Below are 57,671 nucleotides of genomic sequence, written 5' to 3' on the forward strand. Positions count from 1 at the left end.
TAACTTGACCTTGAGCTTCCAAATATTCAAGGTAGCGTCTGGCTGTAATTCGACTAAGCTTAATTGCGTCACCTATGTCTTCTGCAGTAAAGGGCGTTTCATCTAGGGTTTTTAGGTGCTGTGTTAGCTTTTCAAGGGTGTTTTCATCGATACCCTTTGGGGTTTTTCTACTGCCATCAGAGGGAGCGTTTTTTCTAAATAAGGCATCTATATCTTGTTGGTCTATTTTGTTGTGTCTAGTTAGGCGCTTTCTAAAGTCTAAATAGTCATCCAGAGCTTGCAAGACACGAGACATACGGATGGGTTTTACCAGATAATCCATTACTCCCAGTTGGATGGCTCTTTCAATTGTGGTGGCTTCTCTTTCTGCTGTGGTCATGATAAAAGCACTTTTTATGTTCTTGCTTTTAAGCCGTGCTATTAGATCAATGCCATTACCATCTGGCAAACTAATGTCGACCATAATTAATTCAGGTTCGAAGGCCTCTGCTTTTAATTCTGCCTCAAGCAGGCTTTCGCAGACAGCGACGACAGTAAAATCCGTGCGCTGATTTATGGTGTTTTCTAATACATAGCTAGCACGTAGGTCATCTTCCACTATCATCACAGGAATTCGATTCATCTTGTTAGCGCTCGTTTATCTAAATAAATACTAAACACAGTGGTATTCACCTCACTGCGCTCCCAATCAAGGCTGCCGTGGTATTGGTCAACCACCTTCTTGACCAAATACAGTCCTATGCCGTGTTGTTCTGTGTTGTGTTTGCTACTGACTCCAAAGTCAAGTATACGGCTTTCTAGTTTTTCATCCACGCCTGCGCCGCTGTCTTCTATTTGAAGCATGATGTGCGCATTGCGATCACTAATATAGAACTTAACAAATGGAGTAGTCAGTAATCTATTAGACCAAGCCGCTAGTAAAGCATTGTCTATTAGATTTCCCACCAGTGTTACCAATGCCTCATTGGCTTTAGGTGGATATTTACCGAGCTGACAATCACTTTCGATTAACATATCCACTTTTAAGTCTTTTGCTTTATTGTGTTTGGCGAAAATTAGCCCAGCTACTGCACTGTTTTCTATTGTTTTAATGATGCGTCTTAACGCCGCCTGATCTCCATCACTTTCTTGTTGTAAAAATTCTATGGCATCTTGGTAGCGTTCTGCTTGAAGCATTCCTGATAGCACGTTTAGGTGGTTGGCATATTCATGGGTTTTAGCGCGTAATAAATCCGCATAGTTTTTAGTTGTCGTTAGTTCTTGTTCTAATGATTTTTTTCCATGATCTGGAAAAAATACAATCACATAACCGATATCACCTTTTGGACTTTTAATAGGGTATAGATTGGCAATAAATTCCAGTTTGCCCAAATTGAACTTATTTTGAGTCATTTGCCCTTTTGCTTCCAAAACAAAGTGGGAGAGGCTTTGTGATTGTTCGCTTAATGGTTTGTTTACCACTTGTGAGGCACTGAGCACATTCATCGTTAGCCACTCAATAGCCATGCTATTAATCGCAGTCACATATTGTTGATGATCAATCGCCACAATGCCGTCTCGAATACTGTCTAAAATTAATTCGTGTTCTTTGAATTTTCGAACAATTTCTTCTGGCTCTAAACTTAAAAAAGTACGCTTCAATTTGGCAATTAATACGATGGCGATAATGACACCAAGTAGATAGACAAAAATAACCAACAAGCCCGCTTCGCGAAGATGTTGGTGTATCAACTCGCTGGTAGTCTTTGTAAGGTAACCAACGCTAACGGCACCGATAATGCCTGTTTCGTCTTTGATTGGGGTAAAGTTACGAATGGCCTCACCCAGTGAACCGCTGGCAATGCTGGTGGAGTCTATGCCTTGCCGTAAGGTTGGGTAGACATCGTCACCGATAAACTTTTTACCAATAAGTGATTCTGTGGGGTGACTTAGACGGATGGCATTTTGGTCAACAACCACAATATAAGAGGCATCGGTTTTGCTGCGTAAATTTTCGATATGATTTTCGATAGAGACTGGTTGTCCGCTATTGCTGATTCGAGCTGCCTGAATGACTTTATCATCTTGAGCGATAACGCGGGCCAGCTCTAATCCGCGTTTGCCAATGCCATCTAAATACGCATTTTGTAATGAGTAGCCAAAGACTAAAGCGACAGCCACTACAATAATGGTGATAGTCGAGATTGTTATTAAGGCAAGGTAAGACTTGAGTGTCATCGGCGCTTCATTAACATGAAAAAAAGAAGCGTGATTATACAACATACAGACTAAGGGCTAAACAAAAGGCAAAAATAGAAAAGGCAAAAATAGAAAAGGCAAAAACAGGGGATGTTTTGCCTTTTCATGTGTTTACCCGTTTGGTATTAAGCGATCGCTTGAACCACGATTGTTGCCAGTATCAGCATGAAAGCGCCACCAATGCGAGAGGATATTTGTGCAAAAGGCATTAGTTCCATGCGCTTACTTGCCGCAAGAACAGCCACATCGCCTGTGCCGCCCATGTTTGCCATGCAAAGACCGCCAGTAATGGCCGCTTCGATAGGATAGAAGCCCATTAACCAACCAATCAGGCCAGCACCAAATACCGCGCCCAGTACAGTGATGAGTACTAGGAAGAAGTACATAGGAGACAGCGCATCAAGGATCTGGTTTAGATCCGTATAAGCCACACCAATACCTACCAATAGGGCAGGAGTTAAGTTGCTAACTACAAACTTGTACCAAGAGAATGCTGCTTGTTCTAGTGCTTTTGGCATGATGCCTGATACTTTAATCAAAGCAATCGATAGTATCATCAAGGCATAAGTGTGCATGCTGATATAATTTGATAGTAGCGTACCGAGAAAATACATACTGACAGCTAACAATGCACCAACACCTAAAATGGTCACGTTGAGCTCTGAGCCTTTCTGGTCTTCTTCCTCGATTGGCTTTTGACCACGAATAAGCTGGCCATTACCGGTGAGACTGGGTGCCATTTGGCCAACTTTGTGTAGTAAGCCAGCCATGACGATGGCAATAGCATTACCAATTGCTAGGGCCGGTACCATCTGCGACATTAAGGATTCTGCGCTCATTCCTGTTTTACCAGACATGATTTCAACAAGTGGCACAGCACCAGCGCCCATACCGCCACCCATGATAGGAAGAGCAATCAGCATAACCGAGTCATAAAAATTTTTACTGACCAACATGCCGACTAAACCGGTGAATATACAAGCAAAGAAAGCCGATCCTAAAATGACAGGGATATATTTTAATGCCGCTTTCTTGAGTGTTTGAGTGTCCATACCAAAGATAGAGCCAGTCACTAGGCTTGCCACATAAAAAGACAAGAAACCGCCACTTTTCATAAAGGTTGTGACATTGTTTTCTGCACTGGAGGGAAATAGGCCGCTGTGAAATAAGTAAGCAGAGCCGAAAATGACAACGATGGCACCACCACCAAAAAATTGGTTGATAATCGGAGTTCTGTCTCCAATATAGTTAAGAATAAAGCCAATAATGACCATAATTCCTAATGCCCCTATCATGCCACCTGGCATCTTGCCTGCAAAGGTAGCTAATAAAATAGTGATAGCGGCTATGGCCAATATGATTTTGCTGGTGCGCTGATCCTGCACCGTCATAACATCGTTAGTGATCATGATAGACTCTCTTTTTTTGCTTGTTTTAATGTGCGCGGAAGTCTACCAACCTTCTTTATAAGCGGAAGTTACTTTTCCTTTAATGAAACTAAAAAGTGGTTTTGAAACTTTTGTAATGCTTTGTCTTGGTGGTTTTTTGCACAATCGGCTGCGTATTTTGTCATGATTAAGTCCATTGGAAGGCGTTAAAATATCTTTGTCTTAGAGGAAAATAGTGCCTGGTTTTGGCGTCATGTTTTTAGTGAAGCTGATATTTTTGTCTGTATGATAGAATCCAATCACTCATTTTATCAGCAGACATAGGTTTAGCGATGAAATAACCTTGGCCAAGTTGGCAGCCCATTTCAATCAGTGTTTGCTCGTGCTCAAGTGATTCCACGCCTTCGGCGATTAACTTGTAATGAAAAGCTTGGCTTAGTGCCACAATGCATTTCACAATGGAGCGATCTTCTTGATTTATTAGAAGGTTTTGTACAAATCCTTTATCAATTTTTAAGGTATTAAGAGGCAATTTTTTCAGATAATTTAACGAAGCATACCCTGTTCCAAAATCGTCTAATGCGACATGAACCCCTAATTGACAGCAGGCTTTTACCACCTCTACGGCTTGGTTGATATCGCATATTGAAACCGTTTCTAAGATTTCAAGTTCTAATGATTGCGGATTAATGTTAGGCATACTTTGTAGTAAGAGGCTAAGGCGCTGGGCAAAATCTTTGCTGAGTAAGTGGGCTGGTGAGATATTAACACTGATCATGAGATCTTTTATTTTCCATAAGGCATGTTGGCTGAGCGCTTCTTGTAGAACCCATTCACCGATTAATATACCCGTGTTAGGGTGCTCTAGAACTTCTGTAAAATCAGCCGGATAAAGAAACCCCATGGTTGGGTGATTCCATCGAATAAGCGCTTCTACGCCGATTAATTTATGCTCTACCATATTGATTTGTGGCTGATAATGCAGCTCGAACTCATTGTTTATAATGCCTTTTTCTGCTGCTTGTAACATCGCTCGGCGTGCAAATTGACGACGTTCCTCTTCAGGATCGAAAAATAAAATATTGTTACTGCCTAAGTTTTTAGCTTGGTACATTGTTTGATCTGCGCGCCGTAAAATGGTGTCAGCATCAAGGCTGTCATTTGAAACCAAAGCAACACCGATGCTGGCAGATACTTGAACATGGCAATCGAAGGCCTCTAGTTCAATTGGCGTATTGACCAAATCAATTAGTTGTTTGAGGAAATCATCGCATTCTTTTTTGCTTGATACATCACGCAGCAACAGAACAAACTCGTCCCCGCCAATCCGAGCCAAGGTGTCACTTTTGCGAAGAAGACCTTTTAGTCGGTTGGCGATGGTTACCAATACATAGTCACCTGTATCATGTCCATAGTTGTCATTTACCGGCTTAAAGTTATCTAAGTCAAGAAAGGCGACCGCAGCCGATTCTTCATGAGTAATAGCCTGCTGTAAATGTTCTAAAAGAAGAGGGCGGCTAGCCAATCCGGTTAAATTGTCGTAATGAGCCATGTCGTGGAGTTTTTTGTCTATTTCAGCTCGATGGACTGAGCTAATAATAGCGCGGATAAGCTGAGTACTTTGCAGATGATTCTTTAATAAATAGTCACTTGCACCTAGACGCATCGCTTGGGCGGCCACTTCTTCATCGCCTAGTCCTGTTACCATGATCACAGCGCAACGTTTTTCTAAAATAGTGCGGATATGATTGAGAAGGGTTAAACCTGAATTAAGTCCTAATCGATAATCCACAATGACACAGTCGAAATCTCCCTCTTTTAAATAGACCATCGAGTCTTCAATCGATGATGCTTCTAATACATGAGTTTCAATGTCCGATTTTGACAACATGCGGCGAAGACGTTCTCTATCCACATCGTCGTCATCAACAAGCAGAAGTTTTAAAATATGCCCAGTGTCGTTTATGGTTGCTTCCATGATTCCTCCTGAATCAGCGATTTGGTTCGACTGCATTTTTATAAGCATGCAAAAGTGCAGCTAGCTTCGCAAACTGCGGACCAACTGAAGATTTAACCATATAGCCCGCGACATTATTGTCATAGGCACGAGATCGGTCATTATCATCATTTGAGGTGGTAAGAATGAAAATAACAGTATCCTGCAATGCCTCATCATCTCGAATGTATTCTAAGAACTCAAAGCCATTCATAATTGGCATGTTTAAATCTAATAATACTAAATAGGGGGTTTTTAAGGCCCGAGTTGGATGCTGCTTTTTTAAAATGTCTATGGCAATTTGACCATTTTCTGCATAGACCAAATGGATATCTGGAGCCACTTTTCGCAGTCCACGAGTAATTGATTCTGCAGCGACGTCATCATCTTCAACGATTAAAACACTTAATTCTCTAATCATGGTTATCCTTCCTTAAATAACGGGGCCACCAGACGTGGAAAGTTACACCTCGCTGATGTTGATTGGCTTCTACGCTGATGCGTCCGCCATGCGACTCAACCAGCCGCCGGCTGACGGAAAGACCAATACCTGTTCCACCACGCTCGCTTGCCGTGATTGTTTGAAATAATCGAAAAATACGTTCATGTGACGCAGTGGGAATCCCTGGCCCATCATCGCAAATTGAAAAATGACAGAAATTATTTTCTACAACGCAGCGTATTAAAATTTTTCCTACTTGTGTGTCATGATGTTTAATCGCATTGCTAATAAGATTGCGCATGACGGTTTCAAGCGGAATCCATGTCGAAATAAAGTGTGTTATTTGAATATCGCGTTCTAAAAGCATACCTTCTGGTATTTCAAGTAACTCAAAAACGTTATCTAACAGAATATTTAGATCAATTTGTTGGGGAGTGGCGTCTTTTTTTCCTGCACGGGCATAAGTTAATAAATTATCAATCAGCTGCTCCATGCGTTGAATACGAATGCCAATGCGATCTAGGTTATTGCTCACATCTGGTAAGGTGTTTGCTCCTAGGTCCTCCTTAATCCACTCTAATAAATCCGCAATACCGCGTAATGGTGAACGTAGGTCATGGGATGCAACATAGGTAAACTCCTCTAAATTGGTATTAATTTCACGCAGTTCCTGCTCCATTCTTTTACGTTTTGTGATGTCTAATAAAGACACGAACACCATATTGTTGTTGTGCTCATCTTCAAAAGGACTTAGGCCTATTTCAACTGGAAATTCACGCCCGTCCTTGTGCAAAGCCGTTAAATCACGTCCAATGCCCATCATCCGAGGCATTGGGTTTTGATGAAAAGAGCGACGCAAATCACCGTGATGGTGTCGGTAGCGTTCCGGTAATAAGAGATCAAGAGGCTGATTGAGTAACTCTTCAGGATGGTAGCCGAAACACTCACAAAGCATATTATTTGTGACACGAATGATGCCACTTTCATCAACCACCAATACACCATGAGGTGCGTCCTGTATAGAACGCTGGAACATATTATTGGCGCGCAGTCTTGGTGTCAGATCAATTAAAGTCGCCAATACCAGTGTGTGCTCATCTTGCTCAACCGGATTTAGGCCAATTTCTATGGGAATCAACACACCATCTTTACGTTTTGCATGCAGCGCTTGGCCTGCCCCCATTTGCCGTTTGCGAGGTTGGCTAAAATACTGACTCATTAGATGTTTGTGGCTTGATCTAAGTTCGTCAGGTAGTAAAAAATCAATATCCCTACCAATTAATTCCGTGGTCGAATAGCCCAATATTTCAGCCAATGAATCATTCACGAATAGGATGTGTGCTTCTGTGTTAACGATCATAGCACCCATAGGCAAACAGCCAACCAATTGCTGTAAGAAGCGATCGTCCATTAATTGTTTGTTACTAAAAAGAAGGGAATTTTCTGTGGTTACATTATGATCCATCATTCATTCCATTTATAAAAATCTCTCTTTAATATAGATAGACTAAGAATGCATAGACGGCAATGAAGGGGAGAGCGAGATTTGTTAAAAAGAGTATCTTAAAAAGGATGGGTGAGGGATAAACTTCCCTTATTAGTCAATAAGGGAAGTTTATCTGATTAGCCACATGGTGGTTGAACAGGGTTAGAGCTAAATAAATAGCCATCAAAATTTGGGTCTTGATGTTCAGATAATAGCATTAACGTATCTTTCACGTTTTCTAAGTGTCGCCACATTGCCATGCGGGCACCATCGGGTTTTCTTTGTTGTATGGCTAAGAGAATATTCTCATGATCAACTAACCACTTTTTACGGTAAGCTTGATCTGTAATATGAGAGTGTAATTGCTTCCACATAGGGCTATTTTCGCGTCGCTCCCAGAGGTTTTCAACCAGATCAACTAAAACACTGTTTTGCGTTGCTTCTGCAATGGCTAGATGAAACAGTTTGTCAGCGGCATGATCATTATCAAGAATATCAATGTTTTGTTTTTCAAGCTCTAATGCATCACGCATTTTTATGATATCTTTTTTGGTCGCTTGAGTGGCTGCAAACTCTGCAACATGGCTTTCGAGTAATTGTCTTGCCTGCATCATCTCGAAAGGACCAACATCATTATTATCTAGAGATTCCTCAAACTTGTTAGATGATTTAATGTTAGTCGGTTGGTTTAGAAGATAAATGCCACTGCCTTTGCGAACTTCGACAATCTCCATCAGCTCAAGCATTATTAATGCTTCACGAAGTAAGGTTCTGCTCACGCCTAATTGCTCAGCAATATCGCGTTCGGGCGGTAAGCGGTCTCCTATCTTATATTGGCCTTGCTTAAGTTCCTCGTATAACTTAAGTCCCACCTCTTGGTATAGGCGCTTTGGTTTTACAAGAGTATTTATCATAGCTTTCTACTTTACTTTAGCCAATTCGATGAAGAAATTAGAGACAGTTGTATTTTAAAAAGAAACGTGCGAATGATGGGCGACTCTTATTTACCACTACAACAATAGCACTAAGATAAGAGTCGCTTGATTTAACTTATTTGTCGAGTGCTTTTATCGCCTTGACATAAGGAGCAATAACAGGGTTTTGCTCTGCTTCCTGGAACATTGGAGCAACGGCTTCAATGAAAGGGTCTTTATCAACATCAATGATTTCAACGCCCATTTTAGTTGCTTTTACCAACTCTTCCTCAGTGTATTCACCCCAAATCTTTTTCATGTAAGCGGTAGCTTCTTTACCAGCATCTAAAACGGCAGCTTTGTTTTTATCTGACAGTGTTTCCCACGTTTTAGTACTAATCACTAGCACATCAGGAATCATCGCATGACCATCACGAGTATAGTATTTGGCCACTTCACCGTGTCGATAGGTTGTTACTGCACCTATGTTGTTCTCTGCGCCATCAACAACTCGTTGTTGAAGAGCGGTATACAACTCACCAAATGGTAGTGGCGTAGGAGAGGCTCCCATTAGCTCCATCATCTTGATTGCACTAGGGCTTGGTTGAACACGAATTTTCATGCCTTTCAAATCAGCAGGAGAGTGAACAGGCTTCGATGTGTAAAAGTTGCGTGAACCTGCGTCAAAATAAGCGACGCCCACAAAGCCGTATTTTTCAGAAGAGCTTAGAATTTTTTGTCCAACATCTTCACTCTCTAGTGCGCGATAGAAATGTTCGCGGTCTCTAAAGATATAAGGAATGTTGAAAGCGCCATAAACTGGGTCAAATGATTCAAGTTCACTGGCATTTGACTTAGCCATATCTAGTGCGCCGCTTTGCAACAATTCTAAAGACTCGCGCTGTGTACCTAATTGGCCATTTGGATAGACACGTACTTTTAAATCTCCATCGGTTTTTTCTTCTACTTCATCTGCAAAGAATTTAAGTGCTTTATGAACTGGAGACTTAGTGTCGCCATTGTGACTCAGCTTTAGAGTTTCTGCGAAACTCATTGATGAAGCACTCATCAAACCACCTAATAGTAGTGCTGAGGCAACATGCAGCTTAGTTTTTTTGATTTTTAACATATTGTAAATCTCCGTTTTAGTATTTTTATATTATTTTTAACGTTTTCGGATAAGTAGGGTGTGTCGTTATGAGTCTGCATAATTGCACGCATATTCAATTTGGTCAACCAATCTGGTTTAGTTAGTTGACCAAAATTAATGTTTGGTTCAATATGTTGTCGATTGGTGAAAGCCATTGTGGGCTTTTTATCCCTTCTGGAGGTGGTAAATGACGAAATTTATTTATGTGGTAGACCGCATATTATCGACTGTTTGCGTCACTTTGATGGTGACCCTTGTGGCCTGTGTGGTTTGGCAAGTGTTTTCTCGTTATGTATTGGGAGCACCCAGTACGTCAACGGATGAATTGGCTCGATTTCTATTTATTTGGGTTGGTTTGTTAGGCGCGGCGTTTACCTTAGGTCAGAAAAAGCACTTAGCAATGGACTTTATGTTGCTCGCGTTGGATGGGCGAAAAAAGGCCATCTTGCAATTGGTAATTACTCTAATTGGTTTGTTTTTTGCCTTGGTGATTATGGTGTTTGGTGGCGGCTCTTTAGTGCTTAAAACGATAAGTGTTGGGCAGATTTCACCGGTTTTAGGGTTGGAGATGGGGTTGGTTTATTCTGCCATTCCGATCAGCGGTATCTGCATGATTCTCTATTTATTACGGGATATTTTTGCTCCAACGCAAGATTAAAATGCTTTACAGGCTAAATAATAGCGTCTTTTCGTAGCCTGTTTAGTTCTTCATAAATTCTAATAATAAGGATAAAAAACGTGGAATGGTTAGTAGCACTCGTTTTATTCGGTAGTTTTTTTACTATGTTGGTACTTGGTGTACCCATTTCCTTTTCCATCGCGATTGCCTCGTTATTGTCTATCATGGTATCGCTGCCTTTTGATGCGTCGCTGTCGGTGGTGTCACAAAAGCTTGCTTCGGGCATGGATAGCTTTACTTTGCTTGCAATTCCATTCTTTATTCTTGCTGGCAATATAATGAACCGAGGAGGATTGGCGCTTCGTCTCATTGAGTTTTCTAAGTTACTTGCTGGTCGCTTGCCGGGTTCTTTAGGGCACGTGAACGTGATTGCAAACATGCTTTTTGGGTCGATTTCTGGTTCAGCAGTGGCCGCCGCCGCCGCGGTGGGTGGTACCATGGCGCCATTGCAGAAAAAAGCGGTTATGATCCCGTTTTTTCAACGGCCGTTAATATTACTTCTAGTCCTGCTGGGCTGTTGATCCCTCCTAGTAATGCCTTGATTGTTTACTCGCTTATTTCAGGCGGCACCTCTATCAGTGCTTTGTTTTTAGGTGGCTATTTACCCGGGTTGTTGATGGGCGCTTGTGTAATGTTAGCTGTTGCTGTGGTGGCGAAAAAGAAAAACTATCCAGTATCAGAGAAAGTTACTTTAGGGGAGGCCGGTAAGATTACCTTCAGAGCTTTGCCTAGTTTGGGACTTATTGTGGTCATTATGGGCGGTATTATCGGCGGTGTTTTTACCGCCACAGAAGCCTCAGCGATTGCTGTTGTTTATTCTTTGTTGTTGGCGCTTATTTATCGTGAGGTCAGCTTGAGAGATATGCCGAATATCATTCTTGGCTCGGTTATGACGGCAGCGATGATCATGTTGCTAATTGGCGCATCCATGTCCATGGCATGGGCGATGGCCAACGCAGATATTCCTTATGCAGTGAGCGATGCGTTATTGGCCTTGTCTGATAATCCAATTATCATTTTGTTAATCATTAACTTAATTTTGCTGATTGTCGGTATCTTCATGGATATGACACCAGCGTTGTTAATTTTTACACCTATTTTTCTACCCATTGCCCTAGAACTGGGTATCGATCCTGTTCACTTCGGCATCATTCTTACATTTAACCTATGTATTGGTATTTGTACGCCACCTGTAGGCAGTGCGCTGTTTGTTGGCTGCTCGGTAAGTGGTGTCAAAATTGACCAAGTGATTAAGCCATTATTGCCTATTTTTGGTTTGTTAATAGTGGCGTTGTTGGCGGTGACTTTCATTCCTGAAATTAGCCTATTTTTACCTTCTCTTTTGCTTGGATACTAGTTTAGAAGCTTGCAGATTTTAACGATGTTTGGAGATAGATTTTTATGAAGCCGATTAATAATTGGAAGCTTCTTGGCGCTGAAAATAACCGTGTGGACATTGAATGCGATGGCCGTCATGTTTTGCATTTTTTCGTTTTAGAATCCAACGTGATTCGAGTATTACTGAAAAAGAACGGTAAGCTACAACTCGAAAACAGCTGGTGTGTTTCCCCAAATGACAGTCTAAATGGCAGTGAAATGAGCTGGCAAGGCCGCGACCGTATGAGCACGGAAGGCTTTTCTTGTCCAGAATTCACCGTCGCAGAACAGGATAACCAGCTCAGCATTACCACCGCATCACTGCGTGTGACCTTATCGAAGCCATTGAAGTTAACATGGGAATACGCTGACGCGGCTGGCAATTGGCATTATCTTGCTGCAGATCGTCATAGTGGTGCTTATATGTTGGGTGTTCAAAGCAACGACATTCATCATTATATGGCGCGTGATTTGTCTGAAAAGTATTACGGATTGGGAGAAAAAACTGGTGACCTAAACCGTCATGGCTCTCGCTACCAAATGCGTAATATCGATGCCATGGGTTACGATGCCAAACACACCGATCCACTGTACAAGCATATTCCTTTTTACATTACGAAAACCGAGGCAGCCAGCTTTGGTATTTTTTATGACAATTTGTCCACTAGCTGGTTCGACTTGGGTAATGAGCTAGACAATTACCATGGTTACTACCGTAGTTACCATGCAGAAGAAGGCGATCTCGATTTCTACTTCATGTATGGTGAAAAGGTGGTGGACGTCACTAAAACCTATGTTGGTCTAACAGGGCGTACTATCTTTGGGCCGAAATGGAGCCTTGGTTACAGTGGTTCTACTATGTCTTATACCGACGCCGACAATGCCCAAGAGCAGTTGGGGGAGTTTATTGAGCATTGCGATAATCACAGTATGCCATGCGATTCTTTCCAGTTGTCATCGGGTTACACCTCGATTGGTAACAAGCGTTACGTATTTAACTGGAATACCAGTAAAGTGCCAGACCCTCATAAGCTGAGCGCAGATTTCCATCAAGCTGGTCTTAAATTAGCGGCTAACATCAAGCCTTGTTTGTTGCAAGATCACCCACGATTCGAAGAAGTGGCGTCGCAAAATTTATTCATTCAAGACTCTGAATTCGACGCACCTGAGTCTTCTCAGTTTTGGGATGATTCTGGCTCACATTTGGATTTTACTAACCCAAATACCATCCAATGGTGGAAAAAGAATGTCACCGAACAATTGCTAGAAAAGGGCATTGATTCTACTTGGAATGATAACAACGAGTATGAAGTTTGGGACAGTAATGCACGTTGTATGGGCTTTGGTAAGCAAATCCCTATTAAATTGATTCGTCCTTTGCAGCCTTTGTTAATGATGCGCGCATCCTTTGAAGCTCAAACCGAGTTTGCACCTAACCTACGTCCTTACTTGATTTCCCGTTCTGGTTGTCCGGGCATGCAGCGCTATGTTCAGACATGGAGCGGTGATAATCGCACTAACTGGCAAACCCTACGCTACAACACTCGCATGGGTGTCGGCATGAGCTTATCTGGCTTGTACAACGTCGGTCATGACGTAGGCGGTTTCTCAGGCGATCGTCCAGACCCTGAATTGTTTGTGCGTTGGGTACAAAATGGTGTCATGCACCCACGTTTTACCATTCACTCTTGGAACGACGATAAAACGGTTAACGAACCGTGGATGTATCCAGAAGTGACGTCCATCATTCGTGATGCCATGACGCTACGTTACCGCCTCATGCCGTATCTATATGACTTATTATGGCAAGCTCACAAACACCACGAACCTATGCTACGTCCAACTTTCTTGGATCACGAAGCCGATGCACGCACCTATGAAGAGTGCGATGACTTCATGCTAGGTAAAGACCTTTTGGTCGCTTCTGTGGTTGAGCAAGGCCAGCGGGTACGTCCTGTGTATTTGCCAGATAACGGCGACGGTTGGTATGACTTCCACCGTAAAAACTGGTATGCGGGCGGTCAGGATATCTCCTTGTCAGCGGCTCTAGAAGAGTTACCGCTGTTGGCGCGCGCCGGCAGTGTGATTACCACCAGTCGTCGTATTGCTCATGTGGATGCCGAGCAGGACACCCATCGCGAATTTCTAGTGTTCCCATTCAAGGGAACGGGGCAGCGTGATTTGTCGGTATTTGATGATGATGGTGTATCAACAAATTATCTTGATGGTCAATATCTGCAACTGAATATGACTCTTTCTTCTAGCTTGGAACGCATTGATTTGAAGGTATCCCGTGAAGGGCAGTGGCAGCCTGCTTACAAAGAGGTGAGTTTTGTATTGCCAGAAACAGAACGACGTCCTTTCTATGTCAATGGTAAGCGTGTCATGCCGAATCAAGACATTGCATTCAGTGACGTGTTGTAAGCGAAGGAGATGACATGAAACCCTTTATGAACGAAGATTTTTTACTGACCAGCGAAACGGCGAGACGTTTGTATCATGAATACGCGGCTGACCAGCCAATTTACGACTATCACTGTCACTTAAGCCCAAAAGAAATTGCTGAGAACCGCCAGTTTTCCGACCTAGGAGAAATCTGGCTAGAAGGCGATCACTATAAGTGGCGCGCTATGCGCACAGCGGGTATTGAAGAGCGCTTAGTAACAGGCAACGCCAGTTTTAAAGAAAAATACCAAGCGTGGGCGAAAACCGTCCCGCAATGTATTGGTAATCCAATTTACCATTGGACACATCTAGAGCTGCGTCGTCCTTTTGGCATTAGCAATATCTTATTTTCACCTAAGACAGCGGATGCCATTTGGGATCAATGCAATGAAATGCTCCAACAGCCAGCGTTTTTTGCTCGCGGTATTATGGAGCAGATGAATGTCAAAATGGTTGGCACAACGGACGATCCAGCCGACAGCCTGGAGCATCATAAGTTTATTGCTAATGATTCCACGTTTGATATTGCCGTAACGCCTAGTTGGCGTCCTGATCGTGCTTTCAAGGTAGATCATGTTGGCTTTAAAGACTACATGGAAAAGTTAGGCAAAGCGGCCAACAAAAACATCACTTGTTATCGCGATTTAATCGATGCCTTAGCACAACGCCTTGACGTATTTGATGCGCACGGCTGTCGAAGTGCGGATCATGGTATTGAGATCATGCGCTTTGCGAAAGAGCCGAGTGAGGCGGATTTAGATGCTATCTTCCGTCAGCGTATGGATGACAAACCACTGAGCGAACTACAAATCGCCCAGTTTTCCGCGGCAGTACAAGTGTGGCTGGGCAAAGAATACACCAAGCGTGGTTGGGTGATGCAGTTGCACATTGGTGCCCGTCGTAACAATGCCACTCGTATGTTTAAGTTGGTCGGTGGTGATTCTGGGTTTGATTCCATGGATGACCGCGCTTTTGCAGAACCTTTGGCGGGTTTCTTAGATGCACTAGATCAAACTGATGAGCTGCCAAAAACCATCTTGTATTGCTTGAACCCTATGCATAACGAAATGCTTGCGACCATGATTGGCAACTTCCAAGGTGGTGGTGTGGCAGGCAAGGTGCAATTTGGCTCTGGCTGGTGGTTTAACGATCAGCTCGATGGTATGCAGCGCCAATTAACCAGTGTCGCGCAAATGGGGTTATTGAGCCAATTTGTGGGCATGCTAACTGATTCCCGTAGTTTCTTATCTTACACTCGCCACGAATATTTCCGTCGTTTGTTGTGCGAGATGATTGGTGGTTGGGTTGAACGAGGCGAAGCGCCAGCAGACATGGCGTTATTGGGCGAGATGGTAAAAGGGATTTGTTCGGAAAATGCCAAGAAGTACTTTGGTTTTTAAGGTACTGGTCTCTAAAAACATAAGGAATCATCATGATTAGCATAAAAACAACAAATACCTTATACGCACCAGAAATGGTGGATGTTGGCATTGTTCATATTGGATTGGGCGCTTTTCATCGTGCGCATCAAGCCGTTTATATAGAGAAAAATCTCAACCGAAATCAAGGTGGTAATTGGGGTATTTGTGCCGTGAATATTCGCTCGAATAGCCAACTGGTTGACGAACTTAAAGCCAATGGCTGCCGCTACCATATTGCGGAATACCAAGACAGCCAGAATGTCGAATTGCGTGAAATCAACGCGATTCGTGATGCCTTGTTTGCTGGGACAGATAAAGAGCCTTTGTTTGAAAAGCTGGTGTCGCCAAAGACCAAAATTGTAACGCTAACCGTTACTGAAAAAGGCTATTACCTAGCGCCCGCGGACAAAACATTGCGTCAGGATGATCCCAGTATTCAGCATGACATCCAGAACCCAACGACACCGAAAACGGCACCTGTGGATCTTGGTTGAAGCCTTGTATCGCAGAAAAGAATTGAATCTACCGCCGTTTACTATTTTGTCTTGTGACAACATGCCGAATAACGGCAGTTTAACGCGTCGTGCGGTCTGTGAGTTGGCATCTCATCGTTCAGCAGAGTTTGCTCAATGGATTGAAGGCAACGTGGCATTTCCAAGCTCCATGGTGGACAGAATTGTGCCAGCCATGTCGGAGGTTTCCCGTGAGCGATTGCAGAAGGAGCTTAATTGTCACGATCAAAATGCCGTGATGTGTGAAGCCTTTAGTCAATGGGTAGTAGAAGATAATTTCCCGCAAGGTCGACCAGATTGGGAGCATGACGGCGTGCAAATGGTGAAAGACGTTCACCCGTTTGAAACCATGAAACTGCGCTTGTTAAACGGCAGTCACTCTTTGCTTGCTTATGTTGGGTTAGCGGCCAAATACAAAACCGTGGCGCAAGCGGTTGCGGATGAAAAGTTTGCCAACTTGATTTGTCACTATATGAGTTTTGAAGCGGCACCAACTTTGGATTTGCCTGAAAACGTACAGGTTCAAACCTATATTGACAGTTTAGTGAGCCGCTTTGCCAACGACAGTTTGCAGCATCAGTTATCGCAAATTGCGATGGATGGATCGCAAAAAATTCCTCAGCGCTGGTTAAATGGTGCGGAAGAGCGTTTGGCGAATGATGCAAAACAGGGCGATCTAAATGCAACGGTGTTAGGTGTAGCGGCATGGCTATTTTATGTGCGCGGTGAAGACCTTGAAGGCAATCAACACAAGGTTGATGACCCCATGGCGCAAACATTAAGTGAGCTTCATGGTCGTTGTGCTGACCCTGAAAGCTTGGTGCGCGAAGCGCTAAAACTGAACGATATTTTTTCAACAACACTCAGTCAAAGCGAGATGTTTTCTCGTGCTGTATTGAATGCTTATCAAACAATTATTTCAAGCGGTGTTACAGAATGTCTGTTATTCAACAACAGACTATCAAATAACAACACTGCGAATTTCGGAGGATAAAATGGAACATACTTGGCGTTGGTTTGGACCAAACGACGAAACAACTTTGACGGATATTCGTCAAACTGGGGCAACGGGTGTCGTCACGGCTTTACATGAAATCCCCAATGGCGAAGTCTGGCCTGTGGAAGCGATTAAAGCGCGCAAAGCCATGATAGAAGCTCATTCATTACGTTGGTCTGTCGTGGAAAGTGTCCCTGTCCATGAAGATATTAAAAAGCGTACAGGCAATTACAAAGAGTACATTCAAAACTACAAGCAAACTTTGCTGAATTTAGCTGAATGTGGCATCGACACTGTATGCTATAACTTTATGCCTGTACTGGATTGGACTCGTACCGATTTGGATTACGAATTACCAGATGGTTCTCGCGCTTTACGTTTTGACCAAACCGCTTTTGCTGCGTTTGAATTGTACATTCTAGAGCGCAAAGGCGCAGAATCTGAATACAGTGATGACGAGAAAGCCAGAGCAAAAGTGTTTCTAGAAAACCTAAAGCCAGAAGACAAAGACCGTTTGGTCGCGAATATTATTGCGGGTCTTCCAGGCTCAGAGGAAAGCTACACCCTAGAGCAGTTCCGTGAAAAATTGGATGAATACGCAGGTATCGACAAAGACAAGCTGCGTGAGCATCTAAAACTTTTCTTAGAAGAAATTGTACCTGCTGCTGAACAAGGTGGTTTGCGCTTGGCGATTCACCCTGACGATCCACCACGTCCGATTCTTGGCCTACCACGCGTGGTGTCTGTGAAAGACGATATTGATTGGCTGGTGACATCAGTGCCAAGCCCTGCAAATGGCATTACCTTATGTACAGGGTCTTACGGCGTTCGTGCAGACAATGACTTAGTGGACATGGTGAACCGTTTTGGATCACGTATCTTCTTTACTCACTTACGTTCAACTAAGCGTGAAGAGGTGGCTGGAAGCTTCCATGAAGCGTCTCACCTTGGTGGTGATGTGGACATGGTGGGCGTAGTTCGTGCGCTTCTTGTCGAAGAGAAAAAGCGTAATGACAACAATGCGCCGAGTTTGATTCCAATGCGACCAGATCATGGCCACCAAATTCTTAACGACCTAGAAAAAAATACTAAACCGGGTTATTCAAAACTGGGTCGAATGAAAGGTTTGGCGGAAGTTCGTGGCTTAGAACTGGGCTTAAAAAGCACACTTTAATCTCGTTAATTATTTAGCTTAAATGCAAAAAATGCTTTTTGTCGATAGGTAAAAAGCATTTTTCTAAATTCTCCTCTATTAAATTCTTTAATATCAATCATTTAATGCAACGAATAGTTGTGGCATTTCAATACTATTTTTAAAAGTGCATCTAAAAAGTATCAATAAGAGGTGGTTCTTGTATCTTTTCTAAGACCTATTGAATACGGCCAGGTTAGACGATATTATCCGCGAGAATTTCATTGTAACAAAATGTAAATTTATATGGGGATGTAAATTTAAACATTTTATTCTTTGAAATGAGTCTATGGAAAAAATATTCTAATAATGGAGTGTAAATATATAATGAAGAACGTTAAGCTAAGTGTTTTGCTTTTTTCTAGTTATGGTCTGATTGTCTTTGGTCTTATAGTAATTCTGATATTTTCTTTTACTCGCATGAGTATCATTAATGATCAATCCACCATTATTTCAGAGAATTGGCTACCCTCAGTTAAAGCTATAGAAAACATAAAGGCTCAAATAGCGGATTTTCGTAATACTGAAGCAGTACATATTTTAAATGATGATCCACAACGTAAAACTATGCTTGAAAGCATGGCTGATAAAAGAAAAAAATCTATAGAAGATAGCATTCAGAAGTATAAAAGCCTCATTTCCTCATCTGAAGAAAGAAAACTATTAAGTGACTTTGAAATACAGTACCAAGAGTATTTAAACATACAGAAAGAAATTTTTCGGATGTCACATATAGGAGACTTAGTCGCAGCTCGAACGTTGTTTGGTACGTCAAGCTTAGATATCTACCGTAATTATATTGTTATTTTAGATAAAATTTCAGACGTAAATAGCGAAGGAGCTATGTTGGCCAGTGAAAATGGTGATGTTGTTTATCAAGAGTCGACTTCTGTACTTAGTATCGTTGCAGTCACTGTTATTGTCGCTGTGCTTATTATTGCATTTTATATTACACGTACATTAACTCAGCAAGTTGCTTATATTCAAAATGCCATGACACATTTATCGGGTGGTGACTTGAGCTTCCGTTTAGAAAATGTTTCCCGTAATGAGTTAGGTATCTTAGCTGGCCACTTCAATAAAACAGTTGAGCAACTCTCAGAAACGGTAAATGAGATTCAAGAAGCCGCGACTCAACTGGCTTCTACTTCGGAAGAGTTAAGTGTTGTCACGGAAAAATCGACACAAGATATGCATCTGCAGAATGAGCAGTTAGAATTAGCCGTTTCGGCTGTTACTGAAATGACATCAGCCGTTGAAGATGTAGCGCGTAATGCAGTCGCTACTTCAAAAGATTCAGATATTGCTGATGAACGCGCTGAATTAGGTCGTGATCAGGTCCAACAAACCATAAAAACCATTCAGTCTCTATTGACAGAGTTGAAGATTACGACTCAAGGTATTAATGATCTAGCAGGGCAAGTGAGCAGTATTGGCTCAGTGTTAGATGTAATCCGCGGTATCGCCGATCAAACGAACTTGTTGGCATTAAACGCAGCGATCGAAGCGGCTCGAGCGGGTGAAACAGGACGAGGTTTTGCTGTTGTGGCTGACGAAGTGCGTGCATTGGCACATCGTACTCAAGAGTCTACAAAGGATATTGAAGCAATGATTCAATCAGTGCAAACTGGCACTGATCTTGCCGTAAGTTCTATGCAGCGTAGTCATGACAAAGCCAACGCGACATTGGATATAGCGAATTTGTCTGGAGAAGCGCTTAAATCGATTGCAGACTCTGTATCACGTATTAATGATCAAAACATTGCCATTGCGAGTTCTGCCGAAGAACAAGCTCTTGTTGCGCGTGAAGTGGATAAAAACTTATTAATTATTCGTGATATTGCAAATGAGGCTGTAGCTGGAGCGAATCAATCCAGTGCAGCGAGTTTAGATCTTGCTAGATTGGCCGTAAATTTAAATAGTTTAACGAATCGCTTTAAGCTTTAGTTTAACTTTATTTATATAAGTAGAGTTTTAAAAACAAAAGCTGACTTTACAGTAAGTAGTTAAGAAATAATGATAAGAGTGAGTGGTTATCCTACTTGCTCTTTTTTAATTAACTTTTTTCTAAGGAATATAATTATTCCAGCATGTAGGTTTGGGCTGGGTGATTGATTTCTAATATTTTATTTTAATCAATGGTCTATTTTTGGGAATAATTCGATTTTTTATGGTTTATTAGTACGAAAAAAATTAAGTAAGATAATAAAAAAGACCAAATAACATTGCTACCCAGTCTTTTTTATAAAATAACGAATTAATCAAATTCAACTTTGTCTGTTTTTAGCATGGCGGTGCTGCTGGAATCGATTAATTTATCTTGTTTTCTTTCGATGAAGAAGACTTCTAAGTTTTCGTTTTTGGCGATTTTAGCGCCTTCATCAAGGCCAAGGCATAACATAGCTGTTGCCCATGCGTCGCTGACTCTACCATCGGTTCCAAAGACAGATGCTGAGACAAGATCATGTTTAATCGGTTTACCTGTGCTTGGATTAATAATATGGGAGTACTCCACGCCGTTATCGTCAAAGTGGCGATTATAAGTCCCAGAGGTATCTAGCGTAATGCCTTGGTAGTTGGTTACTGTCATGATTTTATGGATTTTAGGTAGGCCATCTTTTGACGGAATGGGTTGCTGAATGGCGATGCGCCATTCATCACCATTTGGTTTGTGTCCTTTGACTTTCATATCACCACCAAATTGCACCATATAATTCTGAAAGCCTTTCGATTCGAGTACTTCGCTCAGCTTACCAATGGTATAGCCTTCACCCATGGAAGAAAAATCAAGTTGTAAAAATGGTCGAGTTTTACGAATACGGTTGTTTTTATCATCTACTTCAATTTTATCTATCCCCAACTCAGCTTTGACCATTGCCAGTTCTTCGTTTGTTGGAACGTGAAGCGTGGCCTTTTTAAAGCCCCATAAATCAAACAGAGGACCAACCGTTGGGTCATAACAACCTGCCGAGCGATTGTGGATTTCTTTAGATATCTTGATTAAGTCGATAAAGTCTTGCGAAGCAGGTTGCCATGCCATAGAGGGGCTGGTATTGAATTCAGAGATGTAGGAATCTGGACGATAGGTGGAGAGGCTCTTTGTCAATTTGCGCAAGAGTAGTGTCAAACTCTGTTTGTACCTCACTAACAGGGGGTGCATCTTCCGCCCAGAATAGAATCTGGTACGTTGTGCCTTGTGCATAGCCTTCAATGCTTTCTATTTTGGGTGGTTCACTGCATCCCGTTAGAAATGCAGTCATAAATAAGGCGCAGATTCCTCCTAAGGAAATGCGGTTAAAACGGTACTTTATGAATTTAGTCATGCATTTAAGCCTTGTGAAAAATGAGACTCAGCAATTCTACCAGTCGTTTAGGATGAACTCTATCTAAGCTCTTATCATCCACACTAATGTGCATTTTTAGTGATCTCTCCTCCACTATTTTCAATGGGATACATTATTTTTGAATTGGTCTGTCGCGCGGATCTTGGTGGAATGCCACAATGGCAAGCTCTTAAGGAACTTGCCATTGTTCATAATGATTCGTTACTTGAGAATATTTTTAGGTGTGTACATCGATAATCCTGATTGATCACTGAACAGGTGCAGGCGAGATTCATCAATATAGAAATTGGCCACTTCGTCTTCGGTTACTATGTGGCTTGATGGTGCTTCAACGGTAATCTGACTATCCCCTAACCGACTTGTCAGCTGTATGGTTGAACCAAGCAGTTCTAAGTTCTCGACTGTGCCTTTGATGACCAATGGATTGGTAAGCAAATCTGGCGTGATGTGAATGTCGCAAGGGCGAATTCCAAGGGACGCTTTTGTGTCAGTTTGGTTGTCGTCAACATCGCCGAGTAAGTTGAGTTTTTGTCCTGCAAGATCAACATGCCAGCCTTGCTCTTTGCTTAAATCAACTGGAATAAAGTTCATGGCTGGACTGCCAATAAACCCTGCGACAAACTTATTTGCAGGGGAGTGATAGATCTCCCTTGGCGTACCAACTTGTTCGACTTTGCCATCGCGCAATATCACGATACGGTCAGCCAGCGTCATGGCTTCCACTTGATCGTGTGTCACATAGATGGTGGTTTTCTGCATTTTCTTATGCAGCGTTTTGATCTCGGTACGCATTGAATTACGCAGTTTGGCATCAAGGTTAGAGAGCGGCTCATCGAATAAAAATACCTCTGGTGTTCGCACCATAGCGCGTCCCATTGCCACACGCTGACGTTGCCCACCAGATAGTGCTCTAGGTTTGCGATCCAGTAACGGCGTCAGTTGCAGCATGTCAGCGACGGGTCGTACTTTTTCTTCTATTTCCGTTTTGTTTAATCCAGCGAGTTTCAGTGCAAAGGCAATGTTTTGATACACCGTCATGTGCGGATAAAGCGCATAGCTTTGGAAGACCATGGCTATGTCTCGTTCAATGGGTTCAAGCTCATTAACGACTTTGTTATTGATAAGAATGTCGCCACCGGAAATGTCTTCTAGGCCAGCTAGCATGCGCAATGTCGTTGATTTGCCGCACCCAGATGGACCCAAAAAGACAATAAATTCGCCGTCATTAATTTTTAGGTTAAAGTCTTTAACTGTGTGTACATTGCCTGGGTAAATTTTTTCAATATGTTTAAATTCAACAGAAGCCACGGGATTCTTCCTTATTATTCTATTTAATTGGGTTAGCCTTTTACGGCACCACCGGTTAAGCCTTCAACAATGTATTTTTGCGCAAACAAGAAAAATACGATGGCAGGGGTGATGGTGACGGTGACATAGGCCAGTATGCGGTTCCATTCAATGCCATATTCGCCACGGTATTGCATGATGCCGAGAGTCCATGGGTATTGTTGTTCAGTGTTCAACACCAGCAATGGCAGCAAGTAGTTGTTCCAGCTTGCGACCAAGACAAAGACACCGACGGTAGCGAGTATGGGGGTGGATAACGGCAAAATGACATGCCAGTAAAACTTGATGTAGCTGCAGCCATCAACACGTGCAGCGTCAAAGAGTTCAGAAGGTAACTGCTCAAAAAAGGTTCGGAATAACAGAATGCTAAAACCCAAACCAAAAGCCACTTGTGGAATGACCACACCCGATAGGCTATCAAGTAAGCCAAGATCTCGAATCTTTAAGAACAGTGGCAAAATCGCGGCAGCCGCAGGAAACATCATGCCAATTAAAAAATAGTTATAAATGTATTTGTAGCCAGCGAACTTGATATGAGAAAAAGTAAACGCGGTCATAGTACCGATGATTAAGGTGAGTACGACCGAGAAAAACGCAATAATCAGAGAGTTTTTCATCAGAGACCAAATAGAGCCATCGGCAAACACTTGTGCGTAATACTCAAACTCCCAAACATCAGGTAAGCCGAATGGATTGGTTCGTAACTCCCCTAAGCTTTTAAATCCACCAAGCACGGTGGCAAACATGGGAACTAAAACAAAACCGGCGACAAGTATGAGGAAGATGTATTTCCCCCAAGGCATTTTTTGTATTGCTAACATAAGTCGCTCCTTTATTTTTTATCTTTCATAATGGTGCTTTGGTATGTGAACGCAAAAATCACACAGCAAATAAACAGCACTACACCCACCGCACTGCCAAACCCTACATTCATTCTAGTGATGCCAAATGAATACAAATAAGACACCAAGGTATGAGTGCTGTGGGACGGCCCGCCTCCAGTGAGAGGCATAATGAGATCGAAAGTTTGCAGTGCTCCTAATATACTGAAAAAGATGGAGATGCTGATTCCTGACATGATCAGAGGGATCTTCACGTACCAAATGGCCTGAAAGCGACTGGCACCATCGAGTTTACTGGCTTCGATTAAATCTTTGGGAACGCCTTGCAAGGCGGCAATGTAAATCATCATGTGGAAGCCGAAATACTTCCAAACTAGCACAACAAGAATGGCCACAAAGGCCCAGTTTTTATCGGCCAATATGTACCAAGAATCGGTATTTAATGCTTCTGTAAATCTTGCCATTACACCGTAATCACCGTCGAACACAAAACGCCAAATAAGACCTGCCGCCACTTCTGCCAAAATATAAGGCAAGAAGAAAATGAGTCGGAATAGGCTGTTACTCCAGCTTTTTTATAAATGGATAGGGCAATAATGAGAGCCAAAGGCAACTGAATCACCAAAGAAATAACAATGATCTTGAGTGTGTTCCATACTGCAGTGTCGAACGCACTGTGATTAAAAAGACGTACATAATTACTAAATTCTACCCATTGGCTAGGCTCTCCATAGCCATTCCAACGGAATAGGCTGTAATAACCGGCTTCACCAATAGGCAACATAACGAAAACGGTAAACAGCAATAGAGCGAGGTGGCAAAAATATAACCAAGGTTAGTAAGCGGTTACCGTGATTGTTTTTTTTGAACCAGCGGGAAATGTTTTGTTTTGAAGACGTATTGGGGTGCTTCTCAATGGTGGTGACATCGTTACTCATAGCAAGCCTCGTGAAGATAAAAACAGCCAACCTGCGTTGGCTGTATGGATGATTAAAGCTTATTCAGCGTTATTCAAATTCCCACGCTTCTTGCACTTGTTCAGCGGCTTCTTGAGGTGAAAGTGAGCCACTGATAATCCCAACGGAAATGTCATTCACGACGCTTCCAACATTGGCACCAAATGCTTGGTCATAAAACAATTGATGCCATGAAGAGTTAGCGATGTTTTGCGCAATCCGTTTTTTAAACGGATTTTCAATGGATACATCCGCGCCTTTTACTACAGGAATGATCATGTTGATTTTGGCTAAGTGTTTTTGCATCTCAATGTTAGAAAAATATTTTAGCCATTCAACCGCTTCTGGGCTGGCCTCAGAAGTAAGTACCCAGCCAGCAATACCACCCAGAGTATCCGTGGCTTTGCCTTTGCCTCTTTCTAAAACAGGGAAATTCATCCAGCCTAGGTTGTCATCTCCAACACCTTTACCACTGATGGATTGCTGAGCTTGGAAGAGATAGTTCCAATCCCCCATTAGCTGCATCGCAGCTTTGCCATCGCCAAAGTTACCAGAGGAATCGCCAAAGGAAGCGGCTAAATACCCTGCTTGGAAGGGTTTTAAATCGACTAACCGTTTAAGCTCTTCACCCGCTTTAATGAAGTCTTCGCCACCGAAGCCATCGCCTTTTTTGTCGATGGCATCTTGAATGCCTTGTTGACCAGCTTGGCGCATAGTCAGTAGCGCCCAATAAAACTGCACAGGCCATTTATCACCACCAGCGGTTGTAATGGGAGTAATGCCGGCTGCGTGGAGTTTTTGGATAGCCTCTAGGAAATCATCCCAAGTGATGATTTTTTCAGCATCAACACCGGCTTGTTGAAATAAGCTTTTGTTGTACCAAAAGCCGACTTGGCTAACCATGTAAGGAAGACCGTATTGTTTTCCTTGGTAATTAAAAGCGTTAAAGCTAGCCTCTGAGAACCTAGGTTTAATGTCTTTCATTTCTTTGGTGACATCTTTTAACAATCCCGCATCAACACGTGTTTGAAAGTTTCCACCTCCCCAGCTGTAGAAAATGTCAGGACGTTGCTCAGATTGAAGCAGTGTCGGCAGCTTTTGCTTGAAGGCCTCATTTTCTAAATATTCCAATTTGACGTGTTGACCCGGATTGGCTTTTTCGTAGTCATCGGCCACTTGTTCCCAGATGGCGACGACTTTTGGGTCGGCTTCAAGGTGAAGCATGCGAATAGTGGTATCAGACCAAACGAATGACGACGTCAAAGACGCCGCAATGGCAACTGGATAAAAGAGATTTTTCCAGTTTTTTTGAGTGTTGCGGATGGTATTTGTATTTTGGTAACGCATAAAGAACGTCCTTTTTTATTATTAATGTGATCGTACTTTTTAAAATGAATAGATTTCATTTCTTGGTTTCAAAGACTATGAATCTAAACGTCATCTAAAAATAAACCGAATATTAAGATGTTAAGTTAATATTAAGTATTCTTTGTGGTGTTTGTTTTAGTGAAATTTCAATGAGTTGATCATTGCTGTATATGGTTTTTTGCTCAATTATGAAATTTGATAATCCTGTTCATTTATTTGTTGATGGTGCTTAATGACTAATAAATAGTCGTCTCTCGTGGTGTGAATGGTTCTACTAAGGGTTTGATTTTAAAGTTGATATTTTTTATTGGTAGATAGTGGTGTTGGCTGTGATGCTTTTTTATGAGAGGGGGAATGAAGAGGTATACCATATTGCTTATGTTAAATAACATAGTGAAGATGTGACATAACATAATTTGAAACTCTTTAATCTTATGGGAAATTCTTATTCATTTGCTGATTAAAATACAACACACAGTGTTGTCTATAGAATATGCAGAGTAATAAAAAAGTTGATGCCGATTTTCAATTTATCGCAATAAGATAATTAATATAAATAGATTTCATGTTTTCTTATTAGGGTGCCGTATAGATGGACGTTTATAAAAATTCAAATGCTAGCGTTTCGCAGCGCGTTGACGATTTACTGGCTCGCATGACGTTGGAGGAAAAAATTGCACAACTGGGCGCGCAATGGTTAATTTTAGAACCTACGGGCGACCACAAAGACCGAGATTTTGAGATGGGTGCTCAAGGGGAGCGTAAACCGATTCAAGAGCGTCTAAAACATGGTTTAGGTCAAATTACTCGTCCATTGGGTACACAAGTCATTAGCCCCAATGATGGCGTCAAAGCGTTAAATCAATTGCAAAAGTATCTCGTCGAAGAAACACGCTTGGGCATTCCCGCTATGTCACACGAAGAGTGTTTAGTTGGGCTGATGGCGAAAGGCTCGACTCTGTTTCCTTCCTTTCTTAACTATGGCCACACTTGGAATCCGCCGCTTATTCATCAGGTTGCACAAGTGATTGGCGAGCAGACTCGCCGTGTTGGCGCCCATCATGGCTTAGCACCAGTGTTGGATGTATCTCGCGATGTACGCTGGGGCAGAACGGAAGAAACGCTGGGTGAAGATCCTTACCATGTTGGTGTGTTAGCGACAGAGTTTGTTAAAGGCCTGCAAGGCGAAAAACGTGATCTTCTTGCTACCTTAAAACATTATGTCGGCCATTCTTTTAGCGAAGGCGCACGCAACCATGCACCTGTGCATTTGGGCTTTAAAGAGTTAAACGACACTTTTTTGTTGCCCTTTGAAATGGCGGTAAAACTCGGCAAAGCAGGTTCGTTGATGCCTGCATATCACGATATAGATAATGAAGCTTGCCATGCCTCATACCATTTATTAACCGAAGTGCTGCGAAATCAATGGGGCTTTGATGGCTTAATTGTGGCGGATTATGGCGGTGTTGAGTTATTGGCGAGTCATCATGGCATTGCAGCGGATAATGCCCATGCGGCGGCGTTGGCGTTCAATGCTGGATTAGACATTGAATTGCCAGATGATGCTTGTTCCAGTCAGTTAGCCTCGGCACTGCAAAGAGGGCTGATTGATGAGCAGAAAATCGATGAGATCGTCGCTCGAATTTTGAAAGTAAAATTTGAAATGGGCTTATTTGAGCATCCATATTGCGATGAATCTCCCATTGAGCTCCAAAGCGAAAAAGCCACAGAGCTTGCCTATCAAGTCGCTTTACAATCGGTCGTCATGTTAGAAAACAACGCTGGCTTACCCTTAAATAGCCAACAAAAAATCGCCGTCATTGGCCCAACAGCAGATGACCAATTGGCCTTGCTTGGTGGATACAGTTTTCCAGTGCATCTTATCTTGAGCAGCGTTGACGACAGTAGCAAGGTGTGTCCGACTATTTTAGAAGCGCTGCAAAATGAATTTGCACAGGTTTCATACAGCAAAGGTTGCGATATTTTAACGGAGCGTCATAGCAATGCTCCGGTTTTCCCCGGTGATGTGGATTTGGCCATGAATCAAACCATGACGTCTCCAGTCTCACGAGATACTAGCCAAATTAAACAAGCGATTGAAATGGTCGAGCAAGCGGATGTGGCGATTGTATGTGTGGGGGATCTTGCTGGTTTGTTCCAAACAGGCACCGTGGGCGAAGGATCGGATACCGACAGTTTAGATTTGCCAGGCGTGCAACAGCAGTTAATTGACGAAGCGATTGCCACAGGTAAACCGGTGATTATTTTGGTTACGGGTGGAAGGCCATACAACTTAAATGGCGCAGAAGAAAAAGCTGCTGCGGTGTTATTCGGTTGGGCTCGGGGCAAGAAGGCGCAAGAGCGATTGCGGATATTATTGTCGGTAAACAATCACCTTCTGGGCGATTAACCCTATCGATTCCTAAAAATGCTGGCGCTGTGCCGTATTTTTATAACCATAAACTCAAAAGCGGTGGCACGCCCATTGCCTATCATTTTGGATCGAAATATAACTTTGGTTACGGCCTGACTTACACTGACTTTGCCTATAAAAATATGCAGATCGAAAACAAGCAGGTGTCGATTGAAGATGGCGTGATTAGAGTATCAGTCGAGCTTGAAAACATCGGCAATCGATCTGGTTGTGAGGTTGTGCAACTTTACGTGAAAGATAAGCTGTGTTCTTTGGTTCGGCCGATTCGTGAACTGAAAGGTTTTCAGCGTGTTGAGTTAGCCGCGGGTGCTTCAACCACTGTCGTGTTTGAGTTACCTGTCGACATGTTGAACTTCACTAACGCAGCACACCAGCGCATAGTGGAAGCGGGCGAGTTCGATATCATGATTGGTAAATCTGCCACCAATATTTTGTTCACCCAAACGGTAGACGTGATTGGAGACAATAGGGTATTGCCGCAATACTGGAAGATGATTTGTCACTCGTATCACCGTTAATTGACGTGTTTGAATAACGAATCAATCTAACATGGAAGCCTGTTAGCGCCGTTTTAGATTGATTTGTCTGTAAGGCGCTAGGTGCAGCTTATGAAAGAGGTCGGTAAACCTTCTTAGGATGTATCTTATTCTGGATACACACCGCGTCTTACCGCACCGGGAGGTATTCCTGTCATGCGTTTGAAGGCTCGGCTAAATGACGCCGTAGAACTGTAACCAAGTCGATTAGCAATGTCATCGAGTGAGAGGTTGTCATGGCTGATCCATTGGCTGGCAAGGCGCATGCGTAAGTTACCAAGGTATTGCTGGGGCGTATATTGAGTTAACTCTGTAAATCGCTCAGCAAACACAGATCGAGAAACCCCCATCTCGATGGCCATATCTGCAACGGACCACTGTCTTCCAGGGTCACGATGTAGAGCGGATAAAACTTGCGCTAACTTGGGGTCACGCATTGCCTCGACCCAGCCACAGACATTACAGCCAGTTTCTACCCAACGACGTAATATAGCCGCCGCGACAACATCGGCAAGTCGAGTCAATATCACCCCGTAGCCAGGCCGCTTGGCCATGATTTCTTTTGTCATGACATCAAGAAGGATGGGGATTTGTGGGTCGTGATTGGGCACGGTTTCAATATGCATCACCTCGGGCTTTAAGTGCGCTAGCGGGTGCAGCCAACCCAAATCAAACTCCATGGCGCAGCTGAAAATGAAGTTGTCTCTTGAGCGGCAGACTTTAAGGTCACAGGCGCTGATTTCCGCGGTGGAGTCACACAATGGAACTTTTTCAAAAGCGTCAATACTGACTAACGAGACATCGTCTTCGCTGTAAAGATCATGGACTCCAGCACAAGGAATTAACACCGCATCGCCACAGGCAAGTTGTTGTACCGTGCCATTTCGGGTGCGCAAAAAGGCAGAACCTTGACCGATAAAATGAAAGTACGCCAATTGCTTATCGGCACCTTCTCCGAATCGTAGGCCAAATGGCGCAGAAATATCGACTCGTCTGTATTCAAGCCCCTTAAGACGAACACCAGATAAAAGCGCATTGACCATATCGTGTTGGTTTTCATGATGTGTGTTGTTCAGCGAGGAAAGTGACATAGCTACTCCGGACGATATGGTATTAATTTAAGATATATTGGTATATATCGTCCGGCCTGTCCATATTATTCTGTACGTAATTTATCAACATTCAGTTAAGAGGACGTTTAATGACGAATACAGTAAATGTGTCCCCGTCACAGGCACAACAAGATGTACCTGCTTGGGGGGCCGTAATCGCTATGACATTAGGGGTTTTTGGGCTAGTTTCAGCGGAGTTTTTGCCTGCTAGTCTATTAACCCCCATGGCATCGGATCTTTCCATTACAGAAGGCATGGCAGGTCAAGCCGTTTCCGCGACAGCACTTCTTGCCGTGGCTGCTAGCCTTTTAACCGCCACGGTTACGCGTGGGATAGATCGTCGTTATGTCCTATTGGGATTTTCGGTGTTGCTAATTGTCTCGAATATTTTGGTTGCTTTCGCGCCGAACTTTGTTCTGCTGCTGGCTGGGCGCGTACTGCTTGGTATTGCTCTTGGTGGTTTTTGGACCATGGCGGCGGCCACCGTTATAAGGTTGGTGCCGGACAGCAGTGTTCCACGAGCTTTGGCTATTATGTTTAGCGGTGTGTCCGCTGCGGCGATTTTTGCGGCTCCCTTGGGCAGCTATCTGGGAGGAATTATTGGCTGGCGTCATGTTTTCTTACTGGCGTCCTTGCTGGGTGTTTTGACGCTTGTGGTGCAGTTTTTCACACTGCCAAGCATTCCTCCGCGAGGTCGGGCCACATTAGGTACGCTGATTGCGGTAATGAATCGTCCAAGGATGAAGTTTGGTCTGTTTGTGTTAGTGCTTATTTTTACGGGTCATTTCGCCTTATTTACCTATGTACGACCATTTCTTGAAAACGTGACGGGCGTAGCGACGGCGGGTATTTCAGGGATTCTGTTGGGTTTTGGTGTGGCTAATTTCATCGGTACCCACATTGCAGGTACGTTGATCGGCAGATCATTGCGTCTAACCTTGGCTCTTATGCCATTGATTATGGGGCTGGCTGGCTTAGGCATGGTGAGCTTTCAAGGCATTGTACCTACGGCAATTTTGGTGGCTGTCTGGGGAATGGCGTTTGGTGGCGTGCCAGTCGCGTGGTCAACATGGATTACACGCAGTGTTCCCGACGAAGCGGAAAGTGGTGGCGGGCTTATGGTCGCCACCATTCAGGTGGCCATTGCACTGGGTGCCGCAGCGGGCGGGCTTGTGTTCGACATCAGTGGTGCCTTGGGCGTATTCAGCATCGCTGCCATCATTTTGTTGGCAGCCGCTATCTCTGTGACTATTGGTTTACGCACTGGTCCAGCAAAGTAATCGGATAACGTTTCTAGCCCCGATGGTGCAACCCCATCGGGGTATTTTTGTTTTGCTGTTTTGTTGATGTAACGAGCATTTAACGAATTGGTATCGACACACCTGATTGTTATTTACCCAGATTTTTCTTGACAAGGTCTTTTTTAATACTATTATGACATCGATGTCATTTTAAGGTTAATGCTTAATGTCTACTATTTACGATGTGGCTAAAATCGCCAATGTGTCGCCCAAGACCGTTTCTAGGGTTCTGAATAATGACGCGCCAGTGGGTGAAGCAACACGTTTAAAGGTTCAAGCCGCTATTGACCAATTAGGCTATGTTCCAAGTACGGCGGCGAGAGCGATGCGCTCTAATAAGTCGGGTTTAATCGGTGTTATAACGGGGGCAATATCCCATAATGCGACGGCTGGACCGACAGGGCTGCCTGATCTTTTTATTGTGCAGGGCATTCAGGCTGTTATTCAAGCGTCAAGTAAAACACTGTTAATTGCTGATACGGGTGACGATAGTCGCCGTGTTGCGCATTTAATTCGAACTTTTCAAGAACATCGTGTGGAAGGCATTATTTATGTTGCAGATTATCATCAACAAGTCAGTTTGCCAGTCCACAGTAAAGATATGGCCATCGTGTTGGCAAATTGCTTTGATGCTCAACAGACCCCAGCTGTGGTGCCAGACGATGAGTGGGGTCAGTACCATTTATTAAAACGTATCTTGTCAGCAGGGCACTCGACGCGTTGCGTACCTTAGTCTTGATGAACAGATGGTCGCGACTGACTTACGAACTAAGGGCTATTGCCAAGCACTCAATGAAGCGGGGATTGATATCGATCCTGCCTTAATTTTGTGTGCCGATACACTAGAGCAAGTCGATAATAAAGCCTTGGTTGAACAGGCTGTGGATCGACTTTTAGCCTTGCCTCAGCCTCCGTCTGTTATATGTTGTGGTAATGATAAAATGGCCTTAAAACTCTATGGAATATTGCGTTCCCGTGGGGTTCGTATTCCGGAAGCGATTTCAGTGGCGGGTTATGATAACTATTTATCGATCACGGAAAGTTTGTACCCCTCTCTGACGACTGTAGATTTGGCTTATCGAGAAATTGGCGCTGAAGCCGCGCGTTTATTACTCAAGCAAATTCAAGACAAACAATTTCAATTACTAGCGGCACCCATTCGTGTTGCCAGTCCTGTTGTGTGGCGTCATTCCGTATTGCCATACGACACTAAAAAACGATCAACGGACGATGATAGATCATTAGTAACAAGGGAATAAGATGGATAAAAAAAGACATTGATGTCTTTTTTTATCCATTGAAATGACATCGATGTCATTTTTTATAAATCGACTTGGAGACGTTAAATATGAAAACAATAATAATGAAAAACGTGCTGATGACGGCGAGTGCATCGCTGTTGAGCCTGGGAGCAATAAATGGATACGCGCAGACGAATTTGTCGCTGTGGTATCACGGTGCGGGCAATCCTGTGGAGGCAAAAATTATCGATCAGATAGTGGATGACTTCAACAACAGCCAATCGGATTGGAAAGTGGCGTTGCAAAGTTTCCCGCAAGAGTCCTATAACGACTCAGTTATTGCGGCCGCTTTAGCGGGTAATTTACCCGATATTCTTGATGTGGATGGCCCTGTGATGCCTAACTGGGCTTGGGCAGGTTATTTACAACCACTCAACATTGATGAAGCCGCCATAGCCGACTTTCTGCCCGGTACAAAGGGATATTGGAATGGGAAATTGTATTCCTTGGGACTGTGGGATGCGGCTGTCGCCATGATTACCCGCAAGTCTACATTGACTGACGCCAATATTCGTATTCCAACGTTAGATCAGCCTTGGAGTTTGGATGAATTTAATGCCGCGCTTGAAACGTTAAAACAAACGGGAAAATACGACTATCCGCTTGATCTTGGTTTGGCTTGGAAAGGCGAATGGTTTCCTTACGCGTTTAGTCCGTTCTTGCAAAGCTTTGGTGGGGATATTGTCGATCGTAGCACCTATCAGAGCGCAGAAGGGGTGTTGAATGGCGATGCCGCCATCGCCTTTGGAGAGTGGTGGCAAATGCTGTTTCAAGAAGGCTATACCCCGTGCAACTCACAAGATACCGCTGATCGCGAAACTGGATTGGTGGATGGTAAATACGCGATTCAATGGAATGGTAACTGGACAGCCTTAAATATGCTTAAGGCATTCGGTGATGATGTCTTGTTTTTACCCGCACCTGATTTAGGTCAGGACTCTAAAATTGGTGCAGCAAGCTGGCAGTTTGGTGTTTCGGCTACGACTCCACACGCTCAAGGTGCCGCTGACTTTATTAAATTTGCCACGCAAGATCGTTATATGACGGCGTTTTCTGATGCGATTGGGCTTATTCCACCCACCAAAACCGCGGCTGCGACCAGTCAGCATTATCGTCAAGGTGCTCCGATGGCGACTTTCTTTGAATTATCAGCACAACAAGCTGTGCTTAGACCTGTCACCCCAGGCTATGTGGTCGCGGCTAAGGTGCTAGAGAAAGCATTGGCCGATATAGCTGATGGCGCTGACGTCGCAGACACATTGGATAACGCAGCGGATGAAATCAATAACGATATCCGCCGTAATTTAGGCTATGGCCATTCAATAAATTAATTCCATTAATAACATGGACATTAGCGATACGGAAATGGCGCTGAGGAACATGAGTAATGGGTGTTCTTCAGCGCCAAGGTTAGTAACCGCCAGGAAAGGCTATTCAATTATGCAAAAAACATGTTCAACACTCACGCAACATAACCGTAGCGGCTGGCTATTTGCTCTGCCCGGCTTCGGTCTGATGATGCTATTTATCGTGGTGCCATTCGTGTTTGCCATTGTCTTTTCGATGACAAATCAACGCTTGATTTCACCCAATCCAACGCAGTTTGTAGGTTTAGAAAATTATCGACAACTATTGAGCGTCAATAGTTTAGTCCTGGCACCAGAGATGACGGATACCGGTGAAATAAAGCGCGACAATCAAGGCGATATTACCTACCCACGTATCCGTTCTTATACCCGCAACAATCCAGATTATGCGCATTTACAAGGTATGAAAGAGTGGTTCTCTTGGCAATGGTCTGACCAAAAGGTCGTTGTTTTAGCCAGCGATCCGGTTTTTATGAAAGCCGTGGTGAATACCTTTCTTTTTGTCCTTGTTGTCGCGCCACTACAGGGCGCTCTAGCGTTGGCGTTAGCCTTGTTAATTAATCAGCGTTTAAAGGGGATTAATATTTATCGAGCGATTTATTTTATGCCGGTAGTGGTCTCGATTGTCGTGGTGTCAATTCTCTGGCGTTTTATTTATGACGGCCAAAATGGTTTGCTGAACAACTTATTGCACACCTTGTCATTTGGGCATTTTGTGCCTGTGGACTGGCTGGGTAACCCAAATACAGCATTGGGTTCTATCATGGTGATGTCTATTTGGCAGGCGGTGGGCTTTCATATGGTGATTTGGCTTTCTGGTTTACAGACCATTTCGCCCACATTGTACGAGGCCGCCAAAATTGAAGGGGCTTCCGGCTGGCAAACCTTTCGTTACGTGACGTGGCCAGGTCTTAAGAACACCGCCATTTTAGTCTTGATCGTCATTACAATGCAGGCGTTTGCGTTGTTTGCCCAGATTGATGTTATGACCAACGGCGGCCCATTGGACAGCACTCAAACCATTGTTTTTCAAGCGGTTGAGCGAGGCTACGGCAAGCAGGATATTTCCGGCGGCTCGGCTATTTCAGTTGTGCTCTTTATCCTTGTGTTGAGTATCTCTCTGTTACAACGCTATTTCACTCGGGAGAAACATTAAATGGCTCATATTACGATAGATAATCACCGACTTCGTCTTATTGTGCGTTATACCTTGTTGTCATTAATCGCACTCATTTTTATCTTTCCGCTGATTTTTATGCTGGTTTCTTCGTTTAAACCTGATCATCAGTTGCTGGCTGACACGGCTTCATTGCGAGCATTTTTGCCCGTTGGGGATATTAGTCTGAGCAATTACGACAAGGCGTTTGAACGAGCTCCTATTTTTTTGTTTATGTTTAATTCTTTGCTCGTCACCGCTGTGACTGTGGTGCTGAGCTTGTTGTTGTGTTCAATGGCGGGATTCTCATTTGTTTATCTAAATTGGCGTGGTAAACAGCTGGCTTTTTCCATCATTGTGGCCACATTAATCGTGCCATTTGAAACCATTGCGATTCCCATGCTGCTCATGGTTTCTAAGCTGCCTTGGCTGGGTTTGGAGGGTCTGACTTGGGGATGGTTGAATACCTATAGAGTGCAAATTGTGCCCTTTATTGCAGATGGATTAACTATTTTTCTGTTTACGCAATATTTCAAAGACTTGCCAAGAGAGTTGATTGAAGCGGCACGTGTGGAAGGTAGTAGCTGGTGGCAAGTGTATTGGCGCATTGTGATGCCACTATCTGGCCCCGTGATTGCGACGGCTGCCATTTTGAAATTCTTGGTCATGTACAACCAGTACTTATGGCCGATTATGGTCACACAACAAGAACAATACCGGCCAGTTTTGGTCGGCTTACAGTATTTTTTCCAGCTCAATACCGCGTGGGGAGAAGTGATGGCGTACTTAACACTGATCACTATGCCTGTCTTAGCGTTTTTATCTGGTATTGCAACGAGCTTTTATCGCTTCCATTGCCTCAACAGGCGTCAAGGGTTAATTTTTAGGAGTTATATAATGACAATCGCATTAAAAGATCAGTGGATTTGGGACAGTTGGTATTTTCGTGAAGGCGACACATGGCATGGTTATTTTTTGAAAGCCGATAAGGCGTTACTTGATCCTGAGCGACGTCATTTAAACGTTAGCCAAGGGCATGCTACTTCTACAGACCTAGTTCATTGGCAGCATCATGGTACGTGTTTTGCGCCAGCGAAGTCCCCAGCTTGGGACGATTCTACCACTTGGACGGGCAGTGTCGTGTGTGATGAATCAGGCTTATATCATTTGTTCTATACCGGAACCTGCTTAGCAGAAAATAGCCTTTATCAACGCGTAGGCCATGCCACCAGTACGGATTTACATCATTGGCAACGTGTCGGCGATGGCTTGTGTTTAGATTTGGTGGGAGAAAATGCCGCTCATTACGAACATCAACATCAAAAAGGTTTTTGGCACGATCGAGCCATGCGCGATCCTTGGGTGATGAAAGACCCAAAAGGGGAGGGTTGGTTGATGTTTTTACCGCCAGAGCGCCGGGCATTGATGAAGCCAACGCCGGTGGCGCGATTGGTTTTGCTACCTCCGATAATTTATATGACTGGGAGTTACAGCCTCCTGTATTTGTTGGGTGCTTTGGTCAATTAGAAGTGCCGCAAGTGTTTGCTATTGGTGAACGCTGGTACTGTTTGTTTTGTACGTCTGGCCAACACTGGAGTGAGGCGTATACGGCGAGTCAAGCGGGTAAATTAGTGACGGGCAATCATTACCTGATCGCTGATCATCCGCGAGGACCTTGGCAAGTTGCTCCTGGGGCTTTTTTTGACGGCGAGAATCCTTGTCACCGCTATGCCGCGAGAATATTAGAAACCGAAAAGGGCCACTGTATCCTGGGTTTTCATGATCAAGACAAGCAAGGTTTTGTTGGCGAAATTCTCGATCCAGTTGCAATAGAGGTGGACGCAGCGGGTCTATTAAACGTCACAGAGAACAAAAAGGATAACGACTAATGGCGGACGTCACATTACATAAGCTGGTAAAGCGCTACGATAAAACCGATATTATTAAAGGCGTGGACATAGACATCAAAGATGGTGAGTTTACGGTATTTGTGGGCCTCATCTGGCTGTGGAAAATCCACCTTGCTACGCATGATTGCGGGGCTTGAAGACATCACAGACGGCACCCTATCGATTGATGGTAAGGTAGTGAATCACCTACAGCCCAAAGACCGCAGTATTGCCATGGTTTTTCAATCCTATGCTATCTTCCCTCATATGACAGTGAGGGAAAATATGGCCTTTGGCCTGACGATTGCTGGCATTTCAAAGCAAGAAAAAGACCAACAGGTCAATGAAGCCGCTAAAGTTTTGCAAATGGAGCATCTATTAGAACGTCGACCCAGCCAGCTTTCAGGCGGTCAACGTCAGCGTGTGGCTATTGGGCGTGCCATTGTGCGTAATCCCAAGGTATTTTTATTCGACGAGACCCCTTTCCAATTTAGATGCCGCATTGCGTATGGACATGCGTATGGAAATTGCCAAATTACACAAAAAACTTGGTGCGACCATGATCTATGTGACGCACGATCAAGTGGAAGCCATGACATTAGCGGACAAGATAGTTGTATTAAAAGGTGGAGAAGTACAACAAATTGGCAGCCCGATGGAATTGTTTCATCACCCTGCAAATCGCTTTGTGGCAGGGTTCCTCGGTTCACCATCGATGAACTTTGTTGAGGCTGAGGTACTGGCGATCGATGCTCAAACCATTACCCTTGGTTCCTCGGTGTTGGACCCTGTTGTGCTGCCAAAACCAGAGACTCGCGTTACAGTTTGGTCAAACTGTCGAGCTGGGTATTCGTCCACAGTACCTACAGCCGCAGCATGGCGATGTGAAAGGCTCTTTGCACGGACAAGTGTCATTAACAGAGCGCCTTGGCACTGAAACGATTTTAGACGTTAGTCTTACAGATGGTAAAAAAGTCATTGCCGCGATTGGTCAGGATCAGCTATTTCAGATAGGTGAAAACATCCGTCTGCATTTTGATCCAGAACGAGCGCATGTTTTTGTAAAGAGTGCAGACGCTTAAGCCTTCCCTTAAGAGGCAGAAAATATGTCATTTTATGGCGCTGGGTGAAGCGCTTTAGTTGCCCAAATGCTCCGGTTATTGTTAATAATCGGAGCATTTTTTAATCATTCGAGTTTGGTGTCAAAGATATTTCATTTTAGAATCAGCTTATTAATAACCTTAATCCGAGAGACGTCATTAATAGGCCCGTCACTCGTTCAACCCATATTTTAAAGATGAATACTTTTTGTTGAATTCTCGCGGATGTTAGCAAACAAGCCACTAAAGCAAACCAGACGAAATGCGCTAAAGCAATATAAGCACCATAGCCAAGCTCCATCAGTAAAGAGGTGTCTGCTGAAATGACTTGGCTAAATAAAGACACAATAAACAACATGGTTTTTGGATTGAGTGCGTTACAGGCGAAACCAGACCAAAAAGCTGAACTGTTTTTTGCCAATGTATTTTTTGGTGTTTGTTCATTTTTCAATGGCGTAGATGGTTGCTTATGTTTCAATGTAAAGATGATTGTTTTGATGTCTGGCCATAAAGCTGAAATACCCAACCAAATAAGATACATGGCGCCAAGAACTCGTAAGGTATTCAGAACCCAGATATTGTTTGCAAAGACGACCCCCAGTCCCAAGAGTGTATAAGCCAAGTGTACGCTGATGGCGGTGCTAATTCCGAACGCACACAAGATGCCTTCTCGTCGTCCTTTTAACAACGAGATCTTCGACACCATGGCAAAATCTGGTCCTCGTGACTCATTACCGCTAGTAATGTGATAACAGCAACGGAATACAATTCAAATTGATCTATATTTAACATGGTAAAATACTCTTATCTGTGAATAATGAGAGTATGAATTGCTATGAAAGCAAATAAAATCGATAATTAATGGTGGATATTGTGAGTAATAATCACATAAAAAGACGCCTACCGCCTTTGGGCGCTTTAACAGCTTTCGAAGCAGCGGCACGCCATCAAAGCTTTTCTCGCGCAGCGCAAGAACTTCATCTAACTCATGGTGCGATCAGTCGGGCCGTAGCCCAAATTGAAGAGCGTATCGGGGTAGATTTATTTGTACGTCGTAATCGTCGAGTTTACCTCACGACAGCAGGGCAACGATTGTTAAAGACGACATCTGAAGCCCTAGATGCGTTAAGTCTCACTGTCGAGGAGATTCATCGTCACGATAGTGCTTCGCCATTTCTTACCGTGTCTTGTGAACCAAGCTTAGCGATGCGTTGGTTAATGCCACGATTAGGTGAGTTTCGAGAACGGTGTCCGGAATTGAATATCGATCTTAGAATGGCAGGTGGCCCGATTGATTTGCTGTCGGAAAATTGTGACATCGCCATTCGACGTATGGATTTTGGTATCAAAGAAAATTATCAAATAACAACGCTTTGTTCTGAATGGGCAGGTCCTGTTTGTACTAAAGTCTATTGGGACAAGCATATTCACCAAGATGTAAGCGAAGCCAATTGGCTACATAGCCGGACTCGGCCCAATGCATGGGATGATTGGAAAGTCTCACAAGGCATCGAAAAGTTGACGCCAAAAAGTGAACAGCACTTTGATCATTTTTTTACACCTTACAGGCAGCTCAAGACCAACTTGGCATTGCCATTGGTTCTATTCCTTTGGTTGCTGATGACCTAAAAATACAACGCCTTATTGCACCACTAGGCATGCAGCCCACGGGACATGATTATGTTTTATTAACATTGGCAGACCCAAAGTCAGACGCAAGAATCGCTGTATTTTCGACTTGGTTGATGGAACAATTTAACGCTTAAGTTGAAAGGATATCTTGCTAGATAGCCTAAACAATTTCATATGGATGGTTGTATTTTATAGGAGCCTATGACATGCACAAGATTTTTGTCTTTGGGACGTTGAAAGAAGGTTTTCCTAACTTTGAAACCAATAAAGGCGTTCGTTATCGGGGAGATTTTAAAACCAAAGAACGCTATCCGTTATACCTTGTTGGTGAACGTTTTTCGCCGTGGTTGGTTTTGATCGCAGGGGAAGGGCATTGTGTGAGAGGACAGGTATTTGATGTGTCAGATGACGTCTTAGTGGAAATGGATACGTTGGAAAGAATCACGGCGTCAGATGGTTATCGCAAGGTGAGAATGTCTGTTATTTGCCTAGAAACTGGCGATGAGATACCTGTCCTAGCCTATGGTAAACCACCAGAAATGCTAGAAGGTGTGCAGGTCATGCAGGAGCTAGCTGGCGAGTATGGCCTTGAGCATGCTGCGTTGTATCGTAGTCGATAAAGAAAAAGCGTATTTTACTGCCACTCTATCGAGCTGTCTGATGGTAGAAATAGTTTAGTAATCTGACTTGGTATTACGTGCTTAGTATCTAAGTTTTCTTCGCGCTGTAGGCGGGAAATGATATTCCCCACTTCAATGATGTCGGCAATGGGCATTTTGGTGATTTTCTTAAAATCTTTTTTGAACTGTGTTGAATATACAAGCTGATACATTGTCGGCTACCTTGCCTCTGTTAATTCCTCAAACATGCTGCTGACGGACTCGTCAAATGGGGGCTTTGGCTTTCCATAAGAATGAGCCATTAAATCATAAACTCACCTAGTTCATGGCCATATCCAAAGCCGTCATGCCCGCTGTCGTAATTTGTCATTCGCTGGACGCTTCCAAGCATTAGATAAAAAATCATTGTCTTTATCATCAGTCGTAACAGGTGGTTAATGCGCTTTCATTCATCACATTTTTTTGTCCACATAAGGAGCTGATCTGATGCAGCATTATTCAGGCTTTGGGTTGTTAAAGCACAGTTTTAGCCATCATGAAAACTGGCAGCGGGTGTGGCGTAATCCGACCCCGAAAAAGAAATACGATGTGATCATTGTAGGCGGTGGCGGCCATGGTTTGGCGACAGCGTATTATTTGGCGAAAGAGTTTGGTGTCACCAATGTTGCGGTGATTGAAAAGGGCTTTTTGGGTGGTGGTAATACGGCACGCAATACCACGATTGTACGTTCTAATTATTTGTGGGATGAAGCGGCTCACCTCTATGAACATGCCATGAAATTATGGGAAGGTCTGTCTCAGGATTTGAACTACAACGTGATGTTTTCTCAACGTGGCTGCTTGAATCTAGGTCATACCTTGCAAGACATGCGCGATATTCAACGTCGCGTCAACGCCAACCGTTTAAATGGCATTGATGGTGAAGTGTTAGATACGCAGCAAGTCAAAGAAATTGTCCCTGTGCTGGATTGTTCTGATCGCGCACGTTATCCCGTGTTGGGTGCTTCTTGGCAACCGCGTGCGGGTGTCGCTCGTCACGATGCCGTGGCATGGGGTTTTGCTCGTGGCGCGGATGCCCATGGCGTGGATTTGATCCAGCAAACCGAAGTGGAAGATCTCATTATCGAAGATGGCACCGTTGTTGGTGTGCGTACGGCCCGTTATGGCGAAATCCGAGCTGACCGAGTGGGTTGTGTCGTCGCAGGAAATTCCAGCGTCTTGGCAAAAATGGCGGGTTTTGAATTGCCGCTAGAATCTCATCCTTTACAAGCTTTGGTGTCAGAATCCCATCAAGCCGATTCTCGATACAGTGGTCATGTCGAACCAAGTACATGGTTACGCGTCGCAATCAGACAAAGGCGATTTGGTGATCGGGGCTGGGATCGACAGTTACAACGGCTATGGTCAGCGAGGTTCTTATTCCACTATTGAGCACACCATTCAAGCGATTGTCGAAATGTTTCCGGTTTTCAGTCGTGTGCGCATGAACCGCCAATGGGGCGGTATCGTCGACACTTGTCCAGATGCCTGTCCGATTATCAGCGAGACTCCGGTGAAGAACTTGTTTTTCAACTGTGGTTGGGGAACGGGCGGGTTTAAAGCGACGCCAGGCTCAGGTCATGTGTTTGCTGCGTCTTTGGCGAAAGGCGAAATGCACCCATTGGCGAAACCTTTTTCCATGTTCCGTTTCCATAACGGCGCGCTGGTGGATGAACACGGCGCGGCTGGCGTAGCACATTAAGCGGGCGAAGACCGAATTAGGAGAGAAATACCATGTTTCATATTTATTGCCCGCATTGTTGTGAATACCGCGAGGAAGAAGAATTTCATGTGGCAGGTCAGGCGCATATTGCACGACCATTAGATCCCGATGCCTGCACAGACAAAGAATGGGGTGAGTTTATGTATTTTCGTGCGAATCCACGTGGCATACATCATGAACTGTGGGTGCATGGGGCGGGTTGTCGTAAATACTTTAACGTCACACGTGACACCCAAACTTACGAAATCAAAGAAGTCTACAAGGTGGGCGAAAAGCCCTCTGTTGTAGCCGACGACGTGAAATAGAGGCGCGATATTATGACACAAGATTTGAGCAAGCAGTCTAATCGTCTTCAAGAAGGTGGACGAATCGATCGCGCTAAACCGCTGACTTTTACTTACAATGGCAAACAATACAAAGGCTTCGAAGGCGATACCTTGGCCTCAGCTTTGTTGGCAAATGGCGTTGATATTGTGGGTCGCAGTTTTAAATACAGTCGTCCGCGCGGTATTGTCGCTGCGGGCGCGGAAGAACCAAACGCCATCATGCAAATTGGCTCGACCGAAGCCACGCAAATTCCAAACGTGCGCGCCACCCAGCAGTCGCTGTATGCGGGATTAGTGGCGAGCAGTACCAATGGTTGGCCCAACGTCGATATGGATTTGATGGGCTTGGTGGGGAAAGTCGGTGGGAAAATGATGCCACCAGGGTTTTATTACAAAACCTTTATGTACCCAAAATCCATGTGGGAAACCTACGAATCCTATATTCGTAAAGCCGCAGGTCTTGGTCGTGCGCCAAAGGAAAATGATCCAGACATTTACGACAAGATGAACCAACATTGTGACCTGCTCATCGTTGGCGCAGGCCCAGCCGGCTTGGCGGCGGCGTTAAGTGCCGCACGAGCCGGTGCTCGCGTGATTATTGCCGATGAGCAAAGTGAATTTGGTGGCAGTTTATTAAGCAGCAAAGAAACGCTGGACGATAAACCCGCCACCGAATGGATCGCAGAAGTCGTGCAAGAATTGTCTGGCTGCGCGGATGTTTTGATGCTGCCAAACTCTCAGGTAAACGGCTATCACGATCATAACTTTTTAACTATTCAACAGCATTGTACCGATCAATTTGCCGATCGTGCGCCCAATGGTCAAATCGCTCAGCGCTTGCATCGTGTGCGTGCCAAATGGGTGATCTTGGCAACGGGCGCTCATGAACGGCCTTTGGTGTATGGCAACAACGATATACCTGGTTGCATGGTGGCGAATGCGGTATCGACTTATATCAACCGTTATGGTGTGGTGCCGGGCAAGGATTTGGTCTTAATGACTTCCAATGACAATGCTTATCGCGCCGCACTAGATTGGCACGACGCAGGCCGTCGCGTCGTCGCCATTGTGGACTCGCGTAAGAACCCAAAAGGGACCTTTGTTGAAGCGGCGCGGGAACGTGGCATCAGTATTTTGGTGGGGTCTGGCGTCATTGAAGCGCACGGCAATAAGCGAGTGACAGGCGTTTCTATTGCACCGCTTAACGAAGCCGGCGATGCCGTGGTGGGGCCTATCGTCAAAATGGCCGCAGACACAGTGGCCACCTCCGGCGGTTGGAGTCCGGTGATTCACTTGTCTTGTCATACGGGCGCTCGTCCGGTTTGGAACGACGATATTCTCGGTTTTACACCAGGTAAGACCTATCAAAAACAGCTTACTGCTGGTGCAATTAATGGCGCCTTTTCAACCGCTGCCGCACTGTCCGAGGGGTTCAGCGCCGCATCAGACGCCTTGTCTCACTTGGGCTTGGCTAAACCTGAGCGAGTATTGCCTGAAGCCGAACAAATTCAAGAGAGCAAAGCCATGGCTTTGTTCCACCTTCCTCATACCAAACCGACATCAAAAGCGCCTAAGCAGTTTGTCGATTATCAAAACGACGTGACGGCTGCGGGTATTGAATTAGCGTGTCGTGAAGGTTTTGAATCCATTGAGCATGTGAAACGCTATACCGCCATGGGTTTTGGTACGGACCAAGGTAAGTTGGGCAATATTAACGGCATGGCAATTGCCGCGAAAATGCTTAAGCAAACCATCCCTCAAACCGGCACAACCATTTTCCGTCCTAACTACACGCCGGTGACATTTGGTGCGATTGCTGGACGGGATTGCGGAGAATTGTTTGATCCAAAGCGCTACACAGCCATGCACGCTTGGCATGTGGAACGCGGAGCGAAATTTGAAGACGTAGGTCAATGGAAACGTGCTTGGTATTACCCGCAAGGCAATGAAACCATGCAAGAGGCCTTGAATCGTGAGTGTTTGGCAACGCGTGAATCGGTCGGCATATTAGACGCCTCTACCTTGGGCAAAATTGATATTCAAGGCAAAGACGCACGGGAGTTCTTAGGGCGCGTTTACACCAACGCTTGGGCGAAATTACCCGTCGGTAAATGCCGTTATGGTTTGATGTGTGGTGAAGACGGCATGGTCTTCGACGATGGCGTCACCTCTTGTTTAGCGGAAAATCATTTCTTGATGACCACAACGACGGGCGGTGCCGCCCGTGTGTTGTCTTGGTTAGAGATTTACCATCAAACCGAATGGCCAGAATTGGAAGTCTACTTCACCAGTGTGACGGATCATTGGTCAACCATGACGATCTCTGGGCCAAATAGCCGTAAATTGTTGGAAAAATTAACCGACTACGATGTATCCAAAGACAACATGGCCTTTATGGATTGGAAACCCATGACGGTCGCGGGCGTGCCAGCACGAGTATTCCGCATTTCTTTCACGGGCGAGTTGTCGTTCGAAATCAACGTTCAAGCCAACTATGGCATGCACGTTTGGAAAGCCTTATTTGAGGCGGGCAAAGAGTTCAATTTAACGCCTTACGGCACCGAAACCATGCATATTTTGCGGGCGGAAAAAGGCTTTATTATTGCAGGTCAAGACACCGATGGTTCTGTGCATCCGTTTGACTTAGGCATGTCGTGGGCTGTGTCGATGCAGAAACCCTTTAGCTTTATCGGTAAGCGCGGAATGCAGCGTGAAGACTGCGTTCGTGAGAATCGTAAGCAGCTGGTGGGTTTGAAAACCCTAGACCCAAATGTGGTATTGCCAGAAGGCGCGCAAGGCGTATTCGATCCGAAAGCGCCGATTCCTATGCCAATGGTCGGTCATGTGACGTCTAGTTACTGGAGCGCGAACTTAAATCGTTCCGTTGCCATGGGCTTTGTCAAAGGCGGCTTAGATAAAATGGGGCAAAAAGTCTTTTACCCATTGGCGGATGGTCGAGTGATCGAAGCGGAAATTTGTAGCCCAGTATTTTTAGATCCAAAAGGGGAGCGTCAACATGTCTGATGTCACTGTAGCGGCTGAGTTAAAAACGGAACCTAAGTTGGTAACAAACCAATTACCCGCGGCCGAGATAATGGGGGAAAGCCCATTACACCATGCGGATCTAGAAAGTGTTGCAAAACATGGCCCACAAGAGGGCGGTGTGCACTTTCATGAACGTAAGTTGATGGGATTATTAACCCTGCGGTGCATGCCCTCCGCAGAGCAGCAAGAAGTAATCAAATCCTTATTGGGCGTGGCATTGCCAATGCAGCCATTGACGTCAGTCACAGCGGATGATTCACCAATAGGTAAGGTTTCAGTTCGCTGGGTATCGCCAGATGAATGGCTGATTATCATGGCGGGTGAAAAAGCGTTTGAATTGGAAACGAGCTTTTTTGAAAAGCTAATGGGTCACTATTCATTGGTAAATATCAGTGGCGGCACAACGATTTTTGATGTGTCTGGCCGCCATGTGGTGGATATGCTGAAAAAATCCACGCCAGTGGATTTGCATGCGAGTGAGTTCCCAGTCGGTAAAGTGGTGTCTACCGTATTTGCTAAAAGCGGTGCGATGATTTGTCGTGTGGCAGAGGACCAATTCGAATTGGTGGTTCGTCGCAGTTTTGCAGATTACCTATGGCTGTGGATTCAAGACGCGAGCCGTGAATATGGTTTGGTCGTAAAAGCCTAATTTCTTCTCACTTACTCACTTATGTATTTCACGGTTTTGGTTGGCCACTGTTTTGGTGGTCGGCCTTTTTCGTGACGTAAAAAGCTTAAGACAATAAGAGACTATTTTATGAAATCAAAAACCGCGCCTTGGATTTTTACCGCCAGCTGCCCAAGCATCATCGGAACGGTCGATGTAGTGACTCGATACATGGCTCAGGCCGGTAATTACATTGATGAGATTCATTCTTTTGATGATCGAGAGTCGGGACGTTTTTTTATTCGTATAGAATTTTTGCCTCAGAACGCAAACTTCAGTGAAGAAGCCTTTAACGCTGAATTTACCGAACGTGCGGCAGAGTTTTCAATGGATTGGTCGTTAACCGCGCCGAACCATAAACAAAAAGTCGCGATCATGGTGTCAAAATACGACCATTGTTTGAATGACTTGTTGTATCGCTTTCGGACTGGGCAATTGAACATCGACGTCACAGTCATTATCTCCAATCATCCGGATCTGGAAGACCTCGCCAAATGGCACGGTATTCCGTATTACCACTTGCCCATTACCGCTGAGACGAAATTAGAACAAGAAGCGCAAGTGCGTGCCTTGATTGAACAATACGACACCGAATTGGTCGTATTAGCTCGCTACATGCAGGTGCTTTCACCCAGCATGTGCGAATACCTTGATGGTCGCGCAATCAACATTCACCATTCTTTACTGCCAGGTTTTAAAGGCGCTCGTCCTTATCATCAAGCATGGGAAAAAGGTGTGAAAATGGTGGGCGCAACGGCTCACTATGTGAACAATGACCTCGACGAAGGCCCAATCATTTCCCAAGGCATTCAAGTGGTAAACCACGCGCATTACCCAGAAGATCTGGTGGCGAAAGGGCAAGACATTGAGCGCGTTACCTTGTTTAACGCCGTGAAATGCCACGTGGAAAAACGCGTGTTCTTGAATGGCAAACGCACCGTGGTATTTGGTGGTTGATCTACTTATCTAGCAGCCGATTGGCGAAAGCAAAAAGCCGTTCGGGGGAGCGGCTTTTTAGCAATGGTTGATACTTACTAAGTATGTGTTTGCGTTATGAAGAACAAAAAAGAAGGCGGGGGAAAGAGCTATCGCTCAGCGCTCCGCATTAAGGCAGCCCGCCAATCTGAGTTGTTTCCAACCGCATATTAAGGATTTTAGGTAATATGCTTTGATAATTCAACCGTTTGATGATTTTGGGGTGCAAATTACAGTATAAGAATTCTGGTCTATTTTTCTCTTTGCTGCGTATGATTTCTTGATGGATGAATTTCAATAAACACAAGAGGTCAATTTTGACGATAACAAAAGTCTGTGTGGCGCTGAGTTCTTTACTGCTGGTTGCCTGTACGAAAGTCGGGTTGAGCGTCGCTAATTTACCCAGTCACTTTAGTGATACCAAATCAACAAAAGATATAGCCTACGGGGCTAAGAAGTGGCAGAAGCTAGACATATATGTGCTGCCAAATGACACTCAAGAATCCAAGCCTGTCATTGTCTTCTTTTATGGTGGGAGCTGGAAAGATGGCTCCAAAGACATGTATCCCTTTGTGGGAGAACTCTTTGCTAAGCACGGTTATGTGACCGTCATTGCTGACTATCGCAAATACCCAGAAGTAAAATTCCCTGCTTTCGTAGAAGATGTGCCCAGCAGTAGCTTGGACCTATCGTAATATTGCTGATTATCAAGGTGATCCAGAGCGTCTGTATATCGCAGGGCATTCTGCTGGCGCGCACATAGGTGCCTTAGTCACTGCCGATAAGCATTATTTAGAAGCAAATGGATTGTCTCCCTTAATTATTAAAGGCTTTGCAGGGTTGTCGGGGCCTTATGACTTCGTTCCATTAGAAGAAGACTACAAAGACATGTTTGGGCCACCAGAGAATTACCCCAATATGCAAGTGCCTACTTTCATTGATGGAACCGAGCCGCCTATGCTACTGCTTTGGGGGGCAGACGATACCTTAGTGGGTAAAAGCAATATGGACAAGTTGATTGAGAAAATACAGGCAGAGAAAGGGCAAGTTGAGAGTAAGGTATACGAAGACGTAGATCATGTGGGCATGGTTTCTAGCCTGATGTGGTTCTTCAAGAGCAAAGCGCCTATTGCACAAGACATAAACGATTTTTTCCAACGCAACGGAGCAAACGCGGTAAAAGATGGCGATTAGAGCTGCTTAACCTTTTGTTTGGTGAGTACCGCGCTAAAATCAGACAAAGGTTTTAGCGCAAACTCCCTGTCTAAAATGTGCGCTTGCAAAATTCGGTCATAACGAAAAATACGCACGTCCTTTCTTAGATCATCCCACGCCAACAGATACCAAACGGGAAAGCCCAAATACAAGTAATGGGGCATCAATCTCCCGTTCTGTCTCTTGTCCGTAATAATCTTGATAAACGATCCTGAGACGCTTTTTGAACAAGAACGCTTCCTGCAAAACCTTTATTGTTAATCCAGTATGTTGTTTTTGTTTATTAAAGGAAACCATGACATCGGGAGAAGCTTGTTCGCCCACATGAATACGCTGGCGTAGCTGGTGTATTTGTTGTTTTTGTTGTGCCGAAAGGGGAGGCCATGAGTTTATGGCGTAGTGACTTGATGTTATCAACAAACAGAGTTGATCCCATACTTTCTGCCATGGCAAGGCTGATCAGTAAGTCGATGATTTCATGGTTTCCTAATGAAACACGACCCACACCCCATTGATGATGCAGCCTTATCCCACCACCGCGACCTTTATCTGCCTCTATTGGTAAGCCTCGCTCACGCAAAATAGCAATATCTCGAAATAAAGTACGTTCGCTAATATTAAGCTCAGCCGCGACCATTTTAGTGGTCAGCGCAGCGTGCGATTTAACAGCGCGGTGAGCTTGCTCTAATCTGTCCATTCTTTGGGTGGTATTGGCTCGTGTCATGATTTTAATGTGACATAAACTGTCATAGATGTCGATATAGTGAACAGGTGCTTAAACATTCACGGAGAGCAGTAATGAAAGAAGTAACCTTAAATGCAGATTCCCTAGTTGGGTTGAGTGTACGCACCAATAATGCCAATGAAATGCAGCCTGCTACGGCCAAAATAGGGACATTACACCAACGATTTGCTCAGCAAGTAAAAGTAGCTTATGAGCAGGGGCTTGCCTATATGGCGTTTATCACCAATACGAATCCGACTATACCGGTGATTTCAGTGTGTTAGTGGGGGCAAAGCCTGACTTTGTTTCTTCAGACATTGCGTTAGAGACAGTCTCTTTGCCAGCAGGAACCTATTTGGTTTTCTCTGGAGAAGGGCAAATGCCACAAGTGGTCGTTTCTGTTTGGGAAGAGATTTGGGCGTATTTTAGTCGTGATAATTGCCCACACCAACGAGCTTATACGGTGGACTTTGAATGCTATACCAGTGAGCATAGCGTTGAGGTTTATATTGCTCTCACTTCGTGAATAAGTAGCTTTACAGCACTCATAAGCATTCCTTATTAAGAACAGGTTATCTATTGCTTTGGGGTGTTTTTTGGTCATTTTTACGTTTAGTATACTGCCCACTTTCCCCTAAACCTGTTATGAAGTAGCTGATATGACAACCACGGAAACCACTATAGAGTTAGCCGCAGAGCTAAAAGCCATCGTAGGCAGCCAATACACACTCACCGACGAAGATAAAACCAAACCTTACAGCCAAGGTATTCGCCTAGGTGGCGGTAAAGCATACGCTGTGGTGCGTCTGGTAGCTTGGTTGAGATCTGGAAGTGTTTGCAAGCCTGCGTAAAAGCGGATGTGATTGTCATCATGCAAGCGGCCAACACAGGTTTGACAGGTGGCTCCACACCCAATGGCAACGACTACGACCGTCCCATCGTGATCATCAGCACCATGCGTATTGATGACATTCAACTATTGGATCAAGGCAAGCAAATTGTCGGCTTTGCGGGTAGTACTCTATTTGGCTTAGAAGACACCTTGAAACCTTACGGGCGTGAACCACACTCTGTGATCGGCTCCTCCTGTATTGGTGCGTCTATTGTTGGGGGTGTATGTAACAACTCTGGCGGCGCGTTAGTTCAACGTGGCCCAGCTTACACAGAAATGTCCTTGTTTGCCCAAGTAACCAGCGATGGCGAACTGCGCTTGGTCAACAACCTTGGTATTGATTTAGGGTCAGACCCAGAAGAAATCCTGAACAACCTACAAAACAAAAACTACCAAGAAAAAGACATTCACTTCCCTGATAAACGCGCGTCTGACAACGAATACCACGAACGTATTCGTGATGTGGATGCAGACACACCGTCCCGCTTTAACAACGACCCACGTCGTTTGTACGAAGCATCAGGCTGTGCGGGTAAACTTGCTGTATTTGCGGTACGCATCGACACTTTCCCCATTCCTGAAAAGTACCAAGTCTTCTACATCGGCACCAACGACCCAGCCGTCATGGAACAAATGCGTCGCGACATGTTGTCTACCTTCAAAAACTTGCCCGTGTCAGGTGAGTACATGCACAGCAGCAGCTACGACATCAGCAAAAAATACGGCAAAGACAGCTTTTTAGTTATCGACAAACTGGGCACCAAATACATTCCAAAAATGTTTGCCATGAAACGTACCGTCGACAGATGGGCTGGTAAATTCAAATTCATGCCCAACAAATTTTCTGACCGCGTGATGCAATACATCAGCCAGCTGTTTCCGAATCACCTGCCGAAACGCATGGAAGAATACCGTGAAAAATACGAACATCATTGGATCGTAGAAACCAGCAACGAAGGCGTTGCCGAAGCACAAGCCTACCTCGACAACTTCTTCAAAGACAACGAAGGTGGCTACTTTGCTTGTACCAAACGCGAAGCTGACCAAGCCATCTTGCATCGCTTCGTCACCGGCGGCGCCTTGACCCGCTACCACATCATGAATGGCAAAGACCTAGGTTCCATCATGACCATCGACGTAGCCTTCCCACGTAATGAGCGCGACTGGTTTGAAGAATTGCCACAAGACATTGAAGAAAAAGTCGCCGTAAAAATGTACTACGGACACTTCTTCTGCCACGTCATGCACCAAAACTACATCATGAAAAAAGGCGTCGACGCCAAAGCCGTGAAGAACCAAATTCTCGCCAGCTACGACGCCCGCGGTGCCGAATACCCAGCGGAACACAACGTAGGGCACGAATACCTAGCCAAACCCGCACTGCGAGCGTTCTACCAGAAAAACGACCCGACCAACCGCTTCAATGTCGGCATCGGCGGCACCAGCAAACTGAAAAACTGGCAAGAACTGAGCCACGAACATAAAGGCTGTGGTTGTCATAAATAAGCGTTAGAACAACATTAAATACAAAAAAGCCGAGACCTTTCTTTTAAAGATGTCTCGGCTTTTTTTGATAAGTTGTGAGTTTAAATCTTTAGTTTAGCTTCTCAACATCCATTTTTTGGGGTCACGAGCGCAATGCATGACAGCAAAAATAACAACCACATTTTGCTGAATAGTATAGAAAATACCGTATGGAAATTTATTTATTAAAGCCCTATGAAGTGTCTTGTGAGTAATCGGGTATTGTTTTGGATGGGTTGAAATTTTTAACAACGTATCCTCAATACAAAGCATAAATTCAGTGCCAAGTCCTGCTCTGCAATGTTCGAAATATGAGTAAGCTTCTTTCAGGTCGTCCTCGACCTCTGGGCGTATCCTTACTTTATATAGCATTATGAGCCTAATATTTTAGATTTTATTGTGTTCCAATCTGAGCCGATATTTTGATCGGATTCGAATTGTGCCAGTCTATTGTCTAATTCATTTTTTTGGGCTGTAGTGAGCTTTATGGCATCTTGATCACTTGCGACAGAGTCCCAAAGCTGCTGAGCTAGTGTCACTTTTTCGCTCGCTGTTAAATCATTTAGTTTCATCATGGTCACCTAGCAATATTTCATGTCTAGAAGTATAAAACGATTTAGACTAAATGTAACTGATGACAATGTTTGCCCTGCTATCACTCATTTATATCGATCCGACAAGCAGAACAACTCTTACAAAGGATAAAACGACCATGTCTCATTACGACAAGTTAACGTCACACTACCAAACACTCAGTCACTTTAACCATGCTCAAGCCATGCTTGGCTGGGATGCGGCGGCGAACATGCCATCGGGTGGTAGCGAAGCCCGTTCCAATGCCATGGCGGAACTATCGGTCCACATTCACCGTTTATCGACGCAACCACAGCTAGAAGAATGGTTTGGTAATGCCGAGCAAGAATCCTTAAGCACAGAACAACAAGCCAGCCTACGGGAAATGAAACGCCAATGGCAGCAAGCGACCATCGTTCCAGAAGACCTAGTACAAGCGCAATCCATCGCCGGTTCCAAATGCGAACATGCGTGGCGTACTCAGCGCCAAGAGAACGATTGGACAGGCTTCGAAAAGAACTGGAAAGAAGTGGTCGCCTTATCTCGTGAAGAAGCAAAAATTCGCGGTGCAGCACTTGGCCTTACACCGTATGACGCCATGCTCGACAAATACGAACCAGGCACCACCACCGCGTCGCTAAATACTTTATTTACCGATGTAAAAACTTGGTTGCCAGAACTGATTGAAAACGTTTTGGAAAAGCAGAAGTCTGAATCCATCATTTTACCGTCTGGAACTTTCTCCACCGCGACGCAAAAAGCCCTTGGCTTAGAAGTCATGAAACTACTGAAATTCGACTTTGACCGTGGCCGCCTCGACCAAAGTGTTCACCCATTTTGTGGCGGCGTACCAACCGACGTGCGCATTACCACACGCTACAACGAGCAAGACTTTGTACAAGCCTTAATGGGCATCGTTCATGAAACCGGCCACGCCCGCTACGAACAAGGCTTGCCAAAAGCCTTTGCCGGATTACCAGTCGGTGAAGCGCGTTCCATGGGGATTCATGAATCCCAGTCCTTGTTTTTTGAAATGCAAATAGGGCGCAGCAAACCCTTTATCTCTCACTTATCACGCTTATCTGCAGACGCTTTTAACGCCCACAACGACCCCGTGTTTGCCGAAGACAACCTCTACAAAATCTACACCCAAGTAGAAAAAGGCTTTATTCGTGTGGATGCCGACGAACTAACCTACCCAGCGCACGTTATCCTGCGTTACGAAATCGAACGCGACCTCATCAACGGCGTCATAGAACACACCGACGTACCAGCGCTGTGGGATGAGAAAATGAAAGCGTCTCTTGGCATCTCCACCAAAGACAACTACAAAAACGGCTGCATGCAAGACATCCATTGGACAGATGGCGCATTTGGCTACTTCCCAAGCTACACACTTGGCGCCATGTACGCCGCCCAATACAAAGCCACCATGATACAAAACCTCGACTTCGAGGCAGCTATCCAAAGCGGCGACCTAAGCCCCATCTTCCAATGGCTAAGCGACAACATCTGGACACAAGCCTCACTCCACACCACAGATGAACTCGTCAAACGCGCCACAGGCGAGACGCTGAATGCCGCACATTTTAGAAAACACCTAGAAGGGCGATACTTGTAGTTAGCAAGCCTTGAAAGTGAGGCAGACTTTAGTGATTTGGCATGTAAAAAAACAAATGCCACCGCTCGACATTACTTGTATTAATTGTCGTTTGACCTCGCTCTTGGCGTTCGCTTTGCTCCTTGCTGCTGAATATAAATACCCCAAAATGTAGGGCACGATGAGCGAAGCGTGATCTGCCATTGTTCGTACACGCATAACTCATTGAATACAGCTGCCAAGCCTCTTCCCCTTTCTTCAAGGGGAAGACGGAAGGTGGGGTTCCAACTCTCTAATTTCCACAATCCCCTAAAGGTCTTATGGTTTTTCTGTTTTTTTCATTGTATTGTCAGTTTATCGTCATGAAAGATTTAGTAAGCGTTGCTTGGCCGATATTGGCACGAGGTCAAAAATATCAGGCTCAAACGATCTAAATTTAAAAGAGTGGTACACCAAGTTTTGCTTAGTAAAAAAAAGTGATGACAAGATAGCTGAATTCATCAGGGATAAAAACTAAAAAACTTTATTAACAAGTCGAGTATATGGCAGTGAAGCCTCCTTTTTGAGATTTCTATTTTACCTGTAAAAGGATGGGCGAGGGTGTTATGTCTACCATGCCTCACGAATAATAATTTTATAAGGGAGTCGTTTGTGGAAAAAGTAAATCAGGGTTTTATGCGTACGCTTCATCTCCAACTGAAATTGGACAAACGATTGAGCAGGCTGTTAATAGCTCTCTTTCAGAAATAAAAACATGGATATCGTTAGATATACCAGGTCATTTTATATCAGAGAAAGTTTTAGAGGGTATTGACTCTTGCAGTTTTCTTGTAGCAGATATTTCTGTGTTGAATTTTAATGTCACTTATGAAATAGGTTATGCAATAGGTAAAGGAAAGCGTGTGCTTTTGACAAAAAATAGGAGCATACAGGAAGGAAGTCCCTCAATTAGAGAAGTAGGGATTTTTGACACTCTTGGATATAAAGAATATCAGAACTCTTTAGAATTGAGTGGTTTTCTTACTACAGCCGTTCCGGCTGATCCGCTAAGTATTCCCAGCAAAATTAATATTAAGTCACCAGTATATCTACTGGAAGGCATGCACAAGACGGATTGGGCGACACGTATAGTCTCGCGGATTAAGAAGGCACGCTATTTGTTTAGGTCTTTTGACCCGAATGAACAGCCAAGGTTGTCTGCCAATGATGCTATCAATCAAGTTGCTCAATCTCATGGCATAGTTGTTCCACTTTTATCTAGTGCAACCGTTGGCTATGAAGTTCACAATATGAGAGGAGCGTTCATTGCTGGATTAGCTGATGGAATGTCTAAAGCACTTTGTATTCTTCAGCATGAGGATGATCCAGTACCTCTGGATTATCGTGATTTTGTTCGTATGTCATATCATCCGGACGACATAAATGAGTATATCGCCAGTTTTGCAGGAGAAGTGGCTGAAGCATTTCAGCAAGATACGAGTGTTATCACGCCTAATGAAGATACTTTTCTTCAATCTATTGACTTGGGATCGACTTCAGCAGAAAACGAGATGCGCACTCTAGAAAGCTATTACTTAAAAACCGATCAGTTTCTAAAGTCCTTGAGAGGTGAAGCAAATATAGTTGTAGGGCGAAAAGGTTCCGGTAAGTCGGCAATATTTTTACAAGTAAGAGATAGAGAAAGAAATAAGAAAGGGAATATTGTTTTAGACCTTAAGCCTGATGGATACAAACTAATTAAATTTAAAGAGCTGATTTTGTCTTTTCTTGAAGAAGGTACATTTCAGCATACAATTATGGCATTTTGGGAATATGTATTACTTTTAGAAATATGCTACAAAATATTAGAAAAAGACCGAGAACAGCATAAACATGATCATACTTTGTATGAACCGTACCGTGCCCTAGCTGATTTATATCACGCTGAGGGCTATGAAACCGAAGGTGACTTTTCCGAGAGGATGAGCCCCTAATGGAAAAAATATCATCAGAATATAGATCAAAGCATGGCGATAAGACTAATGTTCGATTAAACGCATCTAGTTTAACCGAAATGCTCTATTGTCACGATGTTAGAGATCTATCTAAGCAGGTAATCGAATATATGAGGCAAAAGGAGGTCTGTTGGCTTCTTTTTGACAACATTGATAAAGGGTGGCCGACTTCAGGTCTTGAGCATGAAGACCTATTAATAATTAGAGCATTAATAGATGCAACAAAAAAAATTGAGCGTCAGTTCGCGAAATCAAGTGTTGTTGTAAATACAATATTATTTTTAAGAAATGATGTTTATGAGTTACTTGTTAAGGAAACTTCAGATCGAGGAAAAGAGGCTAGTGTTCTTCTTGATTGGACTGATCCTGATTTGTTAAGAGAACTAGTGCGCTTAAGAATAGTTTTTAATAATGTTAATGGAGATGACTCATTTAATTCATTATGGCCGAAAATATGTGTCAGCCATTATTCTGGGGAGGAAAGCTCTCAATATCTTATTGAAAGATCTTTAATGAGGCCTCGATTTCTTTTAAATTTGATTAGTCAATGCAAGAGCTTTGCTATTAACCTTAATCATGATCGTATTTTTGATGAAGATATTGAAAAAGGACTAGCAGCATACTCTACAGATCTTTTGACTGATATTGGTTATGAAATACATGATGTTGAGAATGATATTGACGATGTTCTTTATGCCTTCATTGGAAGTAAGGCTACTGTTAAAAAAGATGAAATAAAATTAGTTTTAGAAGAATTTGGTGTTGATAGCCAATTCTATGAAAAGATATTTGAACTTCTACTTTGGTATGGTTTTCTTGGTTTGAAAATTAATGATGAAACTAAGTATATTTATGATTTCAATTACAGCATGAAATTAATGGAAGGAATAATAAAGAAGAAAGGAGATATTCAGTATCTCATTAATCCTGCTTTTTGGCCTGCGTTAATGATTGATGAGACATAAGAAGTGATGGATAGCTATTTCTTAGATATTAGGCCAGATAAAAATAGTGTTTAGGTTGACAAAGCGTAGATATTAGGGTTATTAGGGTTATTATTAGGGTTATTAGGGTCAGATGAAAAATAAGGGTTAAAAAATAAGGGTTATTAGGGTCAGATGAAAAATAAGGGTTATTAGGGTCAGATGAAAAATAAGGGTTAAAAAATAAAGGGTTATTAGGGTCAGATGAAAAATAAGGGTTAAAAAATAGCGTTATTTTCATCTGACCCTAAATTCAGGTGCGCTTACAAGTCTTTTTTTATAAGTGAGCCTACGGTAGTCAATACATTTCTACTAGGTATCGGTTCTAATGTCGCAGGTCAAGTTACTAGTAATAAGCTGAAAGATTATGGCTCAAATCTTTTTGAGATCGATCCTTATGTTGCTATTTTTTCAGGCCTTGCTAATGTAGGTGGACAGAAATTTGGAAATGCCATTGGAAGTCAAATCTACGTGAAGCCTGCAGATATTCTTAAATCTCCTATTGGGAAACCATTACCTTTGAGTAATGTTGGCACAACCGCTTCTTCTGTATTGCAAGGTATTATAGTTGGTGGAACAGATAGTGTCTCCAATAAGATTAAAGAAAAGGATAAAGAAAAATGATGGCGTTAATAGGCGTACTACTTTTCTTACATTTTTACATCTGCCATTTTATAGCTAAGTTGTATTTTTATTTTTATTCTTTGTGTATTGAAGGAAGAAAGGAAACAATAATAGTTATTTTGAATGTGATAGTTATTTCTTCTATTGGAATTTTTTTGATGTTGAATTTTATTTTTTGCCGTCATCAGTTAATAAAATTATAAATTTTTTTCCTGATAAAGAAGG

The 57,671-nt window shown here is 43.8% G+C and carries 57 protein-coding genes and 2 pseudogenes (1 of these 59 only partly in view); 37 read left to right on the forward strand and 22 right to left on the reverse strand.

The window, feature by feature from the left end:
• The 8 genes from ONZ52_RS03475 to ONZ52_RS03510 form a co-directional block, all read right to left on the reverse strand.
• Nucleotides 1-622, reverse strand: partial view of a response regulator gene (locus tag ONZ52_RS03475; protein WP_265217290.1) — the 5' portion only. 62 nt of this gene lie to the left of the window's left edge; only the first 622 of its 684 coding nucleotides appear in the window; it begins with the start codon at nt 620-622; its stop codon lies off the left edge, out of view.
• Entirely contained in the window at nt 619-2,217 is a 1,599-nt protein-coding gene (locus tag ONZ52_RS03480; protein ID WP_265217292.1) for an ATP-binding protein, read from the reverse strand. Before ONZ52_RS03480 ends, ONZ52_RS03475 begins: the two co-directional genes overlap by 4 nt.
• Nucleotides 2,218-2,363: 146 nt before the next feature.
• The gene (locus ONZ52_RS03485) at nt 2,364-3,647 is read right to left on the reverse strand and encodes a 2-hydroxycarboxylate transporter family protein (protein ID WP_265217293.1); all 1,284 of its coding nucleotides are present in this window, start codon (nt 3,645-3,647) and stop codon (nt 2,364-2,366) included.
• Between the two features lie 238 nt (nt 3,648-3,885).
• The gene (locus ONZ52_RS03490; protein WP_265217294.1) at nt 3,886-5,604 is read right to left on the reverse strand and encodes a GGDEF domain-containing response regulator; all 1,719 of its coding nucleotides are present in this window, start codon (nt 5,602-5,604) and stop codon (nt 3,886-3,888) included.
• Between the two features lie 13 nt (nt 5,605-5,617).
• Nucleotides 5,618-6,043 (reverse strand): response regulator, encoded by a 426-nt coding sequence (locus ONZ52_RS03495; protein ID WP_265217295.1) that lies wholly within the window; start codon nt 6,041-6,043, stop codon nt 5,618-5,620.
• Nucleotides 6,036-7,529 (reverse strand): sensor histidine kinase, encoded by a 1,494-nt coding sequence (locus ONZ52_RS03500; protein ID WP_265217296.1) that lies wholly within the window; start codon nt 7,527-7,529, stop codon nt 6,036-6,038. The genes ONZ52_RS03495 and ONZ52_RS03500 overlap by 8 nt, the downstream gene beginning before the upstream one ends.
• Nucleotides 7,530-7,687: 158 nt before the next feature.
• Nucleotides 7,688-8,464, reverse strand: a complete 777-nt coding sequence (locus ONZ52_RS03505) for an FCD domain-containing protein (protein ID WP_265217297.1) — start codon at nt 8,462-8,464, stop codon at nt 7,688-7,690.
• Between the two features lie 136 nt (nt 8,465-8,600).
• On the reverse strand, nt 8,601-9,593 hold the full coding sequence (locus tag ONZ52_RS03510; protein ID WP_265217298.1) for a TRAP transporter substrate-binding protein: 993 nt from the start codon (nt 9,591-9,593) through the stop codon (nt 8,601-8,603).
• A gap of 208 nt (nt 9,594-9,801) precedes the next feature.
• Here ONZ52_RS03510 and ONZ52_RS03515 point away from each other — a divergent pair, with 208 nt between their 5' ends.
• From ONZ52_RS03515 to ONZ52_RS03545, 8 genes and pseudogenes are all read left to right on the forward strand, one after another.
• Entirely contained in the window at nt 9,802-10,272 is a 471-nt protein-coding gene (locus ONZ52_RS03515) for a TRAP transporter small permease (protein ID WP_265217299.1), read from the forward strand.
• Between the two features lie 125 nt (nt 10,273-10,397).
• Nucleotides 10,398-11,650 (forward strand): annotated as a pseudogene (locus tag ONZ52_RS03520) (TRAP transporter large permease).
• Between the two features lie 44 nt (nt 11,651-11,694).
• The gene (locus ONZ52_RS03525) at nt 11,695-14,094 is read left to right on the forward strand and encodes a glycoside hydrolase family 31 protein (RefSeq protein ID WP_265217300.1); all 2,400 of its coding nucleotides are present in this window, start codon (nt 11,695-11,697) and stop codon (nt 14,092-14,094) included.
• A 14-nt stretch (nt 14,095-14,108) separates the two neighbouring features.
• Complete coding sequence (uxaC, locus tag ONZ52_RS03530; RefSeq protein WP_265217301.1) at nt 14,109-15,515, forward strand: glucuronate isomerase; 1,407 nt, start codon at nt 14,109-14,111, stop codon at nt 15,513-15,515.
• Between the two features lie 32 nt (nt 15,516-15,547).
• Entirely contained in the window at nt 15,548-16,030 is a 483-nt protein-coding gene (locus ONZ52_RS24585; RefSeq protein WP_321160249.1) for a mannitol dehydrogenase family protein, read from the forward strand.
• On the forward strand, nt 15,978-17,042 hold the full coding sequence (locus ONZ52_RS03535) for a mannitol dehydrogenase family protein (protein ID WP_321160250.1): 1,065 nt from the start codon (nt 15,978-15,980) through the stop codon (nt 17,040-17,042). The genes ONZ52_RS24585 and ONZ52_RS03535 overlap by 53 nt, the downstream gene beginning before the upstream one ends.
• A gap of 1 nt (nt 17,043) precedes the next feature.
• Complete coding sequence (uxuA, locus tag ONZ52_RS03540; RefSeq protein WP_265217302.1) at nt 17,044-18,219, forward strand: mannonate dehydratase; 1,176 nt, start codon at nt 17,044-17,046, stop codon at nt 18,217-18,219.
• Between the two features lie 345 nt (nt 18,220-18,564).
• Complete coding sequence (locus ONZ52_RS03545) at nt 18,565-20,184, forward strand: methyl-accepting chemotaxis protein (protein WP_265217304.1); 1,620 nt, start codon at nt 18,565-18,567, stop codon at nt 20,182-20,184.
• A gap of 310 nt (nt 20,185-20,494) precedes the next feature.
• Here ONZ52_RS03545 and ONZ52_RS03550 read toward each other — a convergent pair whose 3' ends face one another.
• The 7 genes from ONZ52_RS03550 to ONZ52_RS03580 form a co-directional block, all read right to left on the reverse strand.
• Nucleotides 20,495-21,364, reverse strand: coding sequence for an FAD:protein FMN transferase (locus ONZ52_RS03550; protein WP_265217305.1), 870 nt, complete (start codon nt 21,362-21,364; stop codon nt 20,495-20,497).
• A 418-nt stretch (nt 21,365-21,782) separates the two neighbouring features.
• On the reverse strand, nt 21,783-22,889 hold the full coding sequence (locus ONZ52_RS03555; protein ID WP_265217307.1) for an ABC transporter ATP-binding protein: 1,107 nt from the start codon (nt 22,887-22,889) through the stop codon (nt 21,783-21,785).
• 32 nt (nt 22,890-22,921) lie between these two features.
• Nucleotides 22,922-23,749 (reverse strand): carbohydrate ABC transporter permease, encoded by an 828-nt coding sequence (locus ONZ52_RS03560; protein WP_265217308.1) that lies wholly within the window; start codon nt 23,747-23,749, stop codon nt 22,922-22,924.
• An 11-nt stretch (nt 23,750-23,760) separates the two neighbouring features.
• Nucleotides 23,761-24,285 (reverse strand): carbohydrate ABC transporter permease, encoded by a 525-nt coding sequence (locus tag ONZ52_RS03565; RefSeq protein ID WP_265217309.1) that lies wholly within the window; start codon nt 24,283-24,285, stop codon nt 23,761-23,763.
• The gene (locus ONZ52_RS03570) at nt 24,234-24,554 is read right to left on the reverse strand and encodes a hypothetical protein (RefSeq protein WP_265217310.1); all 321 of its coding nucleotides are present in this window, start codon (nt 24,552-24,554) and stop codon (nt 24,234-24,236) included. The genes ONZ52_RS03565 and ONZ52_RS03570 overlap by 52 nt, the downstream gene beginning before the upstream one ends.
• Nucleotides 24,538-24,708 carry a hypothetical protein gene (locus ONZ52_RS03575; RefSeq protein ID WP_265217311.1) on the reverse strand — a complete coding sequence of 57 codons (171 nt, stop codon included), beginning with the start codon at nt 24,706-24,708 and terminating at the stop codon, nt 24,538-24,540. The genes ONZ52_RS03570 and ONZ52_RS03575 overlap by 17 nt, the downstream gene beginning before the upstream one ends.
• Before the next feature lie 69 nt (nt 24,709-24,777).
• Nucleotides 24,778-26,073: an ABC transporter substrate-binding protein gene (locus tag ONZ52_RS03580; protein WP_265217312.1), complete on the reverse strand. Its 1,296-nt coding sequence runs from the start codon at nt 26,071-26,073 to the stop codon at nt 24,778-24,780.
• A gap of 613 nt (nt 26,074-26,686) precedes the next feature.
• On the opposite strand from ONZ52_RS03580, the gene ONZ52_RS03585 reads away from it, so the two are divergent.
• Nucleotides 26,687-28,504: a glycoside hydrolase family 3 protein gene (locus ONZ52_RS03585; RefSeq protein ID WP_265217313.1), complete on the forward strand. Its 1,818-nt coding sequence runs from the start codon at nt 26,687-26,689 to the stop codon at nt 28,502-28,504.
• Nucleotides 28,429-29,046, forward strand: a complete 618-nt coding sequence (locus tag ONZ52_RS03590; RefSeq protein ID WP_265217314.1) for a fibronectin type III-like domain-contianing protein — start codon at nt 28,429-28,431, stop codon at nt 29,044-29,046. Before ONZ52_RS03585 ends, ONZ52_RS03590 begins: the two co-directional genes overlap by 76 nt.
• A gap of 125 nt (nt 29,047-29,171) precedes the next feature.
• Here ONZ52_RS03590 and ONZ52_RS03595 read toward each other — a convergent pair whose 3' ends face one another.
• The gene (locus ONZ52_RS03595) at nt 29,172-30,155 is read right to left on the reverse strand and encodes an AraC family transcriptional regulator (protein ID WP_265217315.1); all 984 of its coding nucleotides are present in this window, start codon (nt 30,153-30,155) and stop codon (nt 29,172-29,174) included.
• Nucleotides 30,156-30,265: 110 nt separating this feature from the next.
• Here ONZ52_RS03595 and ONZ52_RS03600 point away from each other — a divergent pair, with 110 nt between their 5' ends.
• From ONZ52_RS03600 to ONZ52_RS25230, 10 genes are all read left to right on the forward strand, one after another.
• Entirely contained in the window at nt 30,266-31,456 is a 1,191-nt protein-coding gene (locus ONZ52_RS03600; protein ID WP_265217316.1) for an MFS transporter, read from the forward strand.
• A gap of 187 nt (nt 31,457-31,643) precedes the next feature.
• The gene (locus ONZ52_RS03605; RefSeq protein ID WP_265217317.1) at nt 31,644-32,210 is read left to right on the forward strand and encodes a LacI family DNA-binding transcriptional regulator; all 567 of its coding nucleotides are present in this window, start codon (nt 31,644-31,646) and stop codon (nt 32,208-32,210) included.
• 13 nt (nt 32,211-32,223) lie between these two features.
• Complete coding sequence (locus ONZ52_RS03610; RefSeq protein WP_265217318.1) at nt 32,224-32,736, forward strand: substrate-binding domain-containing protein; 513 nt, start codon at nt 32,224-32,226, stop codon at nt 32,734-32,736.
• 89 nt (nt 32,737-32,825) lie between these two features.
• Nucleotides 32,826-34,109 carry a sugar ABC transporter substrate-binding protein gene (locus tag ONZ52_RS03615; RefSeq protein ID WP_265217319.1) on the forward strand — a complete coding sequence of 428 codons (1,284 nt, stop codon included), beginning with the start codon at nt 32,826-32,828 and terminating at the stop codon, nt 34,107-34,109.
• A gap of 109 nt (nt 34,110-34,218) precedes the next feature.
• A complete protein-coding gene (locus ONZ52_RS03620; protein ID WP_265217320.1) occupies nt 34,219-35,301 on the forward strand; it encodes a carbohydrate ABC transporter permease in 1,083 nt (360 codons plus the stop codon).
• The gene (locus ONZ52_RS03625) at nt 35,302-36,828 is read left to right on the forward strand and encodes an ABC transporter permease subunit (RefSeq protein ID WP_265217321.1); all 1,527 of its coding nucleotides are present in this window, start codon (nt 35,302-35,304) and stop codon (nt 36,826-36,828) included. It abuts the gene before it with no gap.
• A gap of 2 nt (nt 36,829-36,830) precedes the next feature.
• Entirely contained in the window at nt 36,831-37,190 is a 360-nt protein-coding gene (locus tag ONZ52_RS03630) for a glycoside hydrolase family protein (protein ID WP_265217322.1), read from the forward strand.
• Complete coding sequence (locus ONZ52_RS25220) at nt 37,190-37,348, forward strand: hypothetical protein (protein ID WP_428981151.1); 159 nt, start codon at nt 37,190-37,192, stop codon at nt 37,346-37,348. Before ONZ52_RS03630 ends, ONZ52_RS25220 begins: the two co-directional genes overlap by 1 nt.
• Nucleotides 37,332-37,919 carry an ABC transporter ATP-binding protein gene (locus tag ONZ52_RS25225; protein ID WP_428981161.1) on the forward strand — a complete coding sequence of 196 codons (588 nt, stop codon included), beginning with the start codon at nt 37,332-37,334 and terminating at the stop codon, nt 37,917-37,919. Before ONZ52_RS25220 ends, ONZ52_RS25225 begins: the two co-directional genes overlap by 17 nt.
• Nucleotides 37,920-37,939: 20 nt before the next feature.
• Nucleotides 37,940-38,272, forward strand: coding sequence for a TOBE domain-containing protein (locus ONZ52_RS25230; protein WP_265217324.1), 333 nt, complete (start codon nt 37,940-37,942; stop codon nt 38,270-38,272).
• 142 nt (nt 38,273-38,414) lie between these two features.
• Here ONZ52_RS25230 and ONZ52_RS03645 read toward each other — a convergent pair whose 3' ends face one another.
• The gene (locus ONZ52_RS03645; RefSeq protein WP_265217325.1) at nt 38,415-38,996 is read right to left on the reverse strand and encodes a LysE family translocator; all 582 of its coding nucleotides are present in this window, start codon (nt 38,994-38,996) and stop codon (nt 38,415-38,417) included.
• 167 nt (nt 38,997-39,163) lie between these two features.
• Here ONZ52_RS03645 and ONZ52_RS03650 point away from each other — a divergent pair, with 167 nt between their 5' ends.
• On the forward strand, nt 39,164-39,919 hold the full coding sequence (locus ONZ52_RS03650; RefSeq protein ID WP_265217326.1) for a LysR family transcriptional regulator: 756 nt from the start codon (nt 39,164-39,166) through the stop codon (nt 39,917-39,919).
• A 209-nt stretch (nt 39,920-40,128) separates the two neighbouring features.
• Nucleotides 40,129-40,542 (forward strand): gamma-glutamylcyclotransferase family protein, encoded by a 414-nt coding sequence (locus ONZ52_RS03655; RefSeq protein ID WP_265217327.1) that lies wholly within the window; start codon nt 40,129-40,131, stop codon nt 40,540-40,542.
• A gap of 14 nt (nt 40,543-40,556) precedes the next feature.
• Here the strand turns inward: ONZ52_RS03655 and ONZ52_RS03660 are convergent, their stop codons facing one another.
• The gene (locus tag ONZ52_RS03660) at nt 40,557-40,754 is read right to left on the reverse strand and encodes a hypothetical protein (RefSeq protein ID WP_265217329.1); all 198 of its coding nucleotides are present in this window, start codon (nt 40,752-40,754) and stop codon (nt 40,557-40,559) included.
• Between the two features lie 274 nt (nt 40,755-41,028).
• On the opposite strand from ONZ52_RS03660, the pseudogene ONZ52_RS03665 reads away from it, so the two are divergent.
• The 7 genes and pseudogenes from ONZ52_RS03665 (at nt 41,029) to ONZ52_RS03695 (ending at nt 48,511) form a co-directional block, all read left to right on the forward strand.
• Nucleotides 41,029-42,283: pseudogene (locus ONZ52_RS03665) on the forward strand (sarcosine oxidase subunit beta family protein).
• A 32-nt stretch (nt 42,284-42,315) separates the two neighbouring features.
• On the forward strand, nt 42,316-42,609 hold the full coding sequence (locus ONZ52_RS03670) for a sarcosine oxidase subunit delta (RefSeq protein WP_111606149.1): 294 nt from the start codon (nt 42,316-42,318) through the stop codon (nt 42,607-42,609).
• 12 nt (nt 42,610-42,621) lie between these two features.
• The gene (locus tag ONZ52_RS03675) at nt 42,622-45,654 is read left to right on the forward strand and encodes a sarcosine oxidase subunit alpha (protein ID WP_265217332.1); all 3,033 of its coding nucleotides are present in this window, start codon (nt 42,622-42,624) and stop codon (nt 45,652-45,654) included.
• Nucleotides 45,647-46,324: a sarcosine oxidase subunit gamma gene (locus ONZ52_RS03680; RefSeq protein ID WP_265217333.1), complete on the forward strand. Its 678-nt coding sequence runs from the start codon at nt 45,647-45,649 to the stop codon at nt 46,322-46,324. Before ONZ52_RS03675 ends, ONZ52_RS03680 begins: the two co-directional genes overlap by 8 nt.
• 108 nt (nt 46,325-46,432) lie before the next feature.
• Complete coding sequence (purU, locus tag ONZ52_RS03685; protein ID WP_265217335.1) at nt 46,433-47,299, forward strand: formyltetrahydrofolate deformylase; 867 nt, start codon at nt 46,433-46,435, stop codon at nt 47,297-47,299.
• Between the two features lie 335 nt (nt 47,300-47,634).
• Nucleotides 47,635-48,012, forward strand: coding sequence for an alpha/beta hydrolase (locus tag ONZ52_RS03690; RefSeq protein WP_265217336.1), 378 nt, complete (start codon nt 47,635-47,637; stop codon nt 48,010-48,012).
• Nucleotides 47,981-48,511, forward strand: a complete 531-nt coding sequence (locus tag ONZ52_RS03695) for an alpha/beta hydrolase (RefSeq protein ID WP_265217338.1) — start codon at nt 47,981-47,983, stop codon at nt 48,509-48,511. Before ONZ52_RS03690 ends, ONZ52_RS03695 begins: the two co-directional genes overlap by 32 nt.
• Here ONZ52_RS03695 and ONZ52_RS03700 read toward each other — a convergent pair.
• Nucleotides 48,508-48,696, reverse strand: a complete 189-nt coding sequence (locus ONZ52_RS03700) for a WYL domain-containing protein (protein ID WP_265217339.1) — start codon at nt 48,694-48,696, stop codon at nt 48,508-48,510. The genes ONZ52_RS03695 and ONZ52_RS03700 overlap by 4 nt on opposite strands.
• A gap of 119 nt (nt 48,697-48,815) precedes the next feature.
• On the reverse strand, nt 48,816-49,256 hold the full coding sequence (locus ONZ52_RS03705) for a helix-turn-helix transcriptional regulator (protein WP_265217340.1): 441 nt from the start codon (nt 49,254-49,256) through the stop codon (nt 48,816-48,818).
• 74 nt (nt 49,257-49,330) lie between these two features.
• On the opposite strand from ONZ52_RS03705, the gene ONZ52_RS03710 reads away from it, so the two are divergent.
• From ONZ52_RS03710 to dld, 4 genes are all read left to right on the forward strand, one after another.
• Complete coding sequence (locus ONZ52_RS03710; RefSeq protein ID WP_265217341.1) at nt 49,331-49,540, forward strand: hypothetical protein; 210 nt, start codon at nt 49,331-49,333, stop codon at nt 49,538-49,540.
• On the forward strand, nt 49,534-49,782 hold the full coding sequence (locus ONZ52_RS03715; protein ID WP_265217342.1) for a GyrI-like domain-containing protein: 249 nt from the start codon (nt 49,534-49,536) through the stop codon (nt 49,780-49,782). Before ONZ52_RS03710 ends, ONZ52_RS03715 begins: the two co-directional genes overlap by 7 nt.
• 133 nt (nt 49,783-49,915) lie before the next feature.
• A complete protein-coding gene (locus tag ONZ52_RS03720; protein WP_265217343.1) occupies nt 49,916-50,107 on the forward strand; it encodes a hypothetical protein in 192 nt (63 codons plus the stop codon).
• On the forward strand, nt 50,092-51,654 hold the full coding sequence (gene dld / locus ONZ52_RS03725; RefSeq protein ID WP_265217344.1) for a D-lactate dehydrogenase: 1,563 nt from the start codon (nt 50,092-50,094) through the stop codon (nt 51,652-51,654). Before ONZ52_RS03720 ends, dld begins: the two co-directional genes overlap by 16 nt.
• Nucleotides 51,655-51,747: 93 nt before the next feature.
• Here dld and ONZ52_RS25235 read toward each other — a convergent pair whose 3' ends face one another.
• A complete protein-coding gene (locus ONZ52_RS25235; RefSeq protein WP_409419360.1) occupies nt 51,748-52,044 on the reverse strand; it encodes a type II toxin-antitoxin system RelE/ParE family toxin in 297 nt (98 codons plus the stop codon).
• Complete coding sequence (locus ONZ52_RS03730; protein ID WP_265217345.1) at nt 52,044-52,247, reverse strand: addiction module protein; 204 nt, start codon at nt 52,245-52,247, stop codon at nt 52,044-52,046. The genes ONZ52_RS25235 and ONZ52_RS03730 overlap by 1 nt, the downstream gene beginning before the upstream one ends.
• 137 nt (nt 52,248-52,384) lie before the next feature.
• Between ONZ52_RS03730 and ONZ52_RS03735 the strand changes: the two genes are divergently transcribed.
• The 4 genes from ONZ52_RS03735 to ONZ52_RS03750 all read left to right on the forward strand — a co-directional run bounded on the left by ONZ52_RS03735 (nt 52,385) and on the right by ONZ52_RS03750 (nt 57,446).
• A complete protein-coding gene (locus ONZ52_RS03735) occupies nt 52,385-53,866 on the forward strand; it encodes a carboxypeptidase M32 (protein ID WP_265217346.1) in 1,482 nt (493 codons plus the stop codon).
• 824 nt (nt 53,867-54,690) lie between these two features.
• Nucleotides 54,691-55,818 (forward strand): P-loop ATPase, Sll1717 family, encoded by a 1,128-nt coding sequence (locus tag ONZ52_RS03740; RefSeq protein WP_265217348.1) that lies wholly within the window; start codon nt 54,691-54,693, stop codon nt 55,816-55,818.
• Entirely contained in the window at nt 55,818-56,804 is a 987-nt protein-coding gene (locus tag ONZ52_RS03745; RefSeq protein WP_265217349.1) for a P-loop ATPase, Sll1717 family, read from the forward strand. The genes ONZ52_RS03740 and ONZ52_RS03745 overlap by 1 nt, the downstream gene beginning before the upstream one ends.
• Before the next feature lie 489 nt (nt 56,805-57,293).
• Nucleotides 57,294-57,446, forward strand: coding sequence for a hypothetical protein (locus ONZ52_RS03750; protein WP_265217352.1), 153 nt, complete (start codon nt 57,294-57,296; stop codon nt 57,444-57,446).
• The last annotated feature ends 225 nt before the right edge of the window (nt 57,447-57,671 follow it).

Origin of the sequence: Marinomonas rhodophyticola (genome assembly GCF_026113935.1) — a bacterium.
Taxonomy (GTDB): domain Bacteria; phylum Pseudomonadota; class Gammaproteobacteria; order Pseudomonadales; family Marinomonadaceae; genus Marinomonas; species Marinomonas rhodophyticola.

Excerpts from the sequence above, each read along its gene's own strand:
- ONZ52_RS03600 (WP_265217316.1), top strand. The coding sequence starts at position 30,266 with ATGACGAATACAGTAAATGTGTCCCCGTCACAGGCACAACAAGATGTA.
- ONZ52_RS25230 (WP_265217324.1), top strand. The coding sequence starts at position 37,940 with ATGCTCAAACCATTACCCTTGGTTCCTCGGTGTTGGACCCTGTTGTGC.
- ONZ52_RS03545 (WP_265217304.1), top strand. The coding sequence starts at position 18,565 with ATGAAGAACGTTAAGCTAAGTGTTTTGCTTTTTTCTAGTTATGGTCTG.
- ONZ52_RS25220 (WP_428981151.1), top strand. The coding sequence starts at position 37,190 with ATGGCGGACGTCACATTACATAAGCTGGTAAAGCGCTACGATAAAACC.
- ONZ52_RS03675 (WP_265217332.1), top strand. The coding sequence starts at position 42,622 with ATGACACAAGATTTGAGCAAGCAGTCTAATCGTCTTCAAGAAGGTGGA.
- ONZ52_RS03585 (WP_265217313.1), top strand. The coding sequence starts at position 26,687 with ATGGACGTTTATAAAAATTCAAATGCTAGCGTTTCGCAGCGCGTTGAC.
- ONZ52_RS03655 (WP_265217327.1), top strand. The coding sequence starts at position 40,129 with ATGCACAAGATTTTTGTCTTTGGGACGTTGAAAGAAGGTTTTCCTAAC.
- ONZ52_RS03680 (WP_265217333.1), top strand. The coding sequence starts at position 45,647 with ATGTCTGATGTCACTGTAGCGGCTGAGTTAAAAACGGAACCTAAGTTG.
- ONZ52_RS03710 (WP_265217341.1), top strand. The coding sequence starts at position 49,331 with ATGAAAGAAGTAACCTTAAATGCAGATTCCCTAGTTGGGTTGAGTGTA.
- ONZ52_RS03720 (WP_265217343.1), top strand. The coding sequence starts at position 49,916 with ATGACAACCACGGAAACCACTATAGAGTTAGCCGCAGAGCTAAAAGCC.
- ONZ52_RS03560 (WP_265217308.1), bottom strand. The coding sequence starts at position 23,749 with ATGTTAGCAATACAAAAAATGCCTTGGGGGAAATACATCTTCCTCATA.
- ONZ52_RS03510 (WP_265217298.1), bottom strand. The coding sequence starts at position 9,593 with ATGTTAAAAATCAAAAAAACTAAGCTGCATGTTGCCTCAGCACTACTA.
- ONZ52_RS03620 (WP_265217320.1), top strand. The coding sequence starts at position 34,219 with ATGCAAAAAACATGTTCAACACTCACGCAACATAACCGTAGCGGCTGG.
- uxaC (WP_265217301.1), top strand. The coding sequence starts at position 14,109 with ATGAAACCCTTTATGAACGAAGATTTTTTACTGACCAGCGAAACGGCG.
- ONZ52_RS03735 (WP_265217346.1), top strand. The coding sequence starts at position 52,385 with ATGTCTCATTACGACAAGTTAACGTCACACTACCAAACACTCAGTCAC.
- ONZ52_RS03670 (WP_111606149.1), top strand. The coding sequence starts at position 42,316 with ATGTTTCATATTTATTGCCCGCATTGTTGTGAATACCGCGAGGAAGAA.
- ONZ52_RS03615 (WP_265217319.1), top strand. The coding sequence starts at position 32,826 with ATGAAAACAATAATAATGAAAAACGTGCTGATGACGGCGAGTGCATCG.
- ONZ52_RS03700 (WP_265217339.1), bottom strand. The coding sequence starts at position 48,696 with ATGCCCCATTACTTGTATTTGGGCTTTCCCGTTTGGTATCTGTTGGCG.
- ONZ52_RS03495 (WP_265217295.1), bottom strand. The coding sequence starts at position 6,043 with ATGATTAGAGAATTAAGTGTTTTAATCGTTGAAGATGATGACGTCGCT.
- purU (WP_265217335.1), top strand. The coding sequence starts at position 46,433 with ATGAAATCAAAAACCGCGCCTTGGATTTTTACCGCCAGCTGCCCAAGC.
- ONZ52_RS03575 (WP_265217311.1), bottom strand. The coding sequence starts at position 24,708 with ATGAGTAACGATGTCACCACCATTGAGAAGCACCCCAATACGTCTTCA.
- ONZ52_RS03580 (WP_265217312.1), bottom strand. The coding sequence starts at position 26,073 with ATGCGTTACCAAAATACAAATACCATCCGCAACACTCAAAAAAACTGG.
- ONZ52_RS03515 (WP_265217299.1), top strand. The coding sequence starts at position 9,802 with ATGACGAAATTTATTTATGTGGTAGACCGCATATTATCGACTGTTTGC.
- ONZ52_RS03730 (WP_265217345.1), bottom strand. The coding sequence starts at position 52,247 with ATGATGAAACTAAATGATTTAACAGCGAGCGAAAAAGTGACACTAGCT.
- ONZ52_RS03610 (WP_265217318.1), top strand. The coding sequence starts at position 32,224 with ATGGTCGCGACTGACTTACGAACTAAGGGCTATTGCCAAGCACTCAAT.
- ONZ52_RS03595 (WP_265217315.1), bottom strand. The coding sequence starts at position 30,155 with ATGTCACTTTCCTCGCTGAACAACACACATCATGAAAACCAACACGAT.
- ONZ52_RS03695 (WP_265217338.1), top strand. The coding sequence starts at position 47,981 with ATGTGCCCAGCAGTAGCTTGGACCTATCGTAATATTGCTGATTATCAA.
- uxuA (WP_265217302.1), top strand. The coding sequence starts at position 17,044 with ATGGAACATACTTGGCGTTGGTTTGGACCAAACGACGAAACAACTTTG.
- ONZ52_RS03535 (WP_321160250.1), top strand. The coding sequence starts at position 15,978 with ATGACATCCAGAACCCAACGACACCGAAAACGGCACCTGTGGATCTTG.
- ONZ52_RS03745 (WP_265217349.1), top strand. The coding sequence starts at position 55,818 with ATGGAAAAAATATCATCAGAATATAGATCAAAGCATGGCGATAAGACT.
- ONZ52_RS03705 (WP_265217340.1), bottom strand. The coding sequence starts at position 49,256 with ATGACACGAGCCAATACCACCCAAAGAATGGACAGATTAGAGCAAGCT.
- ONZ52_RS03605 (WP_265217317.1), top strand. The coding sequence starts at position 31,644 with ATGTCTACTATTTACGATGTGGCTAAAATCGCCAATGTGTCGCCCAAG.
- ONZ52_RS03525 (WP_265217300.1), top strand. The coding sequence starts at position 11,695 with ATGAAGCCGATTAATAATTGGAAGCTTCTTGGCGCTGAAAATAACCGT.
- ONZ52_RS03500 (WP_265217296.1), bottom strand. The coding sequence starts at position 7,529 with ATGGATCATAATGTAACCACAGAAAATTCCCTTCTTTTTAGTAACAAA.
- ONZ52_RS03505 (WP_265217297.1), bottom strand. The coding sequence starts at position 8,464 with ATGATAAATACTCTTGTAAAACCAAAGCGCCTATACCAAGAGGTGGGA.
- ONZ52_RS03645 (WP_265217325.1), bottom strand. The coding sequence starts at position 38,996 with ATGGTGTCGAAGATCTCGTTGTTAAAAGGACGACGAGAAGGCATCTTG.
- ONZ52_RS24585 (WP_321160249.1), top strand. The coding sequence starts at position 15,548 with ATGATTAGCATAAAAACAACAAATACCTTATACGCACCAGAAATGGTG.
- ONZ52_RS25225 (WP_428981161.1), top strand. The coding sequence starts at position 37,332 with ATGATTGCGGGGCTTGAAGACATCACAGACGGCACCCTATCGATTGAT.
- ONZ52_RS03480 (WP_265217292.1), bottom strand. The coding sequence starts at position 2,217 with ATGACACTCAAGTCTTACCTTGCCTTAATAACAATCTCGACTATCACC.
- ONZ52_RS25235 (WP_409419360.1), bottom strand. The coding sequence starts at position 52,044 with ATGCTATATAAAGTAAGGATACGCCCAGAGGTCGAGGACGACCTGAAA.
- ONZ52_RS03570 (WP_265217310.1), bottom strand. The coding sequence starts at position 24,554 with ATGTTGCCTATTGGTGAAGCCGGTTATTACAGCCTATTCCGTTGGAAT.
- ONZ52_RS03490 (WP_265217294.1), bottom strand. The coding sequence starts at position 5,604 with ATGGAAGCAACCATAAACGACACTGGGCATATTTTAAAACTTCTGCTT.
- ONZ52_RS03485 (WP_265217293.1), bottom strand. The coding sequence starts at position 3,647 with ATGATCACTAACGATGTTATGACGGTGCAGGATCAGCGCACCAGCAAA.
- ONZ52_RS03625 (WP_265217321.1), top strand. The coding sequence starts at position 35,302 with ATGGCTCATATTACGATAGATAATCACCGACTTCGTCTTATTGTGCGT.
- ONZ52_RS03660 (WP_265217329.1), bottom strand. The coding sequence starts at position 40,754 with ATGTATCAGCTTGTATATTCAACACAGTTCAAAAAAGATTTTAAGAAA.